This window comes from Serratia sp. DD3, assembly GCF_000496755.2.
On the sequence record NZ_AYKS02000087.1, the window covers coordinates 1 to 57,671 of the forward strand.

Here is a 57,671-nt window from a genome sequence, read left to right on the forward strand (position 1 = left end):
CCGTGCTGAAGAGTTCACAGTGGTTGACGCCATTGAAGGCGCTGAACGCAGCTACGGCACATAGGCAAACTCGCCAAGGATGGCGAGTTTAGGCGAGACAGACAAGGATAATGAGATGGACGCTCCAACTTTTACGGCATCAAAGTGCCAAAATGTGAGCGTGAAAACTCAAAAGAAGGAGCGTCCAAATGAAAGTATCTACCCTCGGTATCGACTTGGCAAAAAATGTTTTCCAGCTTCATGGCGTTGATCACAATGGCAAGACGGTTCTGAAGAAAAAACTGACTCGCGATAAATTCGTGCCTTTTATCATGCAACTGGAACCTTGCCTTATTGGGATGGAGGCCTGTGCTTCGAGTCATCATTTCGCTCGGGTGCTGACTCAGTTTGGCCATCAGGTCAAATTGATGCCACCGCAATATGTCAAACCCTACGTCAAAACCAACAAGACCGATGCTGCTGATGCCGAAGCGATTTGTGAAGCAGTTACACGTCCCAACATGCGCTTTGTGCAGGTAAAAACCGCTGAGCAGCAGGCAGTTCTTGCTTTGCATACCGAGCGAGACATCCTCATTCGGGAACGTATCGCCTGTGTAAACAGCCTACGGGCTATACTGGCCGAGTTTGGCCTCATTATGGCAGTTGGTCGGAAAGCGTTTAATCAAGGTATTCCCGATATTCTGGAAAATGGGGATATCGAGCTATCGCCATTTATTCGACGCAGTGTTGCTCGTCAGTTTGAGCATATCCAGTCGTTGGAAGACCAAGTCACCTTGATTGAGCAAGAGCTCAGCCAGTGGGCGCAGACCCAGCCAGCCTGTCAGCGGGTAATGAAAGTGCCGGGTGTCGGGTTGCTGACCTCGACCTATCTGGTTGCGTCGGTTGGTAACGGACAGCAATTTCATTGTGCGAAACAGTTTTCCTCCTGGCTGGGCCTGACACCACGTGAACACTCCAGCGGTGGTAAACAGCGGCTAGGCAGCATCAGCAAACGAGGCGATGGCTACTTTCGATATTTGCTGGTACACGGTGCCCGTGCTGTAGCCTCGGTGATTGAACGCCATAAAGAAGACATGCCGTGGTTATTTGCCTTGCTGCAAAAGAAAAACTACAACGTAGCGGTGGTGGCGCAGGCGAGCAAAACGGCACGTATTCTGTGGTCAATGCTGGTGAAAGAAACAGAATATCGACCCGTTATCACCCATTGAGACAAGCTCAAAGGGTGATAACGGGTCAGCAAGAGTAAAACGCAGTCCGGTAGTTGCATGTGTAATCAAGAAGATGGCGAAACAGGTAAGACCGCAGGTGAGACAATCCGATACAGACGAGGGTATTTTGACCCGTAAGGATGTAAGGAACTCACCTGGCGGATTTCATCATGGTTCGGGTCACAACAAGCACCCAGAAAGAAACCGGATATATGGCTGCAATACCTGTTCACTTTTTTCAAGAAAACACTCGCATTATCGGGAGCGTCCATATACGTCTGTAGCAGCCGGCCGTGATGTGCCGTAGCGTAGTGAGGGGAGTCGCGCAGCGACCGACTGATTTGGCAAAGGCGCGGGTTATTAGGGGCCACGCCTTTGGCCCCTAATTCGGTCGCAGACGCAACTCGTTCATGGGATGAAAAATGCATGGCGACCGAAATATGCCACGATAAAAGCAAAATTAGGAACGAACCAAGTCATTGCCGAAGGCCATATAATTGGTAAAGGCGCGGGTTATTAGGGGCCACGCCTTTGGCCCCTAATTCGGTCGCAGATACAACTCGTTCATGGGATGAAAAATGCAAGGCGACCGAAATATGCCACGATAAAAGCAAATAGCGACCGAAATTTACCACGATAAAAGCAAATAGCGACCGATATCTAACACCCCCACCACTAATAGCTAATTACCGTCCCGGTTTTCCCTTCAATCCCTTCTTGGGCCTTGCTTAAGACCGTAATCAGCGCCTGACGCCCAGGTTTAGACTCGGCAAAAGCCACTGCGGCTTCCACTTTCGGCAACATAGAACCTTTAGCAAAATGCTCTTCGGCAATAAAACGTTGTGCATCACTCACACTCAATTTATCTAGCCACTGCTCATTCGGCTTGCCAAAGTTAATCGCCACTTTCTCTACAGCAGTCAGGATGATCAACATATCAGCATCGATCATCTCAGCCAGTTTGGCGCTCGCCCAATCTTTATCAATCACCGCGCTGGCACCCCGCAGGTGATGCCCCTCTGCTATTACCGGGATACCCCCACCACCAACGGTAATCACCACCTGCCCAGCATCCATCATAGTGCGTACTGTTTCTTTCTCCACAATATCCACTGGCTTAGGTGAGGCAACCACTCGACGATAACCCCGCCCGGCATCTTCCTTCATGTTATAGCCGTTCTTGGTCATCACCTTGGCTTCTGCCTCCGTAAAGAAGGAGCCGATGGGCTTAGTGGGGTTAAGGAAAGCCGGATCATCGGCACTGACGATCACCTGGGTAATCAGCGTTGCCACTGGTTTGTCGATATTACGATCCAGCAACTCTTCACGTAGCGCATTTTGCAGATCATAACCAATGTATCCCTGGCTTAAGGCAACACAGACTGACATAGGTAACATCGGCGTATGGGCTTCAGTTTTGGCGGCAGCCTCAAATGCCAGGTTGATCATCCCCACTTGCGGGCCATTACCATGAGTCACCACCACCTGATGGCCGTGGGCAATTAAATCAACGATCGCCCGTGCCGTGGTTTTTACTGCCTGCATCTGTTCTGCCAGACCTTCCCCCAATGCGTTGCCACCTAGTGCCAATACTATTTTCTTCTTCATGCTGAACCTCGTTTTAGCTCAATGTTAGTTCCGCCTAATCTGTTCCTTTAGGGGAGAGATAATCCATAAATAAATATTAATAATATGATCGTTCAGATAATTACCTTCGTTATCCCATTTTTGCGGCAATCTCGGCATTAAAGGGTCGGCGGCGCAAAAACTGCCCATATCCCCGTCGGCCGGTAAACTCACCATTGCGCGCCACGATTTCACCCCGGCATATCGTCAACACCACCGCACCTTGGCAATGGAAGCCCTCATAAGGGGAATAATCTGCGTTATCATGCAACTGGTTATGGCTGATAACCCTGGACTGGCGCGGGTCAATGATCACCACATCCGCATCCGCACCCAGGTTTAAACTGCCTTTACGTGGCCATAGGCCAAACAACCGCGCCGGGTTACTGCTGGTGAGCGCGACAAAACGCGAAGGTGAAATTCGACCGCTCATCACACCATGGGAAAATAGCAGTGCCATGCGGTTCTCGACCCCGGGCAGGCCATTGGGGCAGCGGGTAAAGTTGCCTTGTGACATTTCTAACCGCTGATGATAAGGAAAACTGCAGTGGTCGGTGGCTACCGTATCAATAGATCCATCGGCAATGCCCACCCATAGGCGATCCACCTGCTGCTGATTGCGCAGTGGTGGACTAAGAATGTATTTCAAACCGTCTTCACGCAGATAACACTGCTCATTAAGCAACAGATACTGCGGGCAAGTTTCAACCCAGACCGGTTGCCGCTGCCTGCGTGCCAGGCGCAAGTAGTCCAGCCCTAACGCACTGGATAAATGAACGATATAGAGCGGTGTATTATCAGCCAACTCGGCCAGGTTAATCATCCGGCTAATCGCTTCCGCTTCACACTCCACGGGGCGACTTAAAGCATGATAAATCGGTGCTGTTTTGCCCGCCGCAATCAGCGCCGCTCGGCGAAATGCAATGGCGGCATCATTTTCTGGATGAACCGTCGTCAGTGCCCCCACCTGCTTTAATTGCCATAAAGCGCGCAAGACATCCGCATCATCCAATTTGTAGAGATAGGTCAGATAGAATTTGAAGCTGCTGATCCCTTCATCATGGACCATGCTATTCATTTCTTTCAGAATGCCGTCATTAATATGCTGGATGACGCCGTGAAAACCATAATCGATGACTGCATTACCCTCGGCATACTGATGGTAGACATTGAGCTGATGATGGAGTGAACAGCCTGCGGGGCCAAAGCCCATATGGTCGATAATGGTGGTGGTACCGCCACAGGCTGCCGCACGGGTACCACTGTAAAAGTCATCGCAACTGCGTGCTATGCCGACATCAATATTAAAGTGGGTATGGACATCAATGCCCCCGGGCATCACATAGCAACCAGAGGCATCAATCACCTCGCAGTGAGCATCGGGCTCAATCATGGCGTCCCGTTGAATAATCACGCCATCTTCAAGCAACAAATCTTGCGAATACTGCCCTTCGCTATCCACCAGAATGCCGTTCTTGATGAGTTTTTTCATCGCTGGTGCCCCTGAAAAAAACAGCCCCGGCAAAAACTGCCGGGGCAAGGATCAACACTTACTTCAGTTCTTCCAGATAAACCAACGGAATTGCCGCATACATGGCAGCACAGGTCACCAGATGCTCTTTCCAGGTTTTCTCATTCGGCGCATGGGCTTCAGGCTCTTTACCTGGACCAAAACCGATCACTGGAATACCGTGACGCCCCATGATGGATACGCCATTGGTGGAGAAAGTCCACTTGTCCACCACCGGTTTTTTCTTGAACAACTGCTGATAGGCTTTACTTAATGTTTTCACCGTAATGTGGTCTTCTTCTACTTTCCAGGTAGGGAAGTAACATTCAGTTGGATAAACCAGACCGGTGTAAGAAGGACGGTCGTAGTTATACATGGATACGGTTGCTTTAGCGGCTTTCACTGCCGGTAACGCACGGATCTCGTCCAAGGCCCCTTCCCAGGTTTCACCCCAGGTGAGACGGCGGTCGATGGATACTGCACAGCTATCTGCTACGGCACAACGGCTCGGAGAGGTGAAGAAAATCTCGGAGACCGTCAGCGTTCCTTTACCCAGGAAATCATCATGGCCCAAGTTGCCCGCTAATTCCTGCAACTCATTGAGGATCGGCCCCATTTTGAAAATCGCATTATCGCCACGCTCTGGTGCAGAGCCATGGCAACTGATGCCTTGTACATCAATGCGGATTTCCATACGGCCACGTTGCCCACGGTAAATCTGGCAATCGGTAGGTTCAGTACTGACGACAAACTCCGGACGGATCTTGGATTGCTCAATAATATACTGCCAGCACAGGCCATCGCAGTCTTCTTCCTGCACAGTGCCGGTGACCAGCAAGGTATATTGGTCTTCCAGCCCCAAGTCCTTGATGATTTTACCTGCATACACCATGGAAGCCATACCGCCTTCCTGGTCCGATGCACCGCGACCCCCGATAATTTCATCATCTTCCATCCCTTTATAGGGATCGAAATTCCAGTTTTTAATATTACCGATGCCGACGGTATCAATGTGCGCATCCATGGCAATCAGGTGCGGACCATGGCCGATATAGCCCAAGACGTTGCCCATCGGGTCAATCTCAACTTTATCGAAACCGACTTTTTCCATCTCTTTCTTGATACATAGCACCACCAGCTTTTCGTCACAACTTTCACTGGGAATAGCAATCATATCCCGCAGGAAACGCGCCATCTCATCTTTATATTGGTAGGCTTTTTCTAACACCATTTCAAAAGGAATTTGCTTGGCCATTATGTTCTGTTCTCCAATCTTTTATTGCCTCTCGTCCATACGAGAGATGACATAATCTGAGGGTCCCGCTGCTACTTTTCACACAGGACATTTCCCTTCCCATACCACTTCGCGATAATGCTTAACGTCGGTGTCGCCTTCCGTACTGATCAACAAGACGACGGATTGACTATTGAGGCCGAGCCTTTCCATCAGTTCTTTCCGCTGTGGGCTATAGTGCACCGCAGCCAGTACCCCAAGCCCAACCGCGCCTGACTCGCCAGAAATAATGCGCGGGTCATCACCCAGTGGATTGCCGAGAACGCGCATGCCTAATGCCGCCACGCTATCCTGACAAGAGATAAACTGCGTGGCGCAGTTACGTATCAGCGGCCAACCCAGCGGGTTAGGTTCTCCACAGGCCAACCCCGCCATAATGGTGGCCATATCGCCACCGACATTAACGATTTCGCCTTTGACGCCAGAACGATACATACAATCAGCCAACTCAGGCTCTACGATCACCGAGTGCAGTTTGTCAGCACCAAACACATCCACCAGATAGCCCAATACGCCCCCGGCCATAGCACCGACCCCCGCTTGTAAAAACACATGGGTTGGCCGGTCAATTTTCATCTGATACATCTGCTCGATCGCTTCATCCGCCAAGGTGGCATAACCTTGCATAATCCAGGTGGGGATCTTGGTATACCCTTCCCAGGCGGTATCCTGTACCACTTCCCAACCCCGCTCTTTGGCGGTTTTCATGGTCAGCCGCACGGTATCGTCGTAGTTCATGTCAGTAACGATACATTCCGCACCAAGATTGAGAATATGGTCGACCCGCTCCTGAGCAGAGCCTTTTGGCATATACACCACGGCGTGTTGCCCTAATTGTTTGGCTGCCCAGGCAACCCCCCGACCGTGGTTACCATCAGTGGTCGTGGCGAAGGTCATTTTCTCGTTCAGTGAGGATTTGAATTTTTCAAACGAGAAAGTGCTGATATCAACGTGATACTTTTCACATAACAACCGGGCGATAGCATAGGCACCACCCAGCATTTTGAAGGCATTTAAACTGAAACGTTTGGATTCATCTTTTACCAGAATTTTCCGCACGCCAAACAAATCAGCAAGATCATTCAACGCGCATAGTGGTGTAGGCTGATATCCGGTAATTTTTTTATGAAACTCCCGCGCTTTCTGTGCTTCCGCGCGTGAGAACAGTGGAGACGTTTCTCCGTTAAAATTACGGTTATCCTCAATATCCATTTTCAATGAAAAAACCGACATAACCTTACCTCCTCTGGTCATATTGACAGTTCATAACTCAGGAACACCCGCAGGTGTTCCTGACCAGAGCTGGTTTATTTAATGCGTTTTTCTGCTTCTTGCAGTAATTGATTCAACACCAGACCTGGGTTGGGGAATTTGCGCGCCATGATCATCGCGGCGATGATATAAGGCTTCCAACTGGCTTCCTTATAGGTGGCAATGCGGTACTTCTCAAACACGCTGGCGCAAACTTCACCTTCACGACAGGACACATCGGTGATATCCGCTGGCAAGCAGTGCATATACAGCGCTTCACCGCCTTTGGTGAGCTTCATCATCTCTTCGGTGCAGTGCCAGTTTTTGTGATGGGCATTCTGTGCCAGACACTGTTTTTCCAACGCTTTCAGGCCATCATGGTCATTGGCACGCAACAGGTCAGTACGTTGTTCCATCACCTTATAAGGTGCCCAAGATTTAGGATAAACAATATCCGCCCCTTGGAACGCTTCTGCCATTGATGTCACCTGTTGGAAACTGCCACCAGAGGTTGCTGCATTATTCTTGGCAACTTCGATCACGTCAGGAATCAGATCGTAACCTTCAGGATGGGCCAACGTGACATTCATCCCAAAACGGGTCATCAGACCAATAATGCCTTGTGGTACTGACAGCGGTTTACCGTAGCTTGGTGAATAAGCCCAAGTCATGGCGATTTTCTTGCCTTTCAGATTTTCCAGGCTACCGAAATGCTCCTGCAACCAGGCCAGATCAGCCATTGACTGAGTAGGGTGGTCGATATCACATTGTAAATTGACCAGTGCAGGACGTTGCGGCAGAACACCTTTTTCAAAACCTTCGTCCAGTGCTTCACCCACTTCACGCATATAGGCATTACCTGCCCCCAGATACATATCATCACGGATACCGATAGCATCTGCGCAAAATGAAATCATGTTCGCTGTTTCACGCACGGTTTCACCGTGGGCGATCTGGGATTTACCTTCATCCAGGTCTTGCTGTGCCAAACCCAGCAGGTTGAGTGCTGACGCATAGGAAAAACGGGTACGTGTTGAGTTATCACGGAAAACTGAAATACCTAAGCCACTATTAAATACTTTGGTCGCAATATTCTCTGAACGCATGGTTTTCAACGATTCAGCCAACTTGAGCACCAATTCCAGCTCTTCACGGCTTTGCTCCCAAGTCAACAAAAAGTCCTTTTGATGCAAATTGGACTTTAACGTATTCATTTCCTTAATCAACTGGTTAACTGTTTTCATCTTTGCCCCTAAATAGAGAGTGTGATTTATTGTGCGATATGACAGGTCTATATCCTACTAATGACAAATACGCTTTTACTGCCTCTGTTAAAATGCTTTCAATAAGCATGCCAAGAGACTCAAAGCGGTCAGAAATAAAACCTAATCAGGGGTTAACGTGATTATCATCACAAAAAAATGCAATTTACGATGATATTTACCGATTGTTTTTCACAAAGATTGAACACCGAAGGTCATTATAAGAAGCCGAGCTGGGCATTGGTTATAATTTTATCCACTGATATCGCAACCAAAATGATAGAGACAATCAAGAATTATCATTTTGATAATGAAATGTGATGCTAACTACATAATCTATTTTCTGTCTCAGACTTATCTGGATAGCTATCAAATTACACGGGTCTGTAGTGTACTATTGTTTTTTTCAATGATGAAAAAAGCGAGAGAGAGGCGTAATGATAGAACCCACCAATGTCCAGTCTGCACTTATGCAGATCCAGCCGACAATTTTACGCTTTACGAAAATGCTCTCCAGTGTACTGCTGCTAGAGGTTGAAATTGTCGACGACAACCTGGTTCGGGTGGCTGGTACCGGTCCCTATGGAAAACATTTTGGTATGAAACTTGGCAGCAACTCGAGACTGCTAAGTTATGTTATTGAGACAAAAAAAGAAAAAATCGTCACTCGCTCAAAGTTTGACCCAGTCTGTGATGGGTGTAGTAATAAAGATGAGTGTCAGGAAAAGGCATTTCTCGGCATCCCCATCATCTTCCAAGGCGCTTGTATCGGCGTGATCAGCCTGGTGGCCTTCAATCTGGAGCAGCAACAGCGGTTGCGGGACAACTTGCAGGAATTTTCCGATTACGTGAGAAATATATCCAACGTTTTCGTTTCCAATCTGCTGGAGTCGCAAAATAGTAGCAATGGGTTAAATAAGGTGCTCTTCAGCCTGATTGAAAATATGGACCAAGGGGTGTTAATTCTCGATGAGAAAAGTCAGATTAAATTTGCCAACTCAATGGCATTGAAGCAGTTTAATCTGGCCAAAGAAAACTTTATAGGAAAAACTCTCGATATCCGCGCCCTTACCTTCCGACAGAATTATACCAGTGGGCATTTACAACACATCATCTCTTTCGATGATAAACAGGAGATTATGATTGGTCAGTTACATCAGATTCAAGACCACCAATTATTCTTGATGGCGTTCCACCAGTCACATTCCTCTTTTAATGAAAGAGTCGGTGATATAGACCCGCGCATTGAACATCTAGCGGGTGAAAGTAAACCCATGCGTTTACTGAAAAACCTGCTTACCCGTATCGCGCCCAGCCCGTCAAGCGTATTGATTGTTGGCGAAAGCGGCACCGGTAAAGAAGTAGTCGCCCGGGCGATACACCGGTTAAGTCATCGTAGCGACAAGCCTTTTATTGCCATTAACTGTGCCGCCATTCCAGAGCAACTCCTTGAGAGTGAACTGTTTGGTTATCTGAAAGGGGCATTTACCGGCGCGTCCACCAATGGAAAAGTGGGGTTAATCCAGGCGGCTAATCATGGCACACTTTTTTTAGATGAAATTGGCGATATGCCATTAATGTTACAGGCAAAGTTGCTACGCACGGTTGAATCCCGCGAAGTTTTGCCCATTGGTTCCAGTAAGCCGATTCCCGTGGATATCCGCATTATTTCTGCTACCAATCAAAATCTTGAGCAGTTTATTGCCGAAGGGAAATTCCGCGAAGACCTCTATTACCGTTTGAATGTTATTCCACTCACCCTACCGCCGCTGCGTGAACGGAAAGGCGACATCGAATTACTGGCGCATTACTTCCTCAGTTTACATACCAAAAGGATTGGTATTAGCTATCCAGGCATCGCCCCTGAAGTGCTCAAGCTGTTACAGCAATATCGCTGGCCAGGTAACGTGCGTGAACTCAGTAACTTAATTGAGTATCTGGTCAACGTGGTCCCCAGTGGTGAGATCATAGACACTTATTTGTTACCACCTAATATCACCCGCGGTCAGCACGTGGAGCACCCACGCCCCTCATCGGTTCATGAAGTGATTGAAACCTGTGAGAATAGTGACACGCTGGGTCTGGAGAATATGGAAAAATTGATGATCGAGGAAGCGCTCAGCCAGTATTCCAATAAAAAGCTGGTTGCAGAAAAGTTGGGTATTGGTATCGCGACCTTATATCGCAAAATCAAGAAGTATGAGTTGCAATAACCGCCAAGCCACGCAGTCAATCTACGTGGCTTGATGGATAATAAAGTGATTTTTGAGTCTGCACGCTGTCGGGGATAACGCCGACAGCGTGCATGGTGATGGGTAACTCAGTGCATTTTCAGCCTTGGCCGTATCACCCGATTAATCCCCCCCACCAGCATCATCAAACCGGTTTTAGTGTAACCATGTAACGCAACCTGATGCATGCGATAAAGTGAAATATAGACCACCCGTGCAATGCGACCCTCAATCATCATTGAGCCGCGCATCAGATTCCCCATCAGGCTGCCCACAGTACTAAAACGGGAAAGAGATACCAATGACCCGTGGTCCTTATAGACATACGGTTTCAGTGGTTGATTATTCAACTGCGCCAAAATATTGGTATAGCAGCGCGACGCCATCTGGTGTGCAGACTGGGCACGCGGTGGAACAAAGCCACCACCCGGTTGAGGGCAGGAGGCACAATCGCCAATAGCAAAAATATGGGGGTCGCGTGTGGTCTGTAAGGTGGGTTCAACCAGCAATTGGTTAATACGGTTGGTTTCCAGACCCGCAATCTCTTTCATAAAATCAGGTGCTTTGATACCCGCCGCCCAAACCATCAGGTCGGCATTGATAAATTCGCCACCTTTGGTGCTCAAGCCCTTCTCATCAGCGCAAGTCACCATGGTATTGGTCAATACTCGCACCCCAAGTTTGCTCAACTCTTGATGTGCCGCACTGGAAATACGCGCAGGTAACGCAGGGAGAATACGCTCACCCGCCTCCACCAAGGTCACATTCAATGCGCTACTATCGATCCCTTCAAAACCATAGCTATGAAGCTGTTTAACCGCATTGTGTAACTCCGCAGAGAGTTCAACGCCGGTAGCCCCACCGCCGACAATGGCAATATTAACCCGAGCTTTATCCCCGGGTTTGGCTGAAAACTTAAGGAACAGGTTTAACATCTCATTATGAAAACGGTGTGCCTGATGTGGATTATCCAGGAAGATGCAGTGATCTTTCACCCCTGACGTACCAAAGTCGTTCGAGGTGCTGCCTAATGCCATCACCAAAATGTCGTAATGTAATTCACGTGCCGGAACCAGTTCTTCACCGTGTTCATCGCAAATTTGCTCCAACTGTAACGTCTTATTCTCACGGTCAATATTGACCAGAGCACCGAGTTGGAAGTTGAAGTAATGGTTACGTGCATGGGCTAAATAACTCAATGCATCCACACCGTCATCCAGAGAACCGGTAGCCACTTCATGCAACAACGGTTTCCATAAATGACTATGATTGCGATCAACCAGCGTGATCTCCGCTTTGTGCTTACGGCCCAGTTTGTGTCCCAGACTGGTGGCGAGTTCTAATCCACCCGCGCCGCCCCCAACAATAACAATTTTCTTGCTTGGTGTTGTCAAAATAACCTCCAAAATGTGAACCAATTGTTCTCTAAGCGTTAAAAATAATCTTCTTAGAATACAGTACGTTCACTTAAATCAATGCAATCATCTAGGTTAAGAATAACACGACAGGTTATTTGGTCATACCAGAAATTGACATACATCAAGTTTCAATGAACAAACAATAGACAGGGTGATTTTTTACGATTTCAACTCAATGAATTAGCCGTCAAACCGACTGGGGATTATCTTGGTAGCTCCATGATGAACAGGCAAAAACCGACGCCCGCAAGCGATGAAGACTCATCGTAATATCAGGGTAAAGAGGGAATCAGGAGGATAACATCAGAGCGCCAGCAGATTTGTCCCTCATCCACCTCATCGTGGCTTATCGGGACATATTGCATGTGTTGATTAAGGCAACGTCTTGAAGGCCTTAATGCGTTGCAAATGGGGGGAGATGTTTTTGAACTTATGTGTCTGCTGCTCATCCCAGACAATTTCATAATACTTATGCAGTAATTCTGCACTACGTTGGTTATCCAACACTTCATCATGGCGAGAAAGCATCACCAAGCAACGATCACGGTTCTTCTCGCGAAAGTCCTCGATACATTTAGTGACAATGTCACGATACTCTTCGGGGCGATCAATCTTGCCTTGCATATGCTCTTCTGGATACAGATTGGGGTTAAATATCACCTGACGTATCCCGCACAAGAAACCAACCCGCTCAGCCCAAAAACCCCCTAATCCGACACCACAAATCAATGGGTTGCTGTCTCCCCCTTGATTAACCGCTTTATCCACCTCTTTCAATAAATGCTGCATATCATGGCGCGGATGCAAAGTGCTATAACTGATAAAATTGACATCCGGATCGATGAACTGTAACTGCATAATCTTTTCATGATTGCCGGGACTGGTAGAATCAAAGCCATGCAAATAGATAATCATCTGAAACCTCACAACAAGCAGGGACCAAGATCTCCGCCCCCATCATTAACGCCGTCTGACGGCACATCACCCTATTAAACGCTTGTGCTCTTCCCAGCGTTCACTCAAATTACTTAGCGCCTTATGCGCCTGTTGCCAGCGTTCGGAGTTTCTTAGCTCCTGGCGGGTAAACTTCCCACGATGATATAACCGCTGTAACTTATCCACTTTGAGCGGCGACAAGTTATCCAATACGCTGACCGCCCCTTGGCGATTATTGCACACCAAAATCATGTCACAACCCGCATCTAACGCCGCCTGCCCACGCTCGGCATAGCTGCCCATAATGGCTGCCCCTGCCATCGATAAATCGTCAGAGAAAATAATACCGTCAAATGCCAACTCTTGACGCAAAATCTGTTTCAACCAATAGGGCGAACCACTGGCTGGACGCGGGTCTGCTTCAGTATAGATGACATGAGCAGGCATGATGGCATCCAGTAAACCACGTTGGATCAATTCACGGAATATAGTCATATCACGCCCACGGATTTCCGCCAATGGGCGCGGATCGCGCGGGGTCTCTTTATGCGAGTCCGCACTGACCGCACCATGCCCTGGAAAATGCTTGCCGGTGGTTCTCATACCTGCACTGTGCATTCCCTGAATAAATTTCTCGGCCATCGCCAATGCCAGTGGAGGATCGCTATGGAATGAGCGCTCACCAATTGCCGTACTGACGTGACCAATATCCAGCACCGGTGCAAAACTGATATCAATATCCTGGGCAATCATTTCTGATGCCATCAGCCAACCGGCTTCCCGAGCTAAACGCTCACCTTCTGGTCGATCATTTAACGCAGCAAAGGATTGTGCTGCGGGCAAACGGGTAAAACCTTGATGGAAACGTTGTACCCGCCCCCCTTCCTGATCCACCGCCACCACCAACCGGCTATGGGAAGCAGCGCGGATTTGGCGCACCAATTCACCAAGTTGCTCCACATCGTGGAAATTTCGGGTAAACAGGATCAAGCCACCCACCAACGGGTGTTTTAAAATCTCGCGTTCTTCTGCATCCAGCTCATAGCCGACCACATCTAGCATTACTGGGCCCACGGCCACCTCACTTGTATATCTATGGATGATTTGATGATGCTAAACAGAACCGTTGATACAATTCCGCTCCCCAAAGCAAAAATACCGGGTCACGACACTGGTTCCACCGCACTTCAAACCACATCAACATCAGGTAATCCACCCAAGGTAACCAACGCTGTATCTGCCTTGTTAGCTGCGGCAAATCGGTGTAACCCTGCTGGATATAGTGACTTAAAAATTGCTGTTGGGCAGCGGGTGAAAATTGATTAAAGCGAAACAGTGCCGCCAGTTCCAGGGCGATATCACCATCCGCGGCATATTCCCAATCGATCAGCCTTAACCGCTCCCCTTGCCGGAGCAGATTGCCAGCATGGATATCCATATGCAGCGGGGCCAACATCAGTGGGCTTGGCATCTTATGTTGCATAAAATAACGCTGCCAGCGCAACCAGGCAGGCGTCAAACGTTGGCGATCAACCTGCTGCCAATAGCGGGCCAACTGCTGCTGTAACGCCAGTGGGTAACCGCTGCATTTGCGCTGATGTAACCCGGCAACCAGCCGTGGCAACTCACCACTGCGGTTCAAGGCAGCAAAAGTGGTGATATCCAGGCTGTCACCCTCAAGCCATTCGACAATCAGCCAATCAGCCTGCCGCAACAACACCTTTGGCCCAATGCCTTGCCCTACTCGGTTTAACACCGCCGCCTCACGCCGTCGGCTCACCCCCAACGCGCGCTTTTCTGCTGTTTGTTGGCGAGCCAATAGGTGCAGATGATCACTTTCAATACGCCAGCTTTCACCTGTCAGCCCTTGTACCGGTATGAAATTACAACCGGTACTCTTTAGCCCCGGCTTCCAGGTCTTGAACAATTGCCGTAGCTGGGCCTCACTGTTTGACGTCACTATTACCTGACCAGATAATTTCACCGGTTTGCACCAGCATCAATTGCATCTCCAACTGGGGAGCGTTCACATCACCACTCACGTCGCTATATAGCACATATTGCGCATTAACCATACGCGCCAAGCCTATCGCTTTACTACGTAAGCCCAAGCTATCTTCTGCTGACAGACCCAATGTCTGTTTAGCACTGGTCAACTGTGCTTCTGGCACCAACGCAAAAACTTGGTTAGAGGCTAACGCCTGATACAACGCCGAAGTCGCCTGGGTTATCTGTAATGACCCATTGGTACTGTTTTTAACCGTGTCCAACAACAACACACTGCCAGGTGTGACACCTTCCACTTTCAGCATCTGATCAATCAGCGGCTGCAAGCTACCTGGCCAATCAAGTTGTTGTATCTTTGGTGGTTGGGGTACGGGCTCAGGAGGCGGCGGCACAGGTTCAGGCTCGGGTTGCGGCTCAGGGACAACCGTCACCGGTGGCGCAACAGGTTCTGGTGGATGTGACGGACAACCGGTTAACACCAACGCGGCAAACGCCACCAATAGATACTTTTTCATTACCTTTCTCCAGCGGAACCTATTATCAGTAAATCGGATTTGCCTTAACGTGACAACATTGGGCCTAACACGCGCCCACCAACGAGATGCATGTGTATATGATAAACCTCCTGCCCCCCATGGCGATTGCAATTGATAATCAGACGATAGCCATCATCAGCAATCCCCTCTTGTGCAGCAATTTTAGCCGCAACGGTAATCATCCGCCCCAACGCGGCTTCATGCTCCACGGTAACATCATTCACCGTTGGGATCAGGATGTTGGGCACAATCAGGATGTGGGTCGGTGCTTGTGGAGAAATATCACGAAATGCCGTGACCAACTCGTCCTGATAAACCACATCAGCAGGAATTTCACGGCGGATAATTTTACTGAAAATCGTTTCTTCAGCCATTGGGTTCTCCTTGTTCAGCGTAAAAGACTTACGCAGTATGAGTTAAAAATTCTACTGCTTTCAACCTGATTACGCACTCTCCATGTTGAATGATGCGGAATTATGCAAAAAATCAGATAAAAAAAGGGGCTTTCGCCCCCTGGATCAACTCACCTGCCTGAATCAGCTGTTACGGATATATTCATCCATATCAGTTTTCAGGTTATCAGATTTGGTACCAAAGATGGCCTGAACACCAGAACCGGCCACCACAACACCCGCCGCACCCAGTTTTTTCAGACCCGCCTGGTCAACTTTACCGATGTCCGCCACACTGACGCGCAGACGAGTGATACAAGCATCCAGGTTGGTAATATTCTCTTTACCACCAAACGCCTTAACCAGGGCGGCAGACATTTCTGTGCCACTCTGAGCCGAAGATTCCGCGCTGTTATCTTCACGACCCGGTGTTTTCAGATTCAGTTTGGTGATCAACACACGGAAAATGGTGTAGTACACCAAGCCGTAGATAATACCGACGATCGGGAATAGCCAGATTTTACTGCTATTACCGCTAAGTACGATAAAGTCAATCAACCCGTGTGAAAAACTGGTACCGTCACGCATGCCCAATAGAATACAGATGGGGAATGCCAAGCCTGCCAGGAGCGCATGGATAACATAGAGGATCGGCGCAACAAACATGAAAGAGAACTCGATCGGCTCAGTAATACCGGTCAGAAACGAGGTCAGTGCAGCGGAGATCATGATACCGCCGACTTTAGCCCTGTTCTCAGGCTTGGCAGAGTGCCAAATGGCAATTGCCGCAGCAGGCAGACCATACATTTTGAACAGGAACCCACCTGATAACATACCTGCCGTTGGGTCACCCGCCATATAGCGTGGAATATCACCATGGAACACTTGGCCCGCTGCATTGGTGTATTCACCAATCTGCATCTGGAATGGCACGTTCCAGATATGGTGCAGACCAAATGGTACCAGCGCACGCTCAACAACACCGTAGATACCAAAAGCCACTACCGGGTTCTGATACGCGGCCCATTGTGAAAAGGTTTGGATAGCGGTACCGATAGGAGGCCAAATAAAGGACAGGACCACACCGGTAAAAATGGCAGCCAGCCCGGAAATAATCGGCACAAAACGCTTACCGGCAAAGAAGCCCAGATATTCTGGCAATTGAATGCGGAAAAAGCGGTTGAACATGTAGGCAGCAATGGCACCGGAAATAATCCCCCCGAGCACACCGGTATCTGCCAAGTGTTTAGCGGCAATTTCTTCTGGTGGAAGGTGCAGCACCAACGGCGCAACCACAGCCATGGTTTTGACCATAATGCCGTAGGCCACCACGGCAGCCAATGCAGAAACACCATCGTTATTAGTGAAACCCAAGGCAACACCGATGGCAAAAATCAGTGGCATATTGGCGAATACAGACCCACCCGCCTCCGCCATCACATGGGAGACCACCATAGGCAGCCAGCTAAAGTTAGCGGAACCGACGCCAAGCAGGATACCTGCAATAGGCAATACGGAAACCGGTAGCATTAGCGATTTACCTACTTTTTGTAGGTTGGCAAATGCGTTTTTGAACATAGTTGAAAGAACTCCTGAGTAATAGTGCTTTGCTGCTGGTTGCGAATCTTCGCGTTACAGAGGGGGGATATAGACCTCTGTATTTAAGGGTGTCTGAGCACTCCTTTAATTTTTACGCAGGGTAAAATAAATACCCAAAACAATGTTTGACGGGTGTCACGTTTCGATAAATGAAGCGTTTTGTTTTCATTATTTGTCTATTTTTTGTAATAAACGATGAAAAAAAAGCCACCCGCCTGCGTAGAACCGCGGGGAATATACCTCATTAGTGAGATTAATTACGAGTTGAAAAAAAATTAATTATCCACTGCCATGCAGGCTCTGATGGGGTTGCTGCTGAGATGTGACTTGAATGAAGGGCGCTTGTTTCAGCCCTTCACCGGTGGCGGGGTATAATCAGGCTAGAGTGCCGGGTTCGATATGAAATAGACGTAAAAAATTGGCTGTTGTCGCCTCTGCCAGTTGATCCAGGCTGACTCCTTTCAAAACAGCAAGATACTCCGCGATGTCACGTACATAAGCTGGCTGGTTTTCTTTACCTCGATGAGGTACTGGTGCCAAATAAGGGGAATCGGTTTCTATCAGCATACGGTCCAGTGGCACATAGCGCGCAACTTCACGTAATGATTCGGCATTGCGAAAAGTGACAATACCAGAAAATGAAATATAGAAACCCAGATCCAGTAACGCCTGTGCGGTAGGGAGATCCTCGGTGAAACAATGGAGTACCCCGCCACAAGCTTGCGCGTTCTCTTCACGCAAAATGGCCAAGGTGTCTTCACGGGCATCACGGGTATGTACAATCACCGGTTTACCGAGTTGCCGGGCAATGCGGATATGCTGGCGAAACGATTCCTGCTGTAACGGTATATTGTCCTGCTGATAGAAGTAATCCAGCCCGGTTTCACCCAATGCGACAACCTGCGCTGCTGTCGCCAGGGTATGCAATTCGGCATAATCATAGCCACCATCCAGATTCAGCGGGTGGACACCACAAGAGAAGGCAACGTCTTTACGCTGACCAATTTGTTGCACCATAGCCTGATAACCGGGCAACGTCGTGGCCACCGCCAGAACAAAACCCACATCCTGCATTTTGGCCTTGAGCAAGGCATCATCTACGCTGTGATGCACATTTTCAAAATCAAGACTATCAAGATGGCAATGGGAATCTACTAACAACATAATAATGGGCTCTTTTACAACCAGGTGATTAAGGGGATAACAATAGCAGGATATTAGCGCCCGCCGTGATAGCTGTTAAATTCGATTTACTTTTGCTGACTACTTGCCATTCATCCGTTGATATCAGGTGCGTGCCCCTTGCTCCCAACCGAGTAGTTGTTCTGTTAACAATAGTTCACGGTTAACCGCGACAATATTCAGTAACTGATGACGACAATTGAGCCAGGACTGCAATGTTTTTTGCAGTGAGAACGCACTAAACTGCGTGGCCAATTGCTGTACCAGCGGCAGTTGGTCCTGATTCAATACATAATGCGCGGCACCCTGTTGCCATTTCATGGCATCTACCAGCAATGTACATAGCCAATGTAACCGTTCCGCCACGTCATCATGATTAAGTACCGCTAATAGCAGCAACATATCGCGCTGAATTAAGCACGACGCCAGTGTACTGCATAATGTCACACGTTGTTGCCAACGTTCAGGTTGCAATAACTGTTCGGCGGCGATGGGTGCACCATCATTCAAGCGCAAAGCGGTAAGACGATGCGTTGCATCCCCCCCCCCGTGGCGGTTCAACCACTGCAGGCTAAACTGTTCATCTGGGCTGGCAAGATGCCAGTAGAAACAGCGGCTGCGTAGTGTCGCCAATAGGCGTGAAGGATCGCGGCAGCCTAATAGAAAGTAGGTTTTGCCTGGCGGTTCTTCCAACGTTTTTAATAGTGCATTGGCTGCCGCCTCGGTCAGCAATTCTGCTTGGGGAAGCCACACCACTTTTGCCCCCCCCTGCTGGGCATGGGAGTACAAAGTCTCGATCACCTGGCGAATCGGCTCTATCCCCAAACTGCTTTTACCTTTTTCTGGTGCCAGTACATGATAATCAGGATGATGCCCCGCCAGCATCAGACGGCAACTGTGGCATTCACCACAACTTTTTTCACCATTGCGCTGTTGGCAGATTAACCAGCGGCTTAACGCATACAGCAACGCTGCATCACCGTTGCCTGAGGCAGCATGTAGCAACAAGGCATGGTGACCGCGCCCCGCACTATATTGCCCCACCAAATGGCGGTAGCTACCGTTAAGCCACGGGTACCATTCCATTACGCCACTTCCTGCTGTTGCAGCCAGTGCGTAAGGACCTGTTGGATATCACTCGTCACTTGCTCCAACGATTGTGCGGCATCTACGGTGATAATGCTTTGGTCCTGGGCGGCTAATTCCAGATAACGTGCGCGAGTACGTTCGAAAAAGGGCAATGTCTCTTGCTCAATACGGTCCAACTCACCCCGTGTTCTTGCCCGTTGCAAGCCGATCAACGGCGGAAGGTCAAGATACAGCGTTAAATCTGGCCGGAAATTACCCAGCACCGTATCGCGCAGAGTGGTCATCAATTGCGGGTCAATCCCTCGCCCCCCACCCTGATAAGCCTGGGATGAAAGATCATGCCGATCACCAACCACCCAAGCCCCCCGCTCGAGCGCGGGCTTAATCACCGTTTCAACCAGTTGAACACGTGCGGCATAGAGCATTAATACTTCGGCCTTAACGGTGGGCAACTCCCCCTCGGTGCCATGTTTAAACAGCGCGCGCAATTTCTCAGCCAGCGGGGTACCACCGGGTTCACGGGTAAACACAATATCGGTGATACCATGCTGATTCAGTACACTGACAATGGTATTACGTGCCGTGGTTTTACCCGCACCTTCCAACCCTTCAATCACCACAAATTTACTTTTCATTCTTTTCCTTTTGCACCTGGCGATAGGTGCGCACCGCCTGATTATGGCTGGTTAGATTGGTGGTGAAGGTATGCCCCCCATTACCATCTGCAACGAAATAAAGATAATCGGTTTTTGCCGGGTTTGCCGCCGCCTCCAGTGAGGCCCGGCCCGGCATGGCTATCGGTGTTGGCGGCAATCCGCTAATCACATAGGTGTTATAAGGCGTTGCAGTGTCCAGATCTTTACGGCTGATATTACCCGTGTAGCTCTCACCCATGCCGTAAATCACCGTCGGGTCTGTCTGCAACCGCATCCCCAAACGCAAGCGGTTGATAAATACTGAAGCGACTTTGGTGCGTTCTTCAGCTACCCCTGTCTCTTTCTCAACAATTGATGCCATGATCAATAACTGCTCGGGGGTTTTATAGGGCTGGCTGACATCGCGTGCGAGCCAAACCTCCTGCAATATTTTGTCCATCCGCGCATGAGCACGCTTCAATAATGCCAAATCACTGGTGCCTGCGGTATAGAGATAGGTATCCGGGTAGAAACGCCCTTCCAGGCTGCTCCCTTCGGGTAAACCCAATGCCAAAACCAGTTCTGCTTCACTCTTGCCGGTCAGGGTCTGTTTGACATATTTCGCTTCCTGCAACTGCTGTAGCCAATCACGCAGACGTGAGCCCTCAATAAAACGTGCACTAAGTTGGGCTTCTTTACCGCTGGCCAACAATTTCAACATTTGGCGTACCGTCATACCTGGCGTAAAACGGTAAGTCCCGGCTTTGAACCCGGCCAATTCAGGCTCCAGACGCAACAGCCAGGGGAACCACCTGCCGCTATAGATCAGTTTATCCCGTACCAGCAGCTCTTCCAGCCCCACACGCCCAGTCCCCGCAGGGAGTTTGAACAGTGTCTCCTGCTCAATGTTCAACGGCTTATCAGCAAAATGTTCAATCCGCTGATGGCACCAATAGAGAAGCGACAACGCCACAGTCACTATCAGCAAGGCAATACTCAGTTTTCTTTTTCTATTCATTAATTCGTCGTCATTCGCAGTATGGTCGCAAAAAATCATACAGTTGGCGTGAGCGATAATGCCACGCTTGCGCTGCATTCACTGGCAGCAACGGCATTAACGCATTGCATACCAAAACTTCATCCGCACTGGCCAGCGTCTCTAGTGGTTCACTGACTTCATGCAATGAGTATTCACTCTCCGCCAGCAGCTCGATTAGCCGGCGGCGCATCACACCGGCTACACCTGCCTGATCAAGATTCGGCGTAAAGACACGCATCCCTTTACGCCAGAATAAATTAGCCGCACAGCATTCCACCAGTATGCCACTGGTGTCAAGCACCAGCGCTTCCTGGGCAGCCCCCCGGTCCAGATGCGCACGGATCAGCACTTGTTCCAGGCGATTGAGATGTTTCAACCCGGCTAGTTGAGGGTTACGAGCCAAACGAACCGGGCTCAACTCCAGGGTGATCCCCTGATCACGCCATGGTAAATAATGTGCAGGATAGATGCTACGAGAGACAATGCGCGTTGGCTGCCCACAGCCGTGCGGACTATATCCCCGCCCCCCGCTGCCTCGGGTCAATATCGCTTTGATCACCCCCAGCGAAATGGCTTCTGCGGCATGCTGCATCTCACACTCTAATGCCCGCCAATCTACGGTTGGCAACAGCAAGCGCTGCGCCGCCTGTTGCATGCGTTCAAGATGCCACGGTAACAGGTCAATTTCCCCATTAACCACCCTGGCCGTTGTGAAGCAACCATCACCAAATTGCAAGCCACGGTCGCTGAGTGCCAGAGCATCCTGTTGGTGTCCATTGACCCAGTACATGGTCATTTCATCTCCGCTGTGTTCATTGCAACACTATAACAGCACCATAAAAAAAGCCCGGTCACAAAACAAACCAGGCTTCTTATCAACGGCAGATAGCCGGCGTTATATCCGACGGAAAATCAACGAACCGTTAGTACCACCAAAACCAAAGGAATTACAGAGTGTAAACTCCAGATCTTTGGTTTGACGTGCTTCATGCGGCACGAAGTCCAGGTCGAGACCATCATCTGGGTTATCCAGGTTGATAGTTGGAGGAACAACCTGATCACGCAGTGCTAATACGGTAAAGATCGACTCAATCGCCCCTGCTGCACCTAAAAGATGCCCGGTCATCGATTTGGTAGAACTGACCCATACCCGGCTGGCATCACTGCCAAACACCGATTTCACTGCTTGCGCTTCTGCTTTATCACCCGCAGGGGTCGAGGTACCGTGCGCGTTGATATAACCGATTTGTGAAGTAGTTATACCCGCATCAATTAACGCATTTTCCATTGCCAAGGCTGCACCGGCACCATCTTCTGGTGGCGATGTCATATGATAAGCATCACTGCTCATACCAAAGCCGACAATTTCTGCGTAAATTTTGGCACCACGCTTCTTAGCATGCTCGTACTCTTCCAGCACCAACATCCCTGCACCATCACCCAAAACAAAACCATCACGGTCTTTATCCCAAGGACGGCTAGCTGCCTGAGGGTTATCATTACGCGTAGATAGTGCGCGCGCGGCACCAAAGCCACCCACGCCCAAAGGCGTACTGGCCTTTTCTGCACCACCCGCCAACATCACGTCGGCATCATTATAAGCAATGATACGCGCAGCATGACCAATATTATGCACCCCTGATGTACAGGCAGTGGCAATAGAAATACTCGGGCCACGCATACCATACATAATCGTCAGATGACCTGCGATCATGTTCACAATGGTTGACGGTACAAAGAACGGGCTGATTTTGCGCGGGCCACCATTCATCAGTGCGCTATGGTTTTCTTCAATCAACCCTAGCCCACCGATACCAGAACCAATAGCGGCACCAATACGGCCAGCATTTGTTTCGTTGATATCCAGCCCAGCATCTTGCATGGCTTGTATGCCAGCAGCGATACCGTATTGAATGAAGATATCCATTTTCCGCGCATCTTTGCGCGAAATGAAATCTTCAGCATTAAAATTCTTTACCAAGCCCGCAAAACGCGTTGCATAGGCAGTAGTATCGAAATGGTCGATCAGGCTGATGCCACTCTGACCGGCAAGAAGAGCACTCCACGTGGACTCTACCGTATTGCCGACAGGAGACAACATGCCCAGTCCGGTCACAACTACTCGACGCTTAGACACGTTTGTCCTCCAAGGAGGGAAAAATAACACTAGGAATTGAAAAAACTTAGGCGGTCGAGTGACCGCCTAGATATGTTCGCTTACTGTTGGCTAGCGTTGATAAAATCAATTGCAGCTTGAACAGTAGTGATCTTCTCAGCTTCTTCGTCTGGAATCTCAGTATCGAATTCTTCTTCCAATGCCATTACCAGTTCAACGGTGTCAAGAGAATCAGCACCTAAGTCTTCGACAAAAGAAGCATTATTCAAAACTTCTTCCTGCTTAACACCCAGTTGCTCAACAATGATTTTCTTAACGCGTTCTTCGATAGTGCTCATACTCTTAAATTTCCTATCAAAACTCGCTTTCGCGATGGTTTTCGTAGTTTATAAAAAGTTAAAAAAGATGCAACTAAAACCCGGCTGCTCAAACCATGATTTTACGCTATTTTGCGGTTTTTACCGCAAATAACGCAAATAGTTTTCACATTTTTTAAATCATGTACATGCCGCCATTGACATGTAACGTTTCACCGGTGATGTAACTCGCCTCGTCAGAGGCTAAAAATGCAACGGCGCTGGCGATCTCTTTAGCATCCCCAAGTCGGCTAGCCGGAACCTGTGTCAAAATGCCAGCACGTTGATCTTCTGTCAATGCCCGCGTCATGTCTGTTTCAATAAAACCTGGCGCCACGACGTTGACCGTAATACCACGTGAAGCGATCTCACGTGCCAAAGATTTACTAAACCCTATCAAACCCGCTTTGGCTGCCGCATAGTTGGCTTGCCCAGCGTTACCCATCGTCCCCACAACGGAACCAATGGAAATAATACGACCAAAGCGTTTTTTCATCATTGCGCGCATTACCGCTTTTGACAGACGGAATACTGAAGTCAGATTAGTGTCAATAATCTCCTGCCACTCTTCATCCTTCATGCGCATCAATAGATTATCACGGGTAATACCGGCATTGTTGACTAAAATGTCGATTTCGCCAAATTCTTCACGAATTGAGGCCAACACATGGTCGATAGATTGTGCATCCACAACATTGAGCATATACCCTTTGCCGTTGTTGCCCAAATAGTTACTGATCGCTTCAGCACCGCTCTCGCTGGTTGCAGTACCAATAACTTTAGCACCGCGCTCAACAAATAATTCGGCAATGGCCCGCCCAATACCACGGCTTGCCCCCGTAACCAGAACAATTTTTCCTTCGAAGCTCATCATTTTCCTCTTTTCTTTATTGGCCTAGTGCTGCAGCCAGGCTGGCAGTATCATTTACCGCAGCGGCTGCCAGCGTGTCAACAATGCGTTTGGTTAACCCTGTCAGCACCTTACCTGGCCCCACTTCCAGCAGCAGAGTTACCCCATCTGCGGCCATAAATTGTACGCTTTCAGTCCAGCGTACCGGGTTATATAACTGCCGCACCAACGCATTACGAATAGCGTCTGGTGAAGTCTCGATGCGCACATCAACGTTATTGACGACGGGCACCTGAGGTGCACTGAACGTCACCGCTTGTAACGCTACCGCCAGTTTATCAGCCGCTGGTTTCATCAATGCACAGTGGGAAGGAACGCTCACAGGAAGTGGTAAGGCACGTTTTGCACCAGCAGCCTTACACGCTGCCCCTGCACGTTCTACTGCCTCTTTCTCCCCAGCGATCACCACCTGACCTGGTGAATTGAAGTTTACCGGTGAAACCACCTGCCCTTGGGCCGACTCTTCACAGGCTTTGGCAATAGATTCGTTATCCAAGCCAATAATGGCATACATGGCGCCAGTACCTTCAGGCACCGCTTCCTGCATCAACTTACCACGCAACTCCACCAAGCGGATAGCAGCGGTAAAATCCAACACCCCAGCACACACCAAGGCTGAATACTCGCCCAAGCTATGCCCAGCCATCATGGTGGGCATGTTACCGCCCTGCTGTTGCCAGACACGGAAAATAGCTACACTGGCAGCCAACAACGCGGGCTGTGTCTGCCATGTTTTATTTAGCTCTTCCACCGGGCCCTGTTGCACCAATTGCCATAGGTCATACCCCAACGCTGCCGACGCTTCACTGAACGTCTGTTCCACAATGGGGTACTGCGTAGCCAAATCAGCTAACATACCAACGGTTTGTGACCCTTGGCCTGGAAAAACAAAAGCAAATTGCGACATATCTATCTTCCTGTCAAATCAAAAACGAACCAGCGCCGAACCCCAGGTAAAGCCGCCGCCGAAGGCTTCCAACAACACCAGTTGCCCACGTTGTATCCGCCCGTCACGTACTGCTTCATCGAGCGCTGCAGGAACGGAAGCCGCTGACGTATTGCCATGACGATCAAGCGTCACCACAACCTTATCCATTCCCATGCCCAGTTTTTTTGCCGTCGCGCTGATAATACGTAGATTTGCCTGGTGCGGAACCAACCAATCCAGTTCACTACGTTCAAGCTGGTTAGCCGCCAGCGTTTCATCGACAATATGCGCTAATTCCGTCACCGCGACCTTAAAGACTTCATTCCCCGCCATGGTTAGATAGGCCGGTTTTTCCGGGTCCTGGCGATCATGATACGGTAAGGTCAGCAGGTTGCCATAGCGACCATCCGCATGCAGATGAGTAGAGATAATACCCGGCTCTTCAGAGCGCCCCAATACCACCGCACCCGCCCCATCACCAAACAGGATCAGGGTGCCACGATCTTCTGGGTCGAGTGTCCGTGACAACATATCAGAACCGATCACCAATGCATGTTTCACCGCACCATTTTTCACATACTGATCGGCTACACTCAACGCATAGGTAAAACCAGCACAAGCGGCTGCAATATCGAAGGCTGCACAATCCTGGATCCCCAATAACTGCTGCAGTTGGCAAGCCGCACTGGGGAACGCATGGCTTGAACTGGTGGTTGCCACCACGATCAAACCGATATCTTCTTTAGCCACACCGGCCATTTCCAATGCCTTAGATGCGGCATGGAAACTCATGGTTGCCACTGTTTCGTCTGGGGCAGCAATACGACGCTCACGAATACCAGTACGGGTGACAATCCACTCGTCAGTGGTATCCACCATTTTTTCTAAATCGGCATTGGTGCGTACTTGTACCGGGAGATAACTCCCCGTACCGAGAATCTTAGTATACATGTACGATCAGTCACTCTTGGGTAATACAGTTTCAAGGCGCGCAGCAATCCTTTCTGGAACTTGCCGCTGCACCGCTTGTGCCGCCTGCTCAATAGCAACGGCAAATGCGCGTTGATTCGCTGCACCGTGGCTCTTGATTACAGTTCCCCGTAATCCTAACAGACATGCGCCATTATACTGGTCTGGGTTCAGATGACCGAAACGTTTTGCCACCTTTCTTTGTAGCCATTGGCCTAACAATTTCAACCACCATGACGTCTTCCCCCCTTCAGAGGATGACTTTAAGAGTGACAATAACACTCTTATCACGCCCTCCATGGTTTTCAGGGTGACATTACCGACAAATCCATCGCAAACCATGACATCGGTTTTACCGGTGAGCAATTCATTCCCTTCCAGGTAACCAATATAGTTGATTGCTGGCGTACTTTTTAGCACGCTTGCCGCTTTGCGGATATGATCCAGGCCTTTGGTCTCTTCCTCACCAATATTGAGCAAGGCAACACGTGGTTGCACAATACCCAATACCGCCTCCGCCATCACCGAACCCATCACGGCAAATTGCACCAACATGGTACTGTCGCATTCCACGTTGGCTCCCAGATCCAACAACACCGTTTTACCGTGCTGCTGGTTAGGTAACACTGTCATCAAAGCGGGTCGTTCAATACCATCGAGCGGCTTGATCAATAATTTAGCCAAGCCCATCAACGCACCCGTGTTACCCGCACTGACACAAGCCTGTGCATCTCCGCTGTTAATCAGCTCCAGCGCAACGCGCATCGAAGTCCCACGGCTGGCACGGATCGCTTGTGACGGTTTAGCATCACCAGCAATCACCGATTCGGCAGAAATAACCTGCAAACGCTTCAGTAATAACGGGTCAACGGTGGTGAGTAACGGAGAGATAGCGTCGGGATCACCGACCAAAAGAAGATGAAGCTGTAAATTAGAAGCTAATGCCTGCAGTGAAGCAGGCACCGTAACGCAGGGACCGAAATCCCCGCCCATTGCATCTAACGCCAGGGTTAGACGAGCCAAGATATCGCTTACTTAGCCGATAACCTTGCGACCGCGGTAGAAACCGTCGGCAGTGATGTGATGGCGACGATGAGTTTCGCCAGAAGTCGCATCGACAGACAATGTAGTTGTGGTCAGGGCATCATGTGAACGACGCATACCACGCTTGGAACGGGTTGGTTTGTTTTGTTGTACGGCCATGGACCTTACTCCTTGATTACTTACGCTTTAAACTGGCTAATACGGCAAATGGATTAGGTTTCTCCGCCTCTGCAGGCAGTTTGCCAAATACCATGTCCGCTTCGGACACTTCACAGTGTTCAGATTCATGTAACGGAACGACAGGCAGTGAAAGAATGATTTCATCTTCAATCATTGCCAGCAGATCGACTTCACCAAATTCGTCAACTTCGATCGGCTCGTACGCTTCCGGTAATGCCTCAGCCTGTTCATCATTGACGACCGGGCTAAAACAATATGTTGTGTGGACCTGATGTGCAAACGGCACACCACAGCGCTGGCACATCAACGTTACCGCGACATCCGCATGCCCTGTTATCACCGCTAGACGTTGGTTGTCGATATTAAACGACAACTCGACTTCGACATCACAATCCACACTGACCACAGAATCGGCAATACGTGTCACCTGCTCAGGAGTATAAACACCTGTATAATCCAGGCGCTTCTGAGCGGTACGTACCGCATCAATGGTCAAGGGTAATTTTACCTTTTGCATAGGGCGCGCATATTAACTTTGTAACGACTTAGAGTCAAAGAAAAAGGCCATAAAATGGCACCTTTCACCAATATTCGCTTCCAGAGCGGCGAACAGTTTAAAATGAGTGACCTCTTTGCGCTATGGTTTGTGGAAAAAATAATGCAACAAATCTTACTGGCTTCAACCTCAATATATCGCCAACAACTGCTGGAAAAATTGCACCTGCCTTTTATTTGTGCCGCCCCGCAGACTGATGAAACCCCGCTTCCGGGGGAAAATGCAGAAGCGCTGGTATTACGTCTTGCCGCAGCAAAGGCGCAGTCTTTGGCCTTGAGCTACCCTGATCATCTGATTATCGGCTCAGATCAGGTTTGCGTTATCAACGGCAACATCACCGGCAAACCCCATACCGTCGACAATGCCTGCAAACAATTGCACCATGCTAGCGGTCAACGGGTGACCTTCTACACTGGGTTAGCGCTTTACAACAGCCGCAGTAGACAATTACAAACCCTATGCGAACCTTTCCATGTCCATTTTCGTGAATTAACTGCCAGTGAAATTGCTACCTATGTTGAACGGGAACAACCGCTCAACTGTGCGGGTAGCTTCAAAAGTGAAGGATTAGGCATTGCGTTATTTCAACAACTCGAAGGCCGCGACCCAAATACACTGATTGGCCTGCCGCTAATTGCACTATTGGCCATGCTACGGGTCGAAGGCATCAACCCGCTGGCATAAAGATTATTTTTTAGCGGCCTGCGCGCGCAACACTTGTAAGCAATGACGTAATTCGTCATCCATTGGTGCTTCGATACGAACAGTTTCACCACTGGCAGGATGTTCAAAACGCAGCATGGCCGCATGCAAGAACAAGCGTTTCAGGCCTGTAGCCGCCAACTGACGGTCAAATTCCCGGTCGCCATAGCGATCATCAAACGCAATAGGATGTCCAGCATGCAAGGTATGCACACGAATCTGATGTGTGCGCCCCGTGATTGGGCTGGCCTTTACCAAGGTGGCATGGCCAAAGCGCTCTTCCACCTTAAAACGGGTTTCCGACGGTTTACCTTCACTGTTAACCCGCACAATGCGTTCACCACTTTGCAAAATATTTTTCAGCAACGGTGCCTGTACCACCTTGCAATGGGATTGCCACTCCCCCCGTACCAGCGCCAGATAATCTTTCTGCATTCCTTTTAAACGTAATTGTTCATGAAGGGAACGCAGCGCTGACCTTTTCTTGGCCACCATCAATACGCCAGAGGTATCGCGGTCCAGCCGATGCACCAATTCAAGAAAGCGGGCTTCAGGGCGTAATGCACGCAACCCTTCAATCACACCAAAACTCAAGCCACTGCCGCCATGAACTGCAGTGCCGGAAGGTTTATTCAACAACAACAGATGGTCATCTTCATAAAGGATGCAGTCCGCCAACGCGGCTACTTTATCCAGCTTGGCAGAAACCGGGGCATCTTCACGTTCGGCAACACGTACCGGTGGAATACGCACCACATCACCCGCCACCAATTTATATTCAGCCTTGATGCGCCCTTTATTGACCCGCACCTCGCCTTTTCGCACAATGCGATAAATCATGCTCTTAGGCACACCTTTCAAGCGTGCAAGCAAAAAATTGTCGATTCGCTGACCGGCTTCATCATCAGAAATCGTGATTAACTGTACTGTCGGATTGGTCGTTTTCATGGTGCGAGATTCTAAATAGAGCCAGTGAATAGCGCCACCTCTTTTTATGTGCTTAACTACAATCTATACCTTGCTTTGTTCAGCTTGTTGTCAACATGAAGCAGTTTGAAAAATGGCAGGTAGAGACCCAAGCTTCATACAAGCTTCAGGTCATTTGGATACTACAAGACCCCGTCAATTGTAAGATTGTCGGCGTCATAAGGAAAAGTCATCTTGCTATAGCAGTACCAGCAATGGAATAATGCAGTAACTTTCCGTGCTGATTCCCATTAACATGGGGAAAATTGTGGAATTATATAGTTTGTCTGATAGCACAAAAGCGCAGCAATGGCGTAAGACGCAATGTGAAATCAAACAATTAGCGGGCTGCGGGTTGCAGCTTGGCCGCTAGATGGAATCAGATCTGTCAACATAAGTCAGAGGCTATTCCCAGAGTTAAAAAGCGCTGTTTTTCAAAAAGAAATTCAGGCTTGCCGAAATTATGCGCCCCTATGCAAGCGACAACCGTGAGGTTGACGACTTTGCGAGATGACACGGGGTTTTCGGTTGAACACGGCCATGAAGTGATTGTGCCCGCAGCTTTGTCGATAATGTAAAAATAATGAGTAAGTTAAGATGAAAAGAATGTTGATTAACGCAACTCAGCAGGAAGAGTTGCGTGTTGCCCTTGTAGATGGACAGCGGCTGTATGACCTGGATATTGAAAGCCCTGGCCACGAGCAAAAAAAAGCAAACATTTACAAAGGAAAAATCACCCGTATTGAACCCAGTCTTGAAGCCGCGTTTGTCGATTACGGCGCAGAACGACATGGTTTCCTCCCTCTGAAAGAAATCGCTCGCGAATACTTTCCCAATAATTACTCCTCTCATGGCCGCCCAAACATCAAAGATGTATTGCGAGAAGGTCAGGAAGTCATTGTTCAGGTTGATAAAGAAGAACGTGGCAACAAAGGGGCCGCTTTAACGACCTTTATCAGCCTGGCAGGTAGTTACCTTGTTCTGATGCCTAACAACCCACGCGCTGGGGGCATATCACGCCGCATTGAAGGTGACGACCGTACCGAACTGAAAGAAGCACTCTCTTCGCTACAACTACCAGACGGCATGGGGTTGATTGTGCGCACTGCAGGTGTGGGCAAATCTGCCGATGCATTGCAATGGGACCTGTCGTTCCGTCTCAAACACTGGGAAGCCATCAAAAAAGCGGCTGAAGGGCGCCAGGCCCCTTTCCTGATCCATCAGGAAAGCAATGTGATAGTCCGTGCGTTCCGTGACTATCTGCGCCCAGACATCGGTGAAATTCTGATCGACAACCCTAAAGTGCTCGATCTGGCCAAAGAGCATATTGCTGCACTGGGGCGCCCGGATTTCACTAGCAAGATCAAGCTTTATAGTGGTGAGATCCCACTGTTCAGCCATTATCAGATTGAGTCGCAAATCGAGTCAGCCTTCCAGCGTGAAGTGCGCTTGCCTTCTGGTGGTTCCATCGTTATCGATACCACTGAAGCTTTGACCGCCATTGATATCAACTCTGCCCGAGCCACTCGCGGTGGTGATATTGAAGAAACCGCTTTCAATACCAACCTGGAGTCTGCAGATGAAATTGCGCGCCAATTGCGCCTGCGTGACTTGGGTGGCTTGATCGTTATCGACTTTATCGATATGACACCGGTTCGTCATCAGCGTGAAGTAGAAAACCGCCTGCGTGACGCGGTGCGTCAGGACCGTGCCCGTATTCAGATTGGACGTATCTCCCGCTTTGGCCTGTTGGAGATGTCTCGCCAGCGCCTCAGCCCATCATTAGGTGAGTCCAGCCATCATGTGTGCCCACGTTGTACTGGCACCGGCACTATTCGTGATAACGAATCCCTGGCTCTCTCTATTCTTCGTCTGATCGAAGAAGAAGCACTGAAAGAGAATACCAAAGAAGTCCACGCTATCGTTCCAGTTCAAGTGGCATCTTACCTGTTGAATGAAAAACGTGATGCTGTCAGTGCGATTGAAAAACGCCAAGGTGGTGTGAAAGCGATCATCGTGCCTAATGATCAAATGCAAACACCACATTATTCAGTGCTCCGTGTGCGTAAGGGTGAAGATACCCCAACACTGAGTTATCTCTTACCGAAGTTGTATGAAGAAGAGATGGCACAGCCGCAAGAAGATGCGCCGATGGAGCGCAAACGCCCGGAACAACCGGCATTAGCCTCCTTTACACTGGCAGCCGAGGCACCACCATCAACTGACGACCCTGTTATCAGTGAACCAGCAGCAACGGTTAAAACAACCGTTAAAACAACGGTTCAAACAACGGTGTCCGCAACAACTGCTGACAAACCCGGGCTGTTAAGCCGCCTGTTTGGTGGCCTTAAATCGATGTTCTCGGGTGTTGATGCGCCAAGTGCAGACAAACCGGCAGAAAGTCCGGCCCAGGAAGAGAGCGACAACCGTCGTCAAGACCGCCGAGGTCAACGACGCCAAGGCCCTGGCCGTAATAATAAAGGTGAGCGCGGTGATCGCAATCGTGGCGAAGGTCGCGATAACCGTGAATCGCGTGACAATCGTGACAATCGTGACAATCGTGACGAACAGCGTAGAAATAATCGCCGTAACAACCAGCAGAATGCGCAAGCTACCGTCAACAGTGAGGTTCAACCTACTGAAGAAGTAGCGAAACCGCAACGGGATGATCAACAACAGCGTCGTGAACAACGCCCTGAACGTCAACGCCGCCGTCAGGACGAAAAACGCCAATCCCCGCTAGAAGTCAAAGCGATCGAAAGTGCAGATGTGGTGATCATCGCTAATGACGAAGAGCAAGAAGATCGTTACCAGCAGCCATCACAGCGCCGCCAACGCCGTCAGCTCACGCAGAAAGTTCGCGTTCTGTCGGTAGAGGAAGAGCTGCACCGTGCAGCAGAAGAGTTACTGGCACCTAAAGCGCCTCAGGTTCCGGCAGAAGAAAAACACCTTCCGGTGCAAGAAGATAGTGTGAAGCTGCTGCCACAGGCAATCGCAGAGCCGTCTACCGCTGATGCACCAGCCGATCACCGTGATCGCAATAATACTGAAAATGGTATGCCGCGCCGCTCTCGTCGTTCGCCGCGTCATTTGCGCGTCAGTGGTCAGCGTCGTCGTCGCTATCGTGACGAGCGCTATCCAACCCACGCACCAATGCCACTGGCTGGCGCTTTTGCCTCACCGGAATTAGCTTCAGGTAAGGTCTGGGTAAGCTATCCAATCGTACAAGCGGCGCCATCGGCTGAAGTTCAGACTGAAGCCACAACCGAAAACGCAGCAGTGGTTACAGAGTCACTGACCACTTTACCGGTCGTGGTTGAAATGGTCTCTGCACAACAGCCTGTTGTCGATACCGTTGAGACCCAGCCAGTTGTGGAAGAAGTCCTTCTGCCTGCAGCCACTGAATCAGTAGTGACTGAATCAGTAGTGACTGAATCAGTAGTGATAGAAACAGCATCGGTAGAAGTCATCGCTGAAGTACCGAGTGAAAACGTGCTGGTTGAAACACCGGTTGCCATGACAACATCGCAACCCGTCGAAGCAGAGGTTACAGTAGTGACTACTGAACCAGAAGCAACAACAGTAAGCGAAGTTATTGCGCTGCCAGAACAAGTGCTGCCAGAACAAGCAATGCCTGTTGTGGTTGAGCAAATAGCGCCAACACCGGTTATTAATGCACAACCAGTGCTGTATAAGCACATAGCAACCGCGCCAGTGACTAAAGCACCGGCACCGGCTTACCAAGCGGAAGTGGTACCCGCGAGTGACTGGCAACGCCCTGCCTTTGACTTTACAGGTAAAGGTGCCGCTGGTGGGCATGCAGCTGTCAATCAAGCGATTGCACCGGCTACCAAGCCACAGCCGATTAATGATTAAGTTATGCGGCGTGCTCGCATAGCCGTTTAACGGCAAATGACCTTAACCCGCCCTGAACCAGTCTGGTCAGGGCGGTTTTTTATATCTGCCGATACAGACCGTTCTTATCTATGTCGCTAAGAACCCATTATCAACAAATAGATGCATCGCAAGCCATTTCCGCTTATCCTTACACCCCGGCGTAAATAACCCACAGTTACGCGCTTCTATTCAGCCTTTTAACTGCCGGAGCCCCACCCTATGACAGCACAACCTCAAACCCTGAAAATCCGCCGTCCTGATGATTGGCACCTCCATCTACGTGATGATGACATGCTGAAAACGGTTCTGCCCTATACTAGTCAAGTATTTGGCCGGGCAATTGTGATGCCAAACCTGGCCCCCCCCATCACTAGCGTTGCCGCAGCATTAAGTTATCGGGAACGAATTATGGCCGCCATCCCGGTGAATCATCATTTCAAGCCCTTGATGACTTGCTATCTGACTAATTCACTGACAGCGGAGGAATTGGCAAAGGGTTTCGAACAGGGTGTGTTTACTGCAGCTAAACTCTATCCTGCCAATGCGACCACCAACTCCAGCCATGGTGTCAGTGACGTTAAAGGGATTTATCCTTTATTCGAGCAAATGCAGAAAATGGGGATGCCACTGCTAATCCATGGTGAAGTGACTGATAAACATGTCGATATTTTTGACCGAGAAGCCTATTTTATCGATCAAGTAATGGAACCTATTCGCCGCCAGTTCCCTGAATTGAAAATCGTTTTCGAGCATATTACCACTAAAGAAGCGGCGCAATACGTATTGGCAGGCGACCGATTTCTGGGAGCAACCATCACCCCGCAGCACCTGATGTTCAACCGTAACCATATGCTGGTTGGTGGTATTCGCCCTCACCTGTTTTGTCTCCCAATCCTCAAGCGTAACATTCACCAAGATGCGTTATGCCAGGCTATTAGCAGCGGGTCAGACAGATTCTTTCTGGGAACGGATTCTGCTCCTCATGCAAAGCATCGCAAAGAATCAAGTTGTGGTTGTGCTGGTGTTTTTAACGCACCGAATGCCATTGCTGTATACGCGACGATCTTTGAACAACTGGGCGGATTGGAGCATCTGGAAGCCTTTAGTTCTCTCAATGGCCCGCGCTTCTATGACTTACCCGTCAACGAGGATTTCATCGTGTTGCAGCGGCTACCCGTTAGCCAACCAGAGGAAATTACTTTAGATAATAAAGAAGCGATTGTGCCTTTTCTGGCTGGTGAGAACATCAATTGGTCAGTGGTTGATTGCTAATATTTTTCATCTTGATTTATACTTGCCTCCATCATTCACATACTGTATAAATAAACAGTCTTGAATGCTGGGGGTTACCATGCGTGTTGAAATCACTATTGATAAAACCAAACCACTGCCACCAGGAGCAATTGAAGCCCTGACAAACGAATTCAGTAAGCGGGTGAATCGTCAATTTCCTGACGCCGCAGTACAAATTCGCTATGCCAGTGCTAACGGGCTCTCGGTGTTGGGGGGTAATAAAACAGAGAAAGAGCTGATCGCGGAAATACTTCAGGAAACCTGGGAAAGTGCCGACGATTGGTTTACTGCAGAGTAATTCTGCCATGTAGTCGTTGTTTTGCCGGAGGTCGCTCTTCGGCTTTTTTATTTTCTCTAATTCGCCCTATACTCTAAATAATTCGAGTTGCTTGTAGGTGGCAAGTCCGCTCACACCCAAGCAGTTTGAAGAATGACGAGTATAAAAAGATCCACACCTGAATATTGACGCTTATACTGTAATAACTCATCTCAACGATGATATGCACTGCTCCTCGTAACTAACCTATGCTTGTCACTACTTGATAAGGGGTCTCTATGGGCAGAAATGATGAAGTAATACAAACACATCCACTGGTTGGCTGGGATATCAGCACAGTCGATGTTTATAATGCCATGATGATTCGCCTTCATTACCTATCTTCACAAGACCAATCAGCCGAAGAGGCACAAGTTGACCGGACGCTTTGGCTAACCACGGATGTTGCCCGCCAATTAATCAATATCCTTGAGGCTGGCATCGCCAAAATAGAATCAACCGATTACCAAGATCTTGACCGAAGAAAACATTAATTTACCCCAGCGTCATTCAAGTTGCAGGTAGTAGTAATCCAGTAAGAGCGCCTAAATGGCGCTCACTAGATTGTTTGCTCTTGCACCTTGAATCGCTGTTAAAAGCCAGTAAAATTACAGGGCGGAATAACTGCACCTAATAGAGTAACAGGTGGGAGTTAGGCATTTTAGCAGCTAATACAATGCAGCCACTTGAATAGACAAGGTATGTCTACCAGGCAAGTACCTCATCATCTCGATATCTGGGAAAACCTAATTCGAAAATAACCTAGAATTGAGTTACGTCTCCATCTTGTAACGCAAATTATTTGTAGTATAGTTTACCGACAGGATACCCAGCTATCGCATCAGGATTCAGGATTCAGGATTGAACATACTGCTGCATAGGGTGTGATCTAAACCTGTATAATCTGCAGGTTTATGCTGGTTGGCACTCACCAGCGACTTACATGTAATAAAAATATACTACTAACAAGGATGTCAGTATGAAACTACTCGTTATGGATGAATGTGGCTTCACTCGTTTGGCGGTCGCCAACTGCTTTACTGATCATGTCTTCGCTTCTGTGACCTGTTGCCAAGACATTCAATCTGCGCTGTTGCTATTAGCCAACATCAAACCTACCCATATCTTGGTGAACTTAACCGATTACTGCCGGTATAGTGAAAATAACCCGCTGATTCAGACCTTTTTCAACGCAGCCCGGCAATCAACACTGTATATCTACCTTGATGCACCTTATCCCTACAGCGATATGCCAATGCGAATTGCCGATAACACCTTTATGTTCAATAAGGCGGCGATGCTTGACGTATTGAGTTTATTGCGTGATAGACCGGTTAGCTTAATGAACAATGGGTACTATTCACTCTTCAGCCCACAAGAACTCGCGGTAATGAGATATTGGATGTCTGAAATACCCAACTATCGCATTGCCAAAAAGCTGGATATCAGCACCCATACTGTATATGTACATAAACGTCATATCACCGAAAAGGTCAATGTTCGTAACCGGTTAGAATTTTACTCACTGTATAATGTGTTACGTTATTTTTATCCATCAACCGCCACGTTAACCCAGCCTGCGATGGAGTTGTTAGCCGTGTAATCACGGCAACTTATTCTGCCGCTGTTTCTTTTTTTACCTGCCCATCCCCCAGGATCACCGCTACCTTATAGCCCCCATCCATCGTTTCCAACGAGATACGGGCAATCATAGTCAGTGGCACCGATAGCAACATACCCACTGGCCCCATCAACCAACCCCAAAAAATCAGCGAAAGAAACACCACCAATGTAGAAAGCCCGAGCCCACGTCCCATAATACGCGGCTCCACAATATTACCGATAATCAGGTTAATCAGGATATATCCCCCGGCTACCGCCAGTGCATCAGCAAATCCATTAAATAACAGCGCCTGAATCAGCGGTGGGATAGCCGCAATGACAGAACCAATATTAGGAATGTAGTTGAACATAACGGCCATCATGCCCCAGATAAAGGCAAAGCGTACCCCAATCCAACTCAGAAAGCCCCAGACAATCAGCCCTGTCACCAAGCTGAACATAGTTTTGATCACCAAGTAATGTGTAACCCCTTTCAGGGCACGTTTGATGGTAACCATTCCTTCTTTAGGTTTATCCAATGCCTGCTGGAGTTTGAAGGGCAACACCTTGACTTCAAACAGCATAAAAACCACGGTCATCATTAGCAGGAAAACACTGGTCATCACCCCGGAAAGTTGGCTTAACAGCCGGGTCACCAGATTCATCGTGGTGCCAGGATCAACCAACTTAATTATCGCATCAGCCGAAAAAGTCAGGTCGATATTGAAACGTTCAGCGTAATATTGCAGATCATGCAACTTTTCCAGCATTATCCCGCGGTATTGTGGCAATGTCCGTGCAAACTCATTCAGTGATGAGGCAAGCATACTGATGAATGTGAACAATATCACCACTATCGCCATCACTATCAGCATCACCCCTAATCCTCTGGGTACCCGCCAGCGTTCCAACAAAGCGACTAACGGATTCAGCACAATCGCCAGGAATACCGCTAGCAAGAACGGTACGACGATATCTGCAGCCGCCTTTATTCCAGCAAGGATCACCACCAACATCGCCAGCATTATCAGCAAACGAAGTTTACGATCATTAAACTCAACGTTATTCATTTGATTTCCTTGCGTCAAAGGCCTGCAGATTCAAGAACACGTCTATTATACACATCACATTCACATTGTGAGGGATTGACTGCATTACTCGCCCTGACAAAGTCACTCAAGTGACGTTAAGTGGTAACTTGAGGCAAATTATCTATACTCGCCATACTTCAAGCTGCTTGGGTTCTGGCTGCGGTTACTCGTCTCATCCATGCGACTCGCCGCTGATGGGGCCAACGCAAGCGTTGTACAAATCAGTCCTGACCGATTTGTCGCTCAGTTGCTTCCTACAAGCAACTCGAATTATTTAGGTTAAAGAATGAATAAAATGGACAACTGTTAATTTTTAACCTAATAAAAAATCTAATTCCTTGAGTGACTACAAAGATATTAACCTTACCACCCTGTTTCCTTTGGTTCTTGTTCAACACCGATTTAATTCACCACTTATTAATTAGCGTGCACAGTAATATTTACTTAAAAAAACAAAATATGACAATAAAACACATTCGGCGGTCCTGTATCATCCCGCTTATAATAAACCGGTGGAAAATTTATAAAATGAATAATTCAGACAAAGATCGAGCCGATCTCAAAAAAAAAACACCCTTATAGGCTCCGCCTAAAAACAACCCATTACCACATTTATTTGACCAACTTAACCATAACTTAGGCAAATAAACTGAATAAGAAAATTTAAAAGTCAATAAAACACATTTAATTATTGCATTACCTTTCATTCATATATAACTATTAGCCAGCAACTGTTGACACCAAAAGGAATTATTATGCTTTGGAGAAATACTGCCCATCGCTTTGGGTTCATTTCTATTCTGCTTCATTGGTCGGTAGCCCTTAGCCTGTATGGCATGTTTGCTTTAGGCCTCTGGATGGTAACACTCGGTTATTACGATAACTGGTACCACCAAGCACCAGAAATCCACAAAAGTATCGGTGTTATACTGTTTATTGTTCTGGTCATTCGAGTAATTTGGCGTTGGATTTCACCACCACCGAAACCACTTGATAGCTATAGCCGTTTTACCCGCATCAGTGCCACCCTTACTCATATTGCTCTATACGTTATTCTGTTTGCTATTTTGATCAGCGGCTACCTTATTTCCACCAGTGATGGTCAGCCGATTAGTGTTTTCGGCTGGTTTAATCTACCGGCACTGCTGACCAATTTACCGCAGCAAGCAGATACTGCAGGAACAGTCCATCTTTATCTTGCCTGGGCCGTTGTCGTGCTTTCGGTACTACACGCTTTGGCAGCAATTAAACATCACTTTATCGATAGTGATGTCACTTTAAAACGGATGCTGGGTCACAGCGCCGATTAACCTATTGGCTAAATGGAGATTGTTATGTTGTTAAAGAAAAAATTATTGGGTCTTGTCACTGCAGCCCTGTTATTAAACGCAGGCTCAGCCTTGGCAGCCAACTACAAAATAGATAAGCAGGGTCAACACGCATTTATTGAATTCCGTATTCAACACTTAGGCTATAGCTGGCTCTACGGATCCTTCAAAGACTTTGACGGTAGCTTCACTTTTGATGAAAAAGACCCCGCTCAAGATAAAGTTAATGTCACCATCAATACCGCCAGTGTAGATACTAACCACGCAGAGCGAGACAAACACCTACGTAGTGGTGAATTCCTTAACACAGAGAAACACCAGAAAGCCACTTTTGAGTCCACTGAAGTGAAGAAACAAGGTGAAGACTATATCATCACCGGCAACCTGACACTGAATGGCGTCACCAAGCCAGTCACCCTCAATGCCAAATTGACTGGTCAAGGTAACGATCCATGGGGCGGCTACCGTGCTGGCTTTGAAGCAGCGGGGAAAATCAAACTGAAAGATTTTGCCATCACCACTGACCTCGGCCCAGCCTCGCAGGAAGTTGAACTGATCATCTCCGTTGAAGGTGTGCGCGAGAAATAGTAATCAGGCAACGACTCAAAAAAGCGTATCTAGTCACGTTTAATCAAGTTGCAAGTAGGACAACACCAGCAAGCATCGGCATTAAGTAAAACCGATGACTGGCATCAGTGCCCTTCTTGCAACTTGCACCGCAGCAAGTACCAGCAATATTCATTGACCCCCCGCCCACTCAGGTGTAATTAGAGCATACCGCCTGTTAACCAAAATCACGGTTTTGACCAATCACAAGGACATTATGAGCCAACTTTTTACCCCCATTACCCTAGGCGCCTTACCGCTACCTAACCGCATCATTATCGCCCCTATGTGCCAATATTCTGCCGATAATGGCAAAGCCACTCCATGGCACACTATTCACCTGGGAAATCTATCCCACTCTGGTGCGGGTTTGTTGATTGTTGAAGCCACGGCAGTTTCGCCAGAAGGGCGCATTTCCGACAGAGATCTCGGCCTATGGGATGAAACAACCACGCAGGCACTGGCGGATGTGGTAACAGCGGTAAAACAATACAGCCGCATGCCACTGGGTATTCAATTAGGCCATGCTGGTCGTAAAGCCTCATGTGCTGTCCCTTGGCAAGGTGGGGGACAAATTTCGGCAACTGAAGGAGGTTGGCAAACGCTTTCTGCTTCCGCCCTGCCCTTTAATAGCCAGGATCAAATTCCGCAAGCCATGAGCCTGGAACAAATCCAGCAATTAAAGGCGCAATTTGTCGCCGCCGCACAACATGCTGATGGTATTGGTTTTGACCTCATCGAATTACATGCCGCGCACGGTTACTTGCTCCATCAATTCCTGTCACCACTGAGCAACCAGCGTACAGACCAATACGGCGGTGGTTTAGCAAACCGGATGCGTCTACTACTGGAAATATTCAGCGAAGTACGCCAGGTAATCCCAGCACATAAAGTGCTTGGTGTAAGAATTTCAGCCAGTGACTGGGTTGATGGCGGCTGGGATGAGCCACAGTCTGTTGAATTAACAGCCGCATTAAAACAACTGGGATGTGACTATATCCATATTTCCAGCGGTGGACTTTCCCCTCAGCAACAGATCCCTATCGGGCCGAACTATCAGGTCCCCTTTGCTGAAACTATCAAGCAAAAAGTTGGTATGCCCACCATCGCTGTTGGGCAGATCACAGAAGCTGAACAGGCGGAAGCGATTGTCGCCACCGGGCAGGCGGATATGGTGGCACTAGGTCGTGGTATTCTTTATAACCCGCGTTGGCCATGGCATGCCGCAGCAAAATTAGGGGCCAATGTAAAAGCACCGCCCCAATACTGGCGCTCAGAGCCACAAGCGGTGAAAGGATTATTTAAAGAGTAGCGACTGTGAATTGGGCATTGAGTTCCCAGCTCCTCAGTGCCCACCTGTAAGAAGGATGACCGGTTGCTACCCTTACGGCAGCCACGCAGCATTAAACACCATAGCCAATCGCCAGTTTATGGCGCTCTCGACAATTTATATTGCCCATCTTAAAAAAACATCACTTAATCCTTTTTTTTCCAACAAACAGGCTGACTAATGCTGTTGTTTTTCCCGTTACAGAGAAAAAATGTCACAATATAGAGGATAAATAGCAGACGAATCATCATATACACCGAATCCTTTCTACGTAATGGATTTTGTTGTTCCTTTAGCAAAGTAACCGGTCTATAGCCTGATTGATGACGTTGCCCCAAAAGCAACCGAACACAATAAACTGGTGACCAGGGCCAAGCTCAAAGGTGGATCAAGTAAACCTGGGGCAATGAGTGCCCCCGTATTAGAAAATGGCCAGGTGTATACGATTTCTCTGCAATAAGTGTTAACTGATTGCTTCTAAGCTGAGAAACTATGACGCAAGTTCCTACCTTCAATCGTTTGTTACTCCATCCTCGCTATTGGCTCACTTGGTTTGGCATTGGTTTGCTTTACCTGCTGGTTATGCTTCCGTACCCGCTCCTCTATCAATTGGGGACGGGGCTAGGTCGCTTCTCCATGCATTTTCTCAAGCGCCGAGTAGCAATCACACAGCGTAACCTTGAGCTCTGTTTTCCGCAGATGACAAGCGTTGAGCGTGACGCATTAGTCAGGAAAAACTTTGAATCCGTCGGAATGGGATTACTTGAAACCGGTATGGCCTGGTTCTGGCCCAATTGGCGTATCGAGCGCTGGTTTACTGTCACCGGCCTGGAACAAATACAAAAAGCGCGGGATAACCAGCAAGGTGTTCTGCTGATCGGCCTGCATTTTCTGACGTTGGAATTGGGCGCACGTACCTTTGGTATTTATAATCCAGGAATAGGTGTCTATCGCCCCCATGACAACAAACTGATAGATTGGCTACAAACTTGGGGACGTATGCGCTCCAATAAATCCATGCTGGATCGTAAAGATATTAAAGGGATGATCCGCGCCCTGAAACAAGGCGAGATTATCTGGTACGCCCCCGATCATGACTACGGCCCACGCAGCAGTGTCTTTGTTCCCCTGTTTGCGGTAGACAATGCCGCGACCACCTCCGGTAGCTACATGCTGGCACGTATGGGTAAACCGGCAATTATTCCCTTTACTCCACGGCGTCTACCCCACGGCCAAGGTTATGAACTTATCATTCAACCTGCGGTAGAAAACTTTCCGCTGGATAACGAACTTGATGCTGCCGCCTTTATGAACAAGGTGGTTGAAAAAGAGATCCTGTTGGCACCAGACCAATATATGTGGTTACATCGCCGTTTTAAGACCCGCCCAGCGGGTGAGCCTTCTCTTTACAACTAACAACCTGACAAAAGGAAACACCATGTACATCATCAGCCTGACCTACCACCGCCCAATTGAAGAAGTTGACGGGTACCTTGAACAGCATGTCGCTTGGTTAAAACGCTATTTTGCGCAAGGGATCTTTATGGCTTCGGGTCGTAAAAATCCCCGTACCGGTGGTGTGATCCTGGTTAAAGAGATTGAGCGAGCACAGTTGGATAAAATACTGGCAGAAGATCCATTTAATGCGGTAGCCCATTATGAAGTGACTCATGTGGCTATCACTACCACATCTGCTGGGTTTGAGGCCTTGTCTTGTCTGTAGAGGTATAGTCTGTAGCGGTATAGTCTGTAGCGGTATAGTCTGTAGCGGTATAGTCTGTAGTGACATAGCCTGTAGTAGCACCGTCTGTAGTAGTAACTTCCCTGCGTGAAGTATCAACAAATAATCACCTATATCGAACATCCGGCCCATGGCGAGGTGAAATTCGCCATACCGTCGCCTATGCTATAACTTGAGCACAACAGATTTACAACAATATTCGCTTCCCTTGTGCAATACACTACCCTGGAATAACGTTATGCAATCCTCTGTTAATCAACAACAAAGCCGAACCTTTTTCGGCCACCCCTATCCACTCCGTTCGCTTTTTTTCACCGAGATGTGGGAACGATTCTCTTTTTATGGCATTCGCCCACTACTGATCCTGTTTATGGCCGCCACCGTTTATGACGGTGGGATGGGGTTAGCACGAGAAAATGCTTCGGCAATTGTCGGTATCTTCGCTGGCAGTATGTATCTGGCCGCATTACCGGGCGGTTGGTTGGCCGATAACTGGCTCGGCCAGCAAAAAGCGGTCTGGTATGGTTCGATTCTAATCGCACTGGGGCATCTCTCTATTGCCCTGTCGGCCATTATGGGTAATGACCTGTTCTTCATCGGCTTGATGTTTATCGTGCTCGGTTCCGGCTTGTTCAAAACCTGTATTTCGGTGATGGTCGGTACCCTCTACAAACAAGGGGATACCCGCCGTGACGGTGGTTTTTCTCTCTTTTATATGGGTATTAATATCGGCTCTTTTATTGCCCCGTTGATGACGGGCTGGTTACTTCGCTCACACGGTTGGCACTGGGGCTTTGGTATTGGTGGCATTGGTATGTTGGTTGCGTTGGTTATCTTCCGCCTATTTGCCGTACCTGCGATGAAGCGTTATGACAGTGAAGGTGGTCTGGACTCAACCTGGAATCAGCCAGTAACAAAAAAACGCGGTGTCGGCCGCTGGATTGTGGTATTCGCCGCCGCTATCGCATTGGTCGCCACACTACTGGCACAAGGCATCATCACCATTAACCCGGTGACCATTGCCAGCACCTTGGTTTATGTGATTGCTTCCTCGGTAACATTATATTTTATCTATCTTTTTTTCTTTGCCAATATGAACCGTAGCGAGCGGGCGCGGCTGCTGGTCTGTTTTATCCTGCTGCTCTCTGCGGCTTTTTTCTGGTCTGCTTTTGAACAGAAGCCAACTTCATTCAATCTATTCGCCCAAGATTATACCCAGCGAATGATCGGTGATTTCGAAATTCCAGCGGTCTGGTTCCAGTCCATTAATGCACTGTTTATTATTTTGCTGGCCCCGGTGTTCAGTTGGCTATGGCCAGCATTGGCACGCAACATGATTCGCCCTAGCAGCATTACCAAGTTTGTTATCGGCATTTTATTTGCTGCGGCAGGCTTTGGGGTGATGATGCTGGCGGCACAGCAAGTACTCAGTCATGAAGGCACTGGTGTATCCCCACTGTGGCTGGTAAGCAGTATTCTATTACTGACGTTAGGTGAGCTCTGTTTAAGCCCGATTGGGTTGGCAACCATGACATTACTGGCACCAGAAAGAATGCGTGGCCAAATGATGGGCCTGTGGTTTTGTGCCAGTGCACTTGGCAACCTGGCCGCTGGCCTGATTGGTGGCCATGTTAAAGCCGACCAATTAGACCTGTTGCCTACCCTGTTTGCTCGTTGCTCCATTGCTCTGGTTATTTGTGCTGCGGTTCTTATGCTGCTCATCGTACCAATTCGCCGGATGCTAGCGAATACACAAAGTAATAGTGAACCTAATTCAACCACTCATGCTTGATTGCTGATAGTCAGACCTATTCAAGCTAGCGCTTGCCGTCACGCGGCTCATTGATGAGTCGCGTAACTCAATTCCACCGATGTTGGTCTCGATTCAAATTCGTTTATTGCCTCTCAATGCCGCTTGAATCTATACACTCATGCAAATATATCCAATTGATAATTATTGATAATTATTGATAATTATTGATAATTATTGATAAAAATAATAAACATGCTCATTTTATGCTTTTCAAATCAAATAATAGGTAAATAGGCAATAAATACACCTTATTTTTACAATCATCCTTGGCACTTTACTGGTAAAACAGGCTATTATGCTGCTCTATTGGCCCCCTCTCTTAGTCCTTTTTGCAGGAGAACATTATCTTGGATGCGAGTACAATCAACAGTTTGTTCATCATCGGTGCAGTGTTGGTGGGCGCAAGCATTCTTCTTAGCTCTTTCTCATCTCGTTTAGGCATCCCGATACTGGTAATCTTTTTGGCAATTGGCATGCTAGCTGGCGTCGATGGCCCTGGTGGCATCATTTTTGACAATTATCCTATTGCCTACCTGGTCAGTAACCTGGCATTAGCCGTCATAATGCTTAATGGCGGTATGCGTACGCGTGTCAGTTCATTCCGTGTGGCACTGTGGCCCGCCTTGTCATTAGCGACGGTGGGTGTCCTGATCACTGCCGGGCTCACCGGTCTGGCTGCAGCCTGGTTGTTTAATATCGATCTGATCCAAGGGTTATTGATTGGCACCATTATTGGCTCTACCGATGCCGCCGCCGTATTTTCCATGTTAGATGGCAAAGGACTGAACGAACGCGTCAATGCAACATTGGAAATTGAGTCTGGTAGCAACGATCCTATGGCAGTGTTTCTCACCATCGCACTCATCGCCATGATTTCTGCCGGAGAAACCTCGTTTAGCTGGCTATTCCTGGTTCAATTATTGCAGCAGTTTGCTCTGGGGGTGATATTCGGGCTCGGTGGTGGCTGGTTATTGCTGACGTTAATCAATCACATCAAACTCGCTGAAGGGCTATATCCCCTGCTGGCGGTGAGTGGCGGCATCTTGATCTTTGCGTTGACCACCGCACTCAATGGTAGTGGTATTCTGGCTGTCTATTTGTGTGGCTTAATGCTCGGCAACCGACCGATTCGCAACTATCACGGCATTATGCAAACATTCGATGGCTTGGCCTGGCTAAGCCAGATTGGTATGTTCCTGGTCTTGGGGTTACTTCTTAATCCACGGGAGCTGCTGCCCATTGCCCTCCCAGCGCTTCTTCTCTCGTTGTGGATGATCCTGTTTGCCCGCCCAATCTCGGTGTTTACCGGTTTACTGCCGTTTCGCAACTTTAACCTGCGTGAGCGCCTGTTTATCTCTTGGGTAGGGCTGCGTGGAGCCGTTCCCGTGATCCTGGCGGTCTTCCCTATGATGGCTGGCCTGCCCAACGCCAGCCTATTCTTTAACGTCGCTTTCTTTGTGGTATTGGTTTCGCTACTGTTGCAAGGCTCTACACTCTCCTTGGCCGCTAAAAAAGCTAAAGTGGTTATTCCCCCTACATTGGCGCCTTCTTCCCGCGTCGGGCTGGATATTGACCTCGAAAACCAATGGGAACAATTTATTTACCACTTAACCGCCGAAAACTGGTGCATTGGGGCGGCAGTACGTGAACTGAAAATGCCCCAGGGGACGCATATCGCGGTATTATTTCGTGATAATGAATGGCTGCATCCAACCGGCAGTACCCGCTTGCAGCAAGGTGATGTCTTGTGTGTCATTGGCCACGAACACAATTTACCTGCACTGGGTAAACTATTCAGTCAGGCACCGAGTGTCACCCTTGATGACCGTTTCTTTGGTGACTTTGTTCTACAATCTGATGCCCTGCTGAGTAATATATCGCAGATCTACGGCCTTAGTTTTCCAGCGGAGATCGACGAACAGCAAACACTTGGGCAGTTTATTGCCCAACAGATCGGCGGGGAAGCGGTCATCGGTGATCAGGTGGAATGGTCGGGTTTAACCTGGACCATCGCAGAGATGGACGCCAACCAAATCAGCAGAGTCGGGGTAAAAATTACCACTGACTAGCAACGGCTTGGTCACCATGAGCTGACTATGACGATATATGGGTTATGCTGCCAACTGCAGGGTGATACGCTTCAAGCCTATTCCCTGCCGCTTGGCTGCCACCATTGCCAGCAACATCAACCCGCCAGATTGACAACTGCCCCTGCTAACGATGAGCGAATGGTGGATGTTTCGCTCTGAACCTCTAAATCTTTATACTTTTCACATCAGTTGCATTATCCTTCAGCGCAAGGCTCATAAATGGTGTTCAACTGCCACTGACGTAATACGCATAAAACTATGGTCAATAAAAAGCAAACATTAATCGTTATTAACTTATGCAGTTTTTTAGTTTTGCTCTATAGCCTTTCCATGATCCCGCCGATGCTCATTGCTCTCATTTATAAAGAGAAGAGCCTGTTTTCATTTTTTTATACGTTGATCATCTCCAGTTTGGTCGGCGGGCTATGCTGGCAGATAACGCGCCAGAAAAAAGTTCAATTGCATACCCAAGATGGTTTTTTAATCATTGTACTGTTCTGGGTATTCTTCTCTCTGATCAGTGCGCTGCCATTGTGGATAGATAACACACTAAATATCAGCCTTACTGATGCGATGTTTGAGGGTGTCTCTGGTATCACCACCACCGGTGCCTCAGTTCTCAGTGACCTGAATAAGGTCCCGAAATCTATTCTTTATTACCGTGCTCAACTCAATTTTATCGGTGGTTTGGGGGTTATCGTCTTAGCAGTGGCAATATTACCGCTGCTGGGGATAGGGGGCAGTAAGCTATACCAATCTGAAATGCCCGGCCCATTTAAAGAAGAACGGCTCACGCCAAGGCTGACCGATACGGCTAAAACCCTGTGGTCAACCTATATGCTGCTTGCCTTGCTTTGTGCCTTGTCATTCCGTATTGCAGGTATGCCATGGTTTGACGCTTTGTGCCATGCCCTTTCTACGATTTCACTGGGGGGGTTTTCCACCCGCAACGAGAGCTTGGGCTATTTTAACAGTGCGCCAGTAGAGATAGTGGCGGGCGTCTTCTCCCTACTTTCAGCAGTCAACTTTACGCTTTACTTTGTGGCCGCCCAACGCCGCAGCTTGATGCCATTATTTAAAAACACTGAATTACGTTTCTTTTTATTTATCTTTACGACGATTGCCGTGATTGTCTGCACTCAGTTAGTGAATTCAGACAGGTACCCATCACTAGAAGCCGTCGTCCATGGTTTTCTTCTTACCGCCTCAATGATGACCGACAATGGCTTGGCAACCGGGGATTATGCCACCCTCCCCTCCAACACAGTGATTTTACTGCTGGCAGCCAGTTTCTTTGGTGGTTGCGTCGGTTCGACTTGTGGCGGAATCAAGGCTCTGCGCTTCTTGATCATGTACAAACAAAGTCGGCGTGAACTCCATCAGTTATTACATCCCAATGCAGTTCATATCATCAAAGTGGGCAGTTCCCCGATACCCGATCGCGTATTACGTTCAGTATGGAGTTTTTTCTTTCTCTATATCTTTTTCAGTTGTTTCTTTATATGGGCGTTAAACTCGATGGGCTACGACTTGATGACCTCTTTTGGCACCGTCGCGGCTTGTATTAACAATATGGGATTGGGAATCGGTGAAACGGCCGCTGGCTTTGGGGTCTTAAGTTCACCAGCAAAATGGTTGATGTGTGCAACTATGCTCTTTGGCCGTTTGGAAATTTATCCTATTCTTATTTTGTGCTCACGCACGTTCTGGCGCTCCTGAATAACCTCACTGGAATCTTCAGCAACATGCGTTTGTGAAACTGAGCTCATTCCTGGTAGCGGTGCTGCCGGAATGAGTTACCAGCGTACAGTGAGTTACTTGAAGCAAAATATGAAAAACAAAAACTAAATATTAACGCCATTCAAGCTGCAGAAAAGTTAGCTCAGTACACTTCGCCAACGATCTGCAACCTGAATGAACTGAGGTCTATTTACTCTAAAACAGCTTTTGGCATCGATTTCTCAATACCGGAGATAATCAGCGATTTAATCGCTTCACAGACTTCTGCAAAGTCTTCTGGTACTGATGCCACTTCGCAAGTAGAAGCATCATCACCAACGCCCACCACCGCAAACAGCTTAGGACCTTCATAATAAAGTGAAATACTGACACCATGGCGATAGCCACCGGTTATTGGGGTATCATCCAACGTAGTGACGATGAGAAAATTCAGTCGATAATTATTGTCTAATTGTAATCTTGGTAGATAGGCAGACTCAAACTCCCCCTTCGCATTCAAGACACCAATTTCCACATAAGCCCGTGGTTCATTTTGCGCGATAAACCAACGATCTGCTGGCAAAGACAACGACTTAAAATACTCCTGTACAAGTACAGATGCTTTCTCCTGCAAGTTATTCCGAAGCTGCAGCTGAGCAGTAACCAATTGTAAATGCTTCGCCTTTAAATCGTTAAATTTCGTCTCCATACCTATCTCCACACAATTTAATTCTTATACAGGATTGATATCCCCCCTTAACAAGGTGGGGCCCTACCGCTTTCAGACCAGAATCTGACTCCTCTGGGCGAATTTTGCTTTATCGAGTGGCATGACTGCATAACACGCTGTCAGCTATAAAGATTTTAGCACAGGTTTAGCAGAGAACTACCGCATATATCATAAAGTTAAATGAATATAGAATACTGCACCTATCCGCGCTAGTCGGTTCTGTTATATTTCTAGCCTTACGCGCTATTTGCCCAACCCGCTAGAGTACGATAAGCGATAGCCAAACCCTGGTGTATCATGGCCTGACGAACCGCAGCACTCATCAAGGCACCATATGTGTGGTAGTGAACACTATACCTGTGCTTAAAGCGTAAAATTAAAGCTCAACTAAACGGTAAACACAGCTAATCAAGGAAGAATGCGCTTTCCCTGTGCATCGAGCAAATAGGTTAATATTGCGGTGCCATCCTGGCCTACGCGAAATTCGCCATAGCGGGCATCGGCAAAACGTTCGGCATCCCCTTCCTGAAAAAAGTAACTTGGCGTGCCAATATTCAACCAACCATTAGACAGGTGATATTTCATCAGCACCTCTTGGGCTTTCAGCGGTTGACCCCGGTAGAAACTGGCGTTAACCGCCCGATGTTGCGCATCAAGCTCAACCACAATTTTCTCACGGTTTACCGGTTCAGTGCAGAGGGTGGCGTCATTTTGACAATCTAGGCTCTGCTGCACCCCATCATCCAGAAGCTGACGGTTTAACGCATAATTCAGTGCCATATAATCGCCCTGCATCAGCGAACGTGGATCTACCGGGGCCAACTCTAATATCACCACCGTGCCATGTTTCAGCAGCCGTTCTTTTTGATAAATAGACAGGTTGACGATAATCAGCACCAGCAGAACTATGCCGGCCATTAGCCACTTCATCACGCTTTTAGTTTGCATGACTCTCTCCGGTTTTAACCTGTAGTAACTTTTTCGCGGCCAAGGCCAGCCCCAGTAAAAGCAGACCACTGACTAACAGCAACAGTGATTTTTGCAGCAATGTGACACCGAGAAAGTAATACCAGCCGATAAGATAAAGCATAAAGAAACAACCGGTAACCACCAACAATCCTTTACTGCCCTGATAGCGCGCTGCCAACAATAATGCCAGCCCGAAGCCAATCCCTGGGGAAAAAATGGCGATAGCACCACAAAACAGTGCGGCAGAGAGATAAACTGCCGAGGCTGATGATGGGAATCTGAAGACCTGAAGCAATGCCGCGCTGATTAAACCAGCAGCGATACCGATACCTACCATCAGCGGCAAAGAGGCATGAAAAAATGAATGCCAGAAAAGATCATCAACAAAAGAGTAGTTAATGCTGCTAAAGCACAACAACATCATGCCGGCAGGAATACCATACAACAGTGGCGCAATTGCTGCCGTTTGCTGATTGCGGGCTGCTTGCCAGATATTTTGCCGCGCGATCACCCACAGCCAGATTGCCACCACCCCGGCGATCAACAAAGCAATAATCCCAATGGCGATCTCTTGCGGTAAATGCGTACTGGCCAGGACACTCAAAGGCAAGATCAACGTGACGATGAAAGCGACAACGGCCATAAAACGATACATCGCATCCGGCATGACCCATGCCATTACGGCCAATATTGGCAGACACCCCAGCAAACTAAACATAAGGTTGTTGTTCCAACCTAAATCATCCAGTAGTAAAGAAACACCGAAGCATAATCCAAAGGTTGCGGCAATGGCCCATGCCAGGCCGATCTGGTGCTTGCCAATACCCGGAGCCCGTAACAACGCCACCGCCGGGATGGCGATAATTAATGAACAGATAATCAGCCCGCCGCCACTTAACGAATCAAGCATATCGGTAACAAACAGTAGTAATGCCAACAGAAAAAGAATGATTATCGCAGCAAACCAGCCACCGACCGCCAACGCAGCACGTAAATACCACGGCAAATGATGCGAATGATCGATTTGACCCACCTCGGCAAGCTGATCATCATTTAACAATTGCTGCTGGCGGAGTTCCTGCAGTAGGCTGGCGACTTCGTTTTGTGCGACGTCCACTTCCTGGCGGTGATACAACTCACGCCGCCAATGCAATAATAGTGCGCCCCCTGCAACCAGCCATAGCGCCATCAGTAAACCCAGCGCAAACAGCGTGCCGATATCCCATCTACTGTCGAACATTTGCGTCAGCAATACGCAGCCAACGACCATCAAGCTGATAACACCCAATGTCAGCATGCAGAGATCAGGACGACGATATCGGTAATAGAAATACCCGGCCAGTAGCGTGGCTCCCCACAGAATGAGCACCATTATAGCGGTGTAGGAACCTTGCCAGTTCCAAATCGCCTGATTAATCAGCGGGGTTATGGTTAGCAGCAGGTAGCCCATCATCACCCGGGGCAGCCAGCGACTGGCCAACCAGCTAGTCGGCTCTTTCTTACTGGCATATTCAGCCAATGCTTCACGCACAATCAGGCATAACCCCTGCACAGCGAGGTAGCCAGGCAGAGTGAAATCGGTCATCCAAGAGTCAAAAAGGGACGTTGTCTGGCTGGAGTGGTAAAGTTGAAATGCCAGATTAGCGATGACCCAAGTACAGAGCCACAAGCCATTTTGCCGGCCAATCAGTGCCAGTGGCAACAACACAAAAGCCCAAGCGCGGAACAACTCCCAGCTGTCGGCACCGGTTTGATAAACTTGCCCATACAGCGCAAATAACCCGCCAAAACTCAACCCCACGGCGAGCAATGCCATCTGGGATAAGGCATCATACCAGCGCCACCAGACCACCAGCGCCAGCGCTAAAATCAATAATTCAATCAGGGCAAATTTTGCCATTCTCGGCATGGCGACCCAATTCCAGGCGATGAAAAATATCGCCCCAGCCACCAGAGCCAAAAGCCCAAGCAAGGCGAGAAACACGCTAAGAAAGCGGCGCCAACCTATAATATCCGGCCGTACGCCACAATAGATAAGGATTTGCTGGTACGCAGTTGGCGACAGCCTGCTGCTTTCTGATGAGGCGTTCATTAATACCGGGAGAGTTCGGCACAGATGCTCTGCGGCCCTTGAAGGCATAACCCCTTGGTGCTGTGACGATAGTTCCATACCGACATCCTTGCAATTTTAGGTTTAACTCATCAGAAACTCTATTGTACGGATAAGCGCACCGGGTGGCAAAATCACCACCCACTGCTTCAGCCCCCTTGTGAGGCACCAACTAATCACCTTAGCACCGTGAGCGTCATTGTTTTAGCAGGCAAAGAATTTTCTGCCAGGTTGAATTGAGAAATAAGGTCAAATGCTTGGCAAGGCACTCTGCATATAAAACCCGGAAACGAAATCTGTTCCGGATCTTCTCACCGTGCAAGGAGCGTGCAACTGAACCTTAAATGATCGGCATTACACCTTAATGCATTTTTTTGTATGCCATATGCCCTATGCCGCTTATGATTGCTTGCGTAATTCTATGCCCACATTCCCGCCGGGATGTACCGCCAGTAATGCTTCTTTGCTAAAACCACGCCGTTCCATTAGGCAGACACAGATGGCATCAAACAGTGCCAGCACTAAAACGATGGATGTCGTCGCTAACATATTTAGCGAGTCGATTTCTTGCTGCACATGTGTTTTTAGCACTAAAGCAGAAACCTGCGCGATAGCTGACTGATCATTCTCCGTCACACTGATAATCTTCACCTGCTTACGTTGCAGCGTCGGTAACAAACGGGTCAGCTCGTCGGAATTACCGCCACGGGAGATCAGGATAATAATGTCCTGTGGCCCCAAAAAACCCAGATCGCCGTGGGCCGCATCGGTCGCATTCAGGTAAATCGCCGGCTGTTCCACACATGCCAGCATATGGGCCACTTTTCGTGCCGCAATACCTGATGTACCTACGCCGGTTACCGCAATTTTTCCACAACATCCGGCCAGCATATCCAGCACTTGTAACCATACCCGTTGGTCGACATTCTCCTTTAATACTGACAGCTCACGGCTGTAAGTCATCCAAGCATCACTGGCCAACTGCCATTCATCACTTTGGCTCATGCCTCCTCCTGCATCAATTCCTGATAGCGCATATGGTCGTGATACATCTGATGGAATACCCGATATTTGCGATCATAATAGGCTTTGATTTTATTGGTTTGCGGCGTGACTGTTTTGCCGATTCGGCTCATCGCCGTCATTGCCTCTGGCAGCGACTCAAATACGCCAGCGGCCACTGTGCCCATCATGGCGCTACCTAACAGCATAGCTTCGCTCTCTTCAGGCAAGAGCATGGCGCAGCCGGTAGCATTGGCATGCTCTTGTACAAAGATCGGGTTCTTTGTGCCTCCACCGCTGGCCATCATAGTATCAATGCTATAGCCATTCTGATTCATGGTTTCGATGATATGCCGCGTCCCTAAAGCCAGCGCCTGAATGGTCGCCAGATAGCGCAGCGCCATATCCTCAAAGGTTATCGAAAGCTTTAACCCGGTAATAATACCGGTCAGATTCGGGTTTGCCCGCGGCGAACGGTTGCCGTGGAAATACGGCAAAATATGAATGTCCTTGGTCAGGAAGGCGATATTCTCCGGCTCCCCGGCCAGCTGGCGCAAAATATGATTCAACGCCTCATAGATGGTTTCCCCTTTGCTTTTGGCTTGTGCCAGCAGCTCCGGATAGCACGGATGGGTTTGAATAATATGGTCTATCAAGGCCCCAGTTGCCGACTGCCCCCCCTCATTCAACCAGTATTTCGGCAAAATGGCGGAGTAATATGGCCCCCAGATACCGCCAATGAAATGTGCTGAGCGGGACATCGCCATATGCGCCGTTGAGGTACCACCAATCAATGCTATTCGCCGATCAAAATTGGCATTTTCGCCAGCAACCCCACTCGCACCTAAAATACCAATCGTACCGGCGTGAGCATCAATAATGGAGACGCTGACCGCAGTGCCGGGGATCAAGCCCATTTCTGACGCCGCCCGTTGGCTTAATCCGCGTCCCAATGGCTCGCCCATCGGTTTAACCATAGCACCGATTTTTGCCGCATTGTTATCCAGTAAATCAGCCAACCCGATCAATTTGAAATAGGACGAGTTCCAGCGGTCTTCATGGCCCAGATAAGTCCATTTACAGACAGTAGAACAGAGCGAACGAGTTTCATCTTTCGTTGCACGCCAGGTCAGAAAATCTGGCAAATCAAATAGATGCCCGACATTGCTCCACGTGGTTGGCATATGTTGTTTTAGCCATAGTAGCTTTGGCGTTTGCATTTCCGGTGAAATCACCCCACCAACAAACTCCAGCACCGGGTGTTTGGTGGCATTAATCCGCTCCGCCTGCGTAATCGCACGGTGATCCATCCAGACAATCACGTTTTGCTCACTCCGCCCCGATGGGCTGACCGTCAGCGGATTTCCTTCTTTGTCCAGTACCACCAGCGAGCAGGTAGCATCAAACCCCAATCCTTTCACCTGAATAGGATTGATATCGGCCTGATTAACCGCATCGCGCACCGCATTACACACCGCCTGCCAGATATTATCGGATGACTGTTCCACAAAATCGGCCTTGGGCTTAAACATGGCGATTTCACGGCTGGCCTGCCCGGCCATGCGGCCCTGCAAATCGAATACACCGGCTCTTGCGCTGCCAGTTCCTACATCTACGCCGATAAAGTAACTTGCCATTGTTTTATCCCTCAATTCTTAAGCCTTACGATTCTGTAATGCGATAAAGAGGATCAACACCCCACCCCATAGCGCCATAGTCAGGTAGCTACTTACCCCCAGCAAATTCAGGCCACTTTCCAATAATTGCAGGACTACTAGCGCCAGAATCAGGCCGATAATGCGACCAAAGCCACCATCCGGGTTAATCCCACCCAGCACCGATGCCAGAATGGTCACCAACAGATAGGACTCACCATAACCGGCTTTGGCGGAATTAAATTTTGCCATCATCAGGATGGCCGCCCCCCAACCCAATAAGGCTGACAGGATATAGACCGCAATTTGCACCCGATGGGTATTCACGCCGCTGAAACGGGTCGCCTGCTCATTAGAGCCGACCAGATAGATGCTGCGCCCCAATGTAGTATGTTCAAGCAGCACCCATAACCCAACCGAAACCAGCAAGAACAGGATCATCGCGACAGGAATGCCAGCAATATTACCGCTACCAATGTATTGAATTACTGGCGGGAATCCGGAGATAACATCACCGTTAGACAACAAAATATTCAAGCCGGTAATCAGTGTCATGGTACCCAGCGTGGCTAGAATCGGTGATACACCAATCACCGAAATCAACATACCGTTTAAGGTGCCAATCGCTACCGCCACCAGCAATCCGGCAGCTAAAGCCAGTAATAGAAACAGTGGTTGATCCGGATGGCTGACAATGATGGCAGCCATGACTAATGAACAAGCATTGGCTCCGGCAATTATCGATAAGTTAATGCCGCCAGTCAGCATGGTCAGCCCCATTCCCAGTGCCAACATGCCTAAAATCGGCAACTGTGAGGAAATAGACTGGAAATTACCCAAGCTGAAAAAGCGTTGCCCCAAGGTCAAAGAGAAGGCCAACATGACCGCCACCAGAATCAACAATTGCAGGCGGATAATACGGTCGTCAGGAATAGTTCGGTTTAGCCAGGTCATTATCAGGACTCCCTCAGCAATTTGCGTTTTTCATTCCATGCGGTACTACTGATACTCACCAAAATGATTGCGCCACTGAAAACCGTATGCCAGTAAGAAGAGACGCTCAGTAGCGTCAGTCCATTTTGCAAAAATGCCAGCAACATGACACCGAGCACTGTGCCAGTTAATGTGCCACGACCGCCGCTCATGCTGGTGCCACCGAGCACCACCGCTGCCAATACCGTCAGCTCAAATCCCATCAAGGAGTTAGGTGCAACCGATTGAGAAATCTGTGCCTGAACCACCGCCGCAACCCCCGCCAGCAACCCCATGTAGCCATAGACATACAGATGCAATCGCAGAATGTTAATCCCTAAACGGGAAGCCGCATCTTTGTTGCTGCCCATCGCAAATATCTGCCGCCCAAGGCGCGTGTAATTCATCAGCACACCGGTAAAGATAATGGTGGCCGCCAGACAAAATAGCGGTAATGTCAGGCCATAGTCATAACCGTCGCTGCCGGTAAACGAGAACCAGTTAATCCCGGTCATAAACCAGTCTGGAAAGCCGTACAGCCAGGTGCCGTTAGTGACATAAACCAGTAAGCCGTAAAACAGATTCAACGTGGCAATGGTGATAATAATCGCCGGTACTTTCAGCCAATACACCAGCAATCCATTCACCAACCCCAGCACACAACCCACGGTCATCGCCAAAACGAAAGCAAGCGGAAAGCTGCCACCGTGGGTAATGACCCATGATGCCATCACGTATTGTGCGATTGCCGTTACTGCCGGGAATGAGATATCAATACCACCGGCGATCAGTACGACAAACAGCCCACAAGCCAGAATCCCCAAAATGGCATAACTGGTCGCAACATCGGTTAAGTTACCTAATGTCAGGAACTCCGAACTTTTCAAGCTCAGACCGATAACCAGTAGCAATATCAGCAGGCCGAGATAAAACTCATGCCGCCCCGTCAGTTGACGCAGTTTTAGCTTATCCATTGACCACCTCGGCTATCTCTTGTTCGGTACACTGATGAGGGTAAAACTCAGCGACCAGTTCACCTTTGCGCATCACCAGCACCCGATGGCTGTTGTAATAAGCCTCCGAGATCTCGTCACAAATCATCAAGACTGCCATCCCCTGCTCTGCCAACGCCTTGGCAATGTGGTAAATCCCCTCTTTGTTGGCGATATCCACCCCCACCGTCGGCGAATCGAGGATCAAAATACGCGGTTGCGTTGCCACCCATTTAGCAATGGCAATCCGCTGAGCATTACCCCCCGATAGTGTTTTTACTGGTAGCGCGGTATCCGATACTTTGATGTTCAGATCCTGCACCAACTGATTGACCAGCTCAGTGGCTTTAGCGTGATCCAGCAATCCACTACGAGTATGCAATTTGTCGAAAACCGAAACGATAGTGTTGTCATAGATTGACTGTTCCATGATCAATCCCTGCGTTAGACGATCCTCAGAGACATAGCCTATC

Annotated in this window: 51 protein-coding genes (1 of these 51 running past the window's edge); 16 read left to right on the plus strand and 35 right to left on the minus strand. The window is 48.7% G+C overall.

Translation table 11 applies throughout. From position 1 onward, the window contains the following. The first annotated feature begins 188 nt into the window (after nt 1-188). A complete protein-coding gene (locus IO95_RS17020; RefSeq protein WP_023492247.1) occupies nt 189-1,208 on the plus strand; it encodes an IS110 family transposase in 1,020 nt (339 codons plus the stop codon). Nucleotides 1,209-1,883: 675 nt separating this feature from the next. On the opposite strand, the gene arcC is transcribed toward IO95_RS17020, so the two are convergent. The 5 genes from arcC to ygeW form a co-directional block, all read right to left on the minus strand. Continuing rightward, nucleotides 1,884-2,816 (minus strand): carbamate kinase, encoded by a 933-nt coding sequence (arcC, locus tag IO95_RS17025; RefSeq protein ID WP_023492246.1) that lies wholly within the window; start codon nt 2,814-2,816, stop codon nt 1,884-1,886. Nucleotides 2,817-2,925: 109 nt separating this feature from the next. Beyond that, a complete protein-coding gene (hydA, locus tag IO95_RS17030; protein WP_023492245.1) occupies nt 2,926-4,326 on the minus strand; it encodes a dihydropyrimidinase in 1,401 nt (466 codons plus the stop codon). A gap of 58 nt (nt 4,327-4,384) precedes the next feature. Then, nucleotides 4,385-5,599 (minus strand): YgeY family selenium metabolism-linked hydrolase, encoded by a 1,215-nt coding sequence (locus IO95_RS17035; protein ID WP_023492244.1) that lies wholly within the window; start codon nt 5,597-5,599, stop codon nt 4,385-4,387. A 78-nt stretch (nt 5,600-5,677) separates the two neighbouring features. Continuing rightward, on the minus strand, nt 5,678-6,871 hold the full coding sequence (gene dpaL, locus IO95_RS17040) for a diaminopropionate ammonia-lyase (protein ID WP_023492243.1): 1,194 nt from the start codon (nt 6,869-6,871) through the stop codon (nt 5,678-5,680). 74 nt (nt 6,872-6,945) lie between these two features. Further along, on the minus strand, nt 6,946-8,133 hold the full coding sequence (ygeW, locus tag IO95_RS17045; RefSeq protein ID WP_023492242.1) for a knotted carbamoyltransferase YgeW: 1,188 nt from the start codon (nt 8,131-8,133) through the stop codon (nt 6,946-6,948). A gap of 455 nt (nt 8,134-8,588) precedes the next feature. Here ygeW and IO95_RS17050 point away from each other — a divergent pair, with 455 nt between their 5' ends. Beyond that, complete coding sequence (locus IO95_RS17050) at nt 8,589-10,364, plus strand: sigma-54-dependent Fis family transcriptional regulator (protein WP_023492241.1); 1,776 nt, start codon at nt 8,589-8,591, stop codon at nt 10,362-10,364. A gap of 107 nt (nt 10,365-10,471) precedes the next feature. Here the strand turns inward: IO95_RS17050 and IO95_RS17055 are convergent, their stop codons facing one another. The 20 genes from IO95_RS17055 to yceD form a co-directional block, all read right to left on the minus strand. Beyond that, a complete protein-coding gene (locus IO95_RS17055; RefSeq protein ID WP_023492239.1) occupies nt 10,472-11,776 on the minus strand; it encodes an NAD(P)/FAD-dependent oxidoreductase in 1,305 nt (434 codons plus the stop codon). Between the two features lie 396 nt (nt 11,777-12,172). Continuing rightward, entirely contained in the window at nt 12,173-12,715 is a 543-nt protein-coding gene (ycfP, locus tag IO95_RS17060; protein WP_023492237.1) for an alpha/beta hydrolase YcfP, read from the minus strand. A gap of 66 nt (nt 12,716-12,781) precedes the next feature. Then, complete coding sequence (gene nagZ, locus IO95_RS17065) at nt 12,782-13,810, minus strand: beta-N-acetylhexosaminidase (protein WP_023492235.1); 1,029 nt, start codon at nt 13,808-13,810, stop codon at nt 12,782-12,784. Nucleotides 13,811-13,829: 19 nt separating this feature from the next. Beyond that, nucleotides 13,830-14,699 carry a phosphotransferase gene (locus tag IO95_RS17070; RefSeq protein WP_037386310.1) on the minus strand — a complete coding sequence of 290 codons (870 nt, stop codon included), beginning with the start codon at nt 14,697-14,699 and terminating at the stop codon, nt 13,830-13,832. Next, nucleotides 14,680-15,258, minus strand: coding sequence for a penicillin-binding protein activator LpoB (gene lpoB, locus IO95_RS17075; protein ID WP_023492231.1), 579 nt, complete (start codon nt 15,256-15,258; stop codon nt 14,680-14,682). The genes IO95_RS17070 and lpoB overlap by 20 nt, the downstream gene beginning before the upstream one ends. 44 nt (nt 15,259-15,302) lie before the next feature. After that, nucleotides 15,303-15,653 (minus strand): purine nucleoside phosphoramidase, encoded by a 351-nt coding sequence (hinT, locus tag IO95_RS17080; RefSeq protein WP_023492230.1) that lies wholly within the window; start codon nt 15,651-15,653, stop codon nt 15,303-15,305. Nucleotides 15,654-15,815: 162 nt separating this feature from the next. Further along, a complete protein-coding gene (ptsG, locus tag IO95_RS17085) occupies nt 15,816-17,249 on the minus strand; it encodes a PTS glucose transporter subunit IIBC (RefSeq protein WP_023492229.1) in 1,434 nt (477 codons plus the stop codon). 396 nt (nt 17,250-17,645) lie between these two features. Next, nucleotides 17,646-18,434 carry a metal-dependent hydrolase gene (locus tag IO95_RS17090; RefSeq protein WP_023492228.1) on the minus strand — a complete coding sequence of 263 codons (789 nt, stop codon included), beginning with the start codon at nt 18,432-18,434 and terminating at the stop codon, nt 17,646-17,648. A gap of 123 nt (nt 18,435-18,557) precedes the next feature. Beyond that, nucleotides 18,558-19,538, minus strand: a complete 981-nt coding sequence (gene holB, locus IO95_RS17095) for a DNA polymerase III subunit delta' (protein WP_023492227.1) — start codon at nt 19,536-19,538, stop codon at nt 18,558-18,560. Further along, nucleotides 19,538-20,176, minus strand: coding sequence for a dTMP kinase (gene tmk / locus IO95_RS17100; protein ID WP_023492226.1), 639 nt, complete (start codon nt 20,174-20,176; stop codon nt 19,538-19,540). The genes holB and tmk overlap by 1 nt, the downstream gene beginning before the upstream one ends. Next, the gene (gene mltG, locus IO95_RS17105; RefSeq protein ID WP_037386284.1) at nt 20,166-21,194 is read right to left on the minus strand and encodes an endolytic transglycosylase MltG; all 1,029 of its coding nucleotides are present in this window, start codon (nt 21,192-21,194) and stop codon (nt 20,166-20,168) included. Before mltG ends, tmk begins: the two co-directional genes overlap by 11 nt. A 10-nt stretch (nt 21,195-21,204) precedes the next feature. Beyond that, on the minus strand, nt 21,205-22,005 hold the full coding sequence (gene pabC, locus IO95_RS17110; protein ID WP_037386313.1) for an aminodeoxychorismate lyase: 801 nt from the start codon (nt 22,003-22,005) through the stop codon (nt 21,205-21,207). A gap of 105 nt (nt 22,006-22,110) precedes the next feature. Next, on the minus strand, nt 22,111-23,352 hold the full coding sequence (gene fabF, locus IO95_RS17115; RefSeq protein WP_023492220.1) for a beta-ketoacyl-ACP synthase II: 1,242 nt from the start codon (nt 23,350-23,352) through the stop codon (nt 22,111-22,113). 80 nt (nt 23,353-23,432) lie between these two features. Further along, nucleotides 23,433-23,669, minus strand: coding sequence for an acyl carrier protein (acpP, locus tag IO95_RS17120; RefSeq protein ID WP_004719003.1), 237 nt, complete (start codon nt 23,667-23,669; stop codon nt 23,433-23,435). A gap of 154 nt (nt 23,670-23,823) precedes the next feature. Further along, nucleotides 23,824-24,558 (minus strand): 3-oxoacyl-ACP reductase FabG, encoded by a 735-nt coding sequence (gene fabG / locus IO95_RS17125; protein ID WP_023492218.1) that lies wholly within the window; start codon nt 24,556-24,558, stop codon nt 23,824-23,826. Nucleotides 24,559-24,574: 16 nt separating this feature from the next. Next, on the minus strand, nt 24,575-25,504 hold the full coding sequence (fabD, locus tag IO95_RS17130; RefSeq protein ID WP_023492216.1) for an ACP S-malonyltransferase: 930 nt from the start codon (nt 25,502-25,504) through the stop codon (nt 24,575-24,577). An 18-nt stretch (nt 25,505-25,522) separates the two neighbouring features. Further along, nucleotides 25,523-26,476, minus strand: coding sequence for a beta-ketoacyl-ACP synthase III (locus tag IO95_RS17135; protein WP_023492215.1), 954 nt, complete (start codon nt 26,474-26,476; stop codon nt 25,523-25,525). 6 nt (nt 26,477-26,482) lie between these two features. Then, on the minus strand, nt 26,483-27,517 hold the full coding sequence (gene plsX / locus IO95_RS17140) for a phosphate acyltransferase PlsX (RefSeq protein ID WP_037386294.1): 1,035 nt from the start codon (nt 27,515-27,517) through the stop codon (nt 26,483-26,485). Nucleotides 27,518-27,529: 12 nt separating this feature from the next. Further along, a complete protein-coding gene (gene rpmF / locus IO95_RS17145) occupies nt 27,530-27,697 on the minus strand; it encodes a 50S ribosomal protein L32 (protein ID WP_004943042.1) in 168 nt (55 codons plus the stop codon). Between the two features lie 16 nt (nt 27,698-27,713). Continuing rightward, the gene (gene yceD / locus IO95_RS17150; RefSeq protein ID WP_023492213.1) at nt 27,714-28,235 is read right to left on the minus strand and encodes a 23S rRNA accumulation protein YceD; all 522 of its coding nucleotides are present in this window, start codon (nt 28,233-28,235) and stop codon (nt 27,714-27,716) included. Between the two features lie 141 nt (nt 28,236-28,376). Between yceD and IO95_RS17155 the strand changes: the two genes are divergently transcribed. Continuing rightward, a complete protein-coding gene (locus IO95_RS17155) occupies nt 28,377-28,958 on the plus strand; it encodes a nucleoside triphosphate pyrophosphatase (RefSeq protein ID WP_200874180.1) in 582 nt (193 codons plus the stop codon). Between the two features lie 3 nt (nt 28,959-28,961). Here the strand turns inward: IO95_RS17155 and rluC are convergent, their stop codons facing one another. Further along, nucleotides 28,962-29,924 carry a 23S rRNA pseudouridine(955/2504/2580) synthase RluC gene (rluC, locus tag IO95_RS17160; protein ID WP_023492211.1) on the minus strand — a complete coding sequence of 321 codons (963 nt, stop codon included), beginning with the start codon at nt 29,922-29,924 and terminating at the stop codon, nt 28,962-28,964. Nucleotides 29,925-30,539: 615 nt separating this feature from the next. Here rluC and rne point away from each other — a divergent pair. The 5 genes from rne to IO95_RS17185 all read left to right on the plus strand — a co-directional run bounded on the left by rne (nt 30,540) and on the right by IO95_RS17185 (nt 37,051). Beyond that, nucleotides 30,540-33,818 (plus strand): ribonuclease E, encoded by a 3,279-nt coding sequence (gene rne, locus IO95_RS17165; protein WP_023492210.1) that lies wholly within the window; start codon nt 30,540-30,542, stop codon nt 33,816-33,818. 240 nt (nt 33,819-34,058) lie between these two features. Next, complete coding sequence (gene pyrC, locus IO95_RS17170; RefSeq protein ID WP_023492209.1) at nt 34,059-35,111, plus strand: dihydroorotase; 1,053 nt, start codon at nt 34,059-34,061, stop codon at nt 35,109-35,111. Nucleotides 35,112-35,190: 79 nt separating this feature from the next. Next, nucleotides 35,191-35,430, plus strand: coding sequence for a DNA damage-inducible protein I (dinI, locus tag IO95_RS17175; protein ID WP_023492207.1), 240 nt, complete (start codon nt 35,191-35,193; stop codon nt 35,428-35,430). A 257-nt stretch (nt 35,431-35,687) separates the two neighbouring features. Then, entirely contained in the window at nt 35,688-35,942 is a 255-nt protein-coding gene (gene bssS, locus IO95_RS17180; RefSeq protein WP_037386300.1) for a biofilm formation regulator BssS, read from the plus strand. A gap of 485 nt (nt 35,943-36,427) precedes the next feature. Then, nucleotides 36,428-37,051, plus strand: a complete 624-nt coding sequence (locus tag IO95_RS17185; RefSeq protein WP_023492569.1) for a LuxR C-terminal-related transcriptional regulator — start codon at nt 36,428-36,430, stop codon at nt 37,049-37,051. Nucleotides 37,052-37,061: 10 nt separating this feature from the next. On the opposite strand, the gene IO95_RS17190 is transcribed toward IO95_RS17185, so the two are convergent. Continuing rightward, entirely contained in the window at nt 37,062-38,120 is a 1,059-nt protein-coding gene (locus IO95_RS17190) for an AI-2E family transporter (protein WP_023492570.1), read from the minus strand. A gap of 776 nt (nt 38,121-38,896) precedes the next feature. Between IO95_RS17190 and IO95_RS17195 the strand changes: the two genes are divergently transcribed. The 8 genes from IO95_RS17195 (at nt 38,897) to IO95_RS17230 (ending at nt 48,768) form a co-directional block, all read left to right on the plus strand. Next, nucleotides 38,897-39,451, plus strand: a complete 555-nt coding sequence (locus IO95_RS17195; RefSeq protein ID WP_023492571.1) for a cytochrome b — start codon at nt 38,897-38,899, stop codon at nt 39,449-39,451. Between the two features lie 27 nt (nt 39,452-39,478). Then, on the plus strand, nt 39,479-40,057 hold the full coding sequence (locus IO95_RS17200; protein ID WP_037386319.1) for a YceI family protein: 579 nt from the start codon (nt 39,479-39,481) through the stop codon (nt 40,055-40,057). Between the two features lie 235 nt (nt 40,058-40,292). After that, complete coding sequence (locus IO95_RS17205; protein WP_023492573.1) at nt 40,293-41,387, plus strand: NADH:flavin oxidoreductase/NADH oxidase; 1,095 nt, start codon at nt 40,293-40,295, stop codon at nt 41,385-41,387. A 510-nt stretch (nt 41,388-41,897) separates the two neighbouring features. Beyond that, nucleotides 41,898-42,821: a Kdo(2)-lipid IV(A) acyltransferase gene (locus IO95_RS17210; RefSeq protein ID WP_023492575.1), complete on the plus strand. Its 924-nt coding sequence runs from the start codon at nt 41,898-41,900 to the stop codon at nt 42,819-42,821. Between the two features lie 22 nt (nt 42,822-42,843). Next, nucleotides 42,844-43,128: a YciI family protein gene (locus tag IO95_RS17215; protein WP_023492576.1), complete on the plus strand. Its 285-nt coding sequence runs from the start codon at nt 42,844-42,846 to the stop codon at nt 43,126-43,128. Between the two features lie 256 nt (nt 43,129-43,384). After that, nucleotides 43,385-44,938 (plus strand): peptide MFS transporter, encoded by a 1,554-nt coding sequence (locus IO95_RS17220; protein ID WP_023490748.1) that lies wholly within the window; start codon nt 43,385-43,387, stop codon nt 44,936-44,938. A gap of 368 nt (nt 44,939-45,306) precedes the next feature. Continuing rightward, on the plus strand, nt 45,307-47,028 hold the full coding sequence (locus IO95_RS17225) for a potassium/proton antiporter (RefSeq protein ID WP_023490747.1): 1,722 nt from the start codon (nt 45,307-45,309) through the stop codon (nt 47,026-47,028). A gap of 279 nt (nt 47,029-47,307) precedes the next feature. Next, nucleotides 47,308-48,768 carry a TrkH family potassium uptake protein gene (locus tag IO95_RS17230; RefSeq protein ID WP_023490746.1) on the plus strand — a complete coding sequence of 487 codons (1,461 nt, stop codon included), beginning with the start codon at nt 47,308-47,310 and terminating at the stop codon, nt 48,766-48,768. Between the two features lie 211 nt (nt 48,769-48,979). Here IO95_RS17230 and IO95_RS17235 read toward each other — a convergent pair whose 3' ends face one another. From IO95_RS17235 to IO95_RS17270, 8 genes are all read right to left on the minus strand, one after another. Continuing rightward, nucleotides 48,980-49,477, minus strand: a complete 498-nt coding sequence (locus IO95_RS17235) for a hypothetical protein (protein WP_023490745.1) — start codon at nt 49,475-49,477, stop codon at nt 48,980-48,982. Nucleotides 49,478-49,906: 429 nt separating this feature from the next. After that, the gene (locus tag IO95_RS17240) at nt 49,907-50,446 is read right to left on the minus strand and encodes a GDYXXLXY domain-containing protein (RefSeq protein WP_023490744.1); all 540 of its coding nucleotides are present in this window, start codon (nt 50,444-50,446) and stop codon (nt 49,907-49,909) included. Further along, on the minus strand, nt 50,436-52,637 hold the full coding sequence (locus tag IO95_RS17245) for a DUF4401 domain-containing protein (protein ID WP_023490743.1): 2,202 nt from the start codon (nt 52,635-52,637) through the stop codon (nt 50,436-50,438). The genes IO95_RS17240 and IO95_RS17245 overlap by 11 nt, the downstream gene beginning before the upstream one ends. Before the next feature lie 339 nt (nt 52,638-52,976). Next, nucleotides 52,977-53,582: an SIS domain-containing protein gene (locus IO95_RS17250; RefSeq protein WP_023490742.1), complete on the minus strand. Its 606-nt coding sequence runs from the start codon at nt 53,580-53,582 to the stop codon at nt 52,977-52,979. Beyond that, entirely contained in the window at nt 53,579-55,216 is a 1,638-nt protein-coding gene (locus IO95_RS17255) for an FGGY-family carbohydrate kinase (RefSeq protein WP_023490741.1), read from the minus strand. Before IO95_RS17255 ends, IO95_RS17250 begins: the two co-directional genes overlap by 4 nt. Before the next feature lie 18 nt (nt 55,217-55,234). Beyond that, the gene (locus IO95_RS17260) at nt 55,235-56,188 is read right to left on the minus strand and encodes an ABC transporter permease (RefSeq protein ID WP_023490740.1); all 954 of its coding nucleotides are present in this window, start codon (nt 56,186-56,188) and stop codon (nt 55,235-55,237) included. Between the two features lie 2 nt (nt 56,189-56,190). Beyond that, entirely contained in the window at nt 56,191-57,180 is a 990-nt protein-coding gene (locus tag IO95_RS17265) for an ABC transporter permease (RefSeq protein WP_023490739.1), read from the minus strand. Further along, nucleotides 57,173-57,671, minus strand: partial view of a sugar ABC transporter ATP-binding protein gene (locus tag IO95_RS17270; protein ID WP_023490738.1) — the 3' end only. It continues 998 nt past the right edge of the window; 499 of the gene's 1,497 nt are visible here — the last part of the coding sequence; its start codon lies off the right edge, out of view; its stop codon occupies nt 57,173-57,175. Before IO95_RS17270 ends, IO95_RS17265 begins: the two co-directional genes overlap by 8 nt.

Excerpts from the sequence above, each read along its gene's own strand:
- IO95_RS17020 (WP_023492247.1), top strand. The coding sequence starts at position 189 with ATGAAAGTATCTACCCTCGGTATCGACTTGGCAAAAAATGTTTTCCAG.
- pabC (WP_037386313.1), bottom strand. The coding sequence starts at position 22,005 with ATGTACTGGGTCAATGGACACCAACAGGATGCTCTGGCACTCAGCGAC.
- lpoB (WP_023492231.1), bottom strand. The coding sequence starts at position 15,258 with ATGAAAAAGTATCTATTGGTGGCGTTTGCCGCGTTGGTGTTAACCGGT.
- IO95_RS17135 (WP_023492215.1), bottom strand. The coding sequence starts at position 26,476 with ATGTATACTAAGATTCTCGGTACGGGGAGTTATCTCCCGGTACAAGTA.
- IO95_RS17260 (WP_023490740.1), bottom strand. The coding sequence starts at position 56,188 with ATGACCTGGCTAAACCGAACTATTCCTGACGACCGTATTATCCGCCTG.
- IO95_RS17245 (WP_023490743.1), bottom strand. The coding sequence starts at position 52,637 with ATGGAACTATCGTCACAGCACCAAGGGGTTATGCCTTCAAGGGCCGCA.
- IO95_RS17255 (WP_023490741.1), bottom strand. The coding sequence starts at position 55,216 with ATGGCAAGTTACTTTATCGGCGTAGATGTAGGAACTGGCAGCGCAAGA.
- fabD (WP_023492216.1), bottom strand. The coding sequence starts at position 25,504 with ATGTCGCAATTTGCTTTTGTTTTTCCAGGCCAAGGGTCACAAACCGTT.
- dpaL (WP_023492243.1), bottom strand. The coding sequence starts at position 6,871 with ATGTCGGTTTTTTCATTGAAAATGGATATTGAGGATAACCGTAATTTT.
- yceD (WP_023492213.1), bottom strand. The coding sequence starts at position 28,235 with ATGCAAAAGGTAAAATTACCCTTGACCATTGATGCGGTACGTACCGCT.
- IO95_RS17190 (WP_023492570.1), bottom strand. The coding sequence starts at position 38,120 with ATGAATAACGTTGAGTTTAATGATCGTAAACTTCGTTTGCTGATAATG.
- IO95_RS17185 (WP_023492569.1), top strand. The coding sequence starts at position 36,428 with ATGAAACTACTCGTTATGGATGAATGTGGCTTCACTCGTTTGGCGGTC.
- ygeW (WP_023492242.1), bottom strand. The coding sequence starts at position 8,133 with ATGAAAACAGTTAACCAGTTGATTAAGGAAATGAATACGTTAAAGTCC.
- rpmF (WP_004943042.1), bottom strand. The coding sequence starts at position 27,697 with ATGGCCGTACAACAAAACAAACCAACCCGTTCCAAGCGTGGTATGCGT.
- acpP (WP_004719003.1), bottom strand. The coding sequence starts at position 23,669 with ATGAGCACTATCGAAGAACGCGTTAAGAAAATCATTGTTGAGCAACTG.
- IO95_RS17155 (WP_200874180.1), top strand. The coding sequence starts at position 28,377 with ATGCAACAAATCTTACTGGCTTCAACCTCAATATATCGCCAACAACTG.
- IO95_RS17265 (WP_023490739.1), bottom strand. The coding sequence starts at position 57,180 with ATGGATAAGCTAAAACTGCGTCAACTGACGGGGCGGCATGAGTTTTAT.
- IO95_RS17050 (WP_023492241.1), top strand. The coding sequence starts at position 8,589 with ATGATAGAACCCACCAATGTCCAGTCTGCACTTATGCAGATCCAGCCG.
- holB (WP_023492227.1), bottom strand. The coding sequence starts at position 19,538 with ATGGAATGGTACCCGTGGCTTAACGGTAGCTACCGCCATTTGGTGGGG.
- rne (WP_023492210.1), top strand. The coding sequence starts at position 30,540 with ATGAAAAGAATGTTGATTAACGCAACTCAGCAGGAAGAGTTGCGTGTT.
- tmk (WP_023492226.1), bottom strand. The coding sequence starts at position 20,176 with ATGAAAAGTAAATTTGTGGTGATTGAAGGGTTGGAAGGTGCGGGTAAA.
- IO95_RS17195 (WP_023492571.1), top strand. The coding sequence starts at position 38,897 with ATGCTTTGGAGAAATACTGCCCATCGCTTTGGGTTCATTTCTATTCTG.
- bssS (WP_037386300.1), top strand. The coding sequence starts at position 35,688 with ATGGGCAGAAATGATGAAGTAATACAAACACATCCACTGGTTGGCTGG.
- IO95_RS17220 (WP_023490748.1), top strand. The coding sequence starts at position 43,385 with ATGCAATCCTCTGTTAATCAACAACAAAGCCGAACCTTTTTCGGCCAC.
- IO95_RS17210 (WP_023492575.1), top strand. The coding sequence starts at position 41,898 with ATGACGCAAGTTCCTACCTTCAATCGTTTGTTACTCCATCCTCGCTAT.
- IO95_RS17240 (WP_023490744.1), bottom strand. The coding sequence starts at position 50,446 with ATGCAAACTAAAAGCGTGATGAAGTGGCTAATGGCCGGCATAGTTCTG.
- ycfP (WP_023492237.1), bottom strand. The coding sequence starts at position 12,715 with ATGATTATCTATTTGCATGGCTTTGATTCTACCAGTCCCGGCAATCAT.
- arcC (WP_023492246.1), bottom strand. The coding sequence starts at position 2,816 with ATGAAGAAGAAAATAGTATTGGCACTAGGTGGCAACGCATTGGGGGAA.
- IO95_RS17235 (WP_023490745.1), bottom strand. The coding sequence starts at position 49,477 with ATGGAGACGAAATTTAACGATTTAAAGGCGAAGCATTTACAATTGGTT.
- IO95_RS17035 (WP_023492244.1), bottom strand. The coding sequence starts at position 5,599 with ATGGCCAAGCAAATTCCTTTTGAAATGGTGTTAGAAAAAGCCTACCAA.
- hinT (WP_023492230.1), bottom strand. The coding sequence starts at position 15,653 with ATGGCTGAAGAAACGATTTTCAGTAAAATTATCCGCCGTGAAATTCCT.
- mltG (WP_037386284.1), bottom strand. The coding sequence starts at position 21,194 with ATGAATAGAAAAAGAAAACTGAGTATTGCCTTGCTGATAGTGACTGTG.
- ptsG (WP_023492229.1), bottom strand. The coding sequence starts at position 17,249 with ATGTTCAAAAACGCATTTGCCAACCTACAAAAAGTAGGTAAATCGCTA.
- dinI (WP_023492207.1), top strand. The coding sequence starts at position 35,191 with ATGCGTGTTGAAATCACTATTGATAAAACCAAACCACTGCCACCAGGA.
- rluC (WP_023492211.1), bottom strand. The coding sequence starts at position 29,924 with ATGAAAACGACCAATCCGACAGTACAGTTAATCACGATTTCTGATGAT.
- IO95_RS17230 (WP_023490746.1), top strand. The coding sequence starts at position 47,308 with ATGGTCAATAAAAAGCAAACATTAATCGTTATTAACTTATGCAGTTTT.
- hydA (WP_023492245.1), bottom strand. The coding sequence starts at position 4,326 with ATGAAAAAACTCATCAAGAACGGCATTCTGGTGGATAGCGAAGGGCAG.
- IO95_RS17215 (WP_023492576.1), top strand. The coding sequence starts at position 42,844 with ATGTACATCATCAGCCTGACCTACCACCGCCCAATTGAAGAAGTTGAC.
- pyrC (WP_023492209.1), top strand. The coding sequence starts at position 34,059 with ATGACAGCACAACCTCAAACCCTGAAAATCCGCCGTCCTGATGATTGG.
- fabG (WP_023492218.1), bottom strand. The coding sequence starts at position 24,558 with ATGAGCTTCGAAGGAAAAATTGTTCTGGTTACGGGGGCAAGCCGTGGT.
- IO95_RS17090 (WP_023492228.1), bottom strand. The coding sequence starts at position 18,434 with ATGTTGTTAGTAGATTCCCATTGCCATCTTGATAGTCTTGATTTTGAA.
- IO95_RS17205 (WP_023492573.1), top strand. The coding sequence starts at position 40,293 with ATGAGCCAACTTTTTACCCCCATTACCCTAGGCGCCTTACCGCTACCT.
- IO95_RS17250 (WP_023490742.1), bottom strand. The coding sequence starts at position 53,582 with ATGAGCCAAAGTGATGAATGGCAGTTGGCCAGTGATGCTTGGATGACT.